Source organism: Novosphingobium endophyticum, from assembly GCF_014640675.1.
Lineage (GTDB): Bacteria > Pseudomonadota > Alphaproteobacteria > Sphingomonadales > Sphingomonadaceae > Novosphingobium > Novosphingobium endophyticum.
This window is the reverse complement of the sequence record NZ_BMHK01000013.1, coordinates 1-55,516: the sequence shown is the minus strand read 5'-3', so window position 1 is coordinate 55,516 and position 55,516 is coordinate 1. Positions and strand designations below refer to the sequence as shown.

The following is a 55,516-nucleotide window of genomic DNA, read 5'->3' as shown; positions in this document are numbered from 1 at the left end:
TTCGTGTGTAGCGTCCCGTTATCCCCAATAGAACAGGAGCCCCAATCGTGCCCGAACCTACGCGCTATCTCGGCCGCCTGACCGGAAAAGTCGCCATCGTCACCGGGGCCGGAGCGGAAGAGGGCGAGATCGGTATCGGCCGGGCCATCGCCTGGCTGCTGGCGCGGGAGGGCGCGAAGCTGGTCTGCGGCGACCTCGACCTCGCCAGAGCGGAAGCGAGCGCCACCCAGATCGTGGCGGACGGTGGGGAGGCCGTGGCGCTGGCGGGCGACGTGAGCCAGCCCGATGACTGCATGGCGCTGGTGCGGGCGGCGACCGATCGCTTCGGCCGCATCGACATCCTCGTCAACAATGTCGGCATATCGGTGCCGACGACGCTCGAAACCGTCACCATGGAATTGTGGAACCGGACATTGGCCGTCAACCTCACCAGCGTGATGCTGATGAGCAAATACGCGGTGCCGGAAATGGCTCGGCGTGGTGGCGGCGCCATCGTCAATATCTCCTCGCTGGCGGGAATGCGGGCCATGGGCGCCGTTGCCTATGGCCCGTCCAAGGCGGCGATGGCCCAGCTGTCGCGGGAGATCGGCGTGTTGCATGGGCGGCAGGGCATTCGGGTCAACACCGTCGCGCCCGGTCATGTCATGACCCCCCATGCGATGAGCAAGCTGCCCGCCGACATGCGTGAAGCCCGCCGCAAGGTCGGGCCGCTCAATCTGGAAGGGGATGCGTGGGACATAGCGCAGGCCGTGCTGTTCCTCGCCAGCGACGAGGCGCGCTTCATCAATGGCGTCCATCTCGCGGTCGATGGAGGCGTGGAGGGGATTGGCCCGCTGGTCGGTCACGCCTTTGTTTCCGAACCCTGATTTTCCTGCCCAGGCGCCGCTGGCCAACACTTCTACATGTTTGGCGAGCAACATCGGCGCTGCGCTTATATCGCGCTCCACAGCCGCCGTCGGGATCTGGTCAGAACCCTTGAACGGGCCTAGTCTTCTGCACCAGGAATCGCGCCGGAAGGACGTCCTTCACGGACGCTGAGAAGAGGAACCGCAATGGCTGACGATATCAGCTTAGAGGAAAGCCGGAAAATCATGTCCGTGGCGACGGACATGCGGCCGGACGAGAATGTCCATCATGACCCGGCCATGTCGCCCGCGCCCGTGCCGACCGGCCGTCCCGTGAGCGCCGCCGAGAGCGCACGTATCATGGCTCTCGCCACGGACATCCGCCCACTGGAAAACATCCATGCGAACGATGTCGACGAGGGCGACGAGGACTGATCCTCAGCCGCGCGCCACATCCGGACCGAAATCGGGCCGGTCGGCGGCAACCCAGGGCAGGTGACGGAAATAGCGCGCGCCTGCTTCCGCTTGTGTGTGGACAGGGGTCAGGATGGTTTCATCCAGCGCTTCCGCGACGCGCGCGGCCACCATCTCGGCGTCGATGGCCGGTTCGAAGATTTCCCCCGTCTCGGCCAGGACGAGGCTCGACAGCCTCCCGCCGCCCGTCAGCAGGATGCGCCCGCTTTCGGTGCAGTCGCGGCTGAGGAACCAGGCCATGGCGGCGGCGACCTGCTGCGGCTTCAGATTGTCGCGGAACCACGCCACGGTCGCCGGATCGGGTATCTGCTCGATCAGCCGGGAGTAGGCGGTCGGCATGACCGCATTTACGAGGATGCCGAGCGGCCTGCCCTCGATCGCGGCATCCAGCGTCAGGCCCAGTATACCCGCCTTGGCCGCTCCATAAGGGGCATTGCCGCCAACGCCGATCGCGCCGTTCGAGCTGACATTGAGCACCCGGCCATAATGTTGCGCCGCCATGTGCGGCCATGCCGCGCGCATCAGGTGATGGCCGCCGATGAGGTTGGTGGCATAATGGCGCTCTACCGCCTCGTCCTCATGTGCGGTGAAGGGACCGGCAATGCCCGTGCCGGCATTGTTGACGAGGATGTCGACGCGGCCGAAGGCGTCCAGCGCCGCCTGAACGATGGCGCGGGCATTGGCGGCCGATCCGACCGCGAGGCTGTTGCCGACAGCCTTGCCGCCTATCGTGGCGATCTCCGCCACGACCTTCGCGGCGGGACCGCCGCTGCCGTCCCGCTCCCCCAATACCCCGCCGCCGTAATCGTTGACGACGATGCAGGCGCCCCGGCGGGTGAGTTCGAGGGCATAAGCGCGCCCCATGCCGCCGCCCGCGCCCGTGACGATGGCAACCTGTCCGGTGAAAGCGATGGTCATGACGACGCCTTCATCATCTCGGGCAGGATTTCGGCACCCGACGCAAACGAGCTGGTCCATTCCGGACGGGCCGTCAGGCTTTCCATCACCGTCCCGAGGCTGCCTTCCGACAGGTGGTGGACTTCCCCCTCCAGCACCTGCGCGCGGCGGACATTGCCCGCGCCCGCATGATAGATGCCGCCCGACGTCCGGCACTGCGCGCTGCACAGCCAGCCGACCACGGGCGCGACATGATCGGGCGAGGCATAATCCGCCCATTTCGGGTCCATGCTGCCCGATGACATCGGAGTATAGGCGGCGGGCGCGATCACGTTGACTCGGATGTCCGCTCCCTCCGGAACGTCCAGCGCGACAGAACGCGCGAGGCCGACCATCGCGCCCTTGGACGCGGCATAATCGGCCGATTGCATCTGGCCCCACAATCCCGCGCTCGACCCGGTCAGGACGATGCGGCCATAGCCCCGCTCGACCATGGCGGGCCACACTGCCTTCAGGCCGACGATGCAGCCCCACAGGTTGATGTCGAGCAGTTCCCGCATCTCCTCCAGCGTGACGGTGGAGAAATGCCGGAAAGCCTGGATGCCCGCGTTGCTGATGAAGATGTCGGGCGGACCGAAATGCCATTCGGCAGTGGCCACCAACTCCGCCGCCGCTTCCGGCGCCTCGACCGGGCCGGCATGGATGGCGGCGCGGCCTCCGGCGGCAAGGATCTCCTCCACCACCTTTTGCGCCGAGGACGAGCCGTCGGCGGCGGGCCGATTACTCACCACCACCGCGCAGCCGCGCGCCGCGAGCCACAGCGCATATGCGCGCCCCAAACCCCTCGACGCGCCCGTGACGATCGCGGTGCGGCCGGAAAAATCCATGTTATCCATGGCTCGCCCCCCGGTTCAGAGCATCATCTGTCCGCCGTCCACATTGATGGTCTGGCCGGTCACGAAGCGGCTGTCCTCGCTGGCGAGGAACAGCACGGCGGGCGCGATGTCGTTCTCGCAATCGCCAAGATGGCCGAGCGCGACGAGGTTCATGACCTTTTCCGCCTCTTCGGGGAAGTCCTCCATCCATTTGACCGCAATCGGGCTGAGCGCGGCGGGACAGACGACATTCACGCGGATCTTGTATTTGCCCAACTCGCGGGCGGCCGTGCGCGACAGGCCGCGAATGGCCTCCTTCGTCGCGGCATAGGCGGCAAAGCCCGCGCCGCCGTGAATACCCTCATAGCTGCCGAAATTGATGATCGATCCGCCCTTCTCCTTCATGTGCGGCAGGACCGCCTGCATATGATGGAAAGTGCCATACAGGCCGGACCCGAGGGTCAGCGCTAACAGCTCATCGTCATGATCTTCGAACGTGGTGCCGGGGCGGGAGGTTTGCGCGTTGTTGACGAGGATGTCGATGCCGCCGAACAATTCAGCCGCTTTCGCGACGGCGGCCTCCGCGTCGGCGCGCACGCCCGCCGTGCCTGCAATCCAGGCCGCGTCGCCGCCCGACGTCTTCAGCGTGGCGACCGTCGCCGCCAGCTTGTCGGGCGTGCGGCCGGTGATCAGCACTTTCGCGCCTGCTTTTGCAAAAGCGGTAGCGATACCCTGTCCGATGCCTTGGCCGCCGCCGGTGACGATTGCGACCTTGCCGTTCAGCCTGCCTGTCATGTCCACTCCTGATGCTTTGCCGTTACTCGGGCGATGAAGAATGCCGGACCGGCCTTGCGGCGCTGCGCCACTTTGGGCTGGATCTGATTGACCGGCTGATCCACGGACTTTGTCCTCTCTGCAATGGCGTCAAGGAGTTTGGCGTATGGCTCGCGAAGTCAACCGCGGCCCGCCGGAGGCACGCATCCATCGCCAATCTGATCGCTGCCGGGCAGGGCAAGGCGCCCGTCATCTCATGCCTTCATGGCGGCGGCGATCGACGCGTCGACCTCCTCCGCCGTCGGATTGCGGCGCAGGGTCAGCCCGCCGGTGACGTGAAAGGTCTGGCCGGTCATGAAGCACTCGTCGCTGGCCATGAACAGCGCGGCATTGGCGATGTCCTCGACCGTGGTGATCCGGCCGAGCGGATATTCCCGCTCATAAGCTTCGACGAGGCCGGGCATCTTGTAGTCTCCCAGCATCGGCGTGATCGTCAGCCCCGGCGACAGGATATTGGCCCTGATGCCATGCTTGCCATATTCGTAGGCGACGAAGCGCGTCATGTGGTTGAGACCCGCCTTCGCGCCCATGTAGCTGCAATGGTCGTCGGACATGATGTCGGCCACGGCGGATGAGATGTTGATGATCGAGCCGCCTCGCCCGATGGCCCGATCGCGCTTCATCGCGCCAACCATGACCTGCATGAAGAAGAGGCCGCCCTTGAAGATGATCGACAGGATGTCGTCAATCTGCTCCTCCGTCTCCTCCTCGAACTTCGCGGGAGAGCCGATGGCGGCTGCATTCACCGCAATGTCGATGCCGCCATGATCGGCCATCACCCGGTCCGCCAGGTCCTGGATCTGCGCCCGGCTCGCCACGTCGCAAGGGATCGCGATGGCCCCGGTCTCGGCAGCAAAATCTTCCAGACCTTCCCGGCTCCGACCGGAAACGATCACCGCCGCACCCTCTTCCATGAAGCGTTTGGCGATCGCCTGACCCATATTGCCCCGCCGGGTAGCCCCCATGATGACGGCGCGCTTGCCTTCCAATCGTCCCATGATGCGAACTCTCCCTGGCCTGTTCGACGGCGCCCCTTCGAGCGCATGGAGCCGTTCGAACCCCGCCGGGGCGGCGGCCGTGACAACGTTCGGATGCTCCGTCACAGACGAAAGACTGCCCGTTTGCCGGGCGGGCGGCAATCTAGGCGGCGGTATAGATCACATGCCCGATGCACGTCGCACCGGCGCGCGCCGCCCTCGCCAGCACGCATCCGGTGGAGTTATGTAGCGGTGACGGAAGTTGCACAGGGGAGTATACGCCATGGGCATGAAATGGCTGAAATCAACGGAATGCGTCAGCTTTGAGGTGCGTGACGCCGTCGCCCGCATCACGTTGAACCGTCCGGACAAGCGCAACGCCCTCTCCGCCCTTACCCTGCGCGAGCTGCATCAGGCGCTGCTGGAAGCGGACGATCGGCAGGACGTGAACGTCATCCTGCTGTCCGGCGCGGGCAAGGATTTCTGTGCTGGCTATGACCTGACGGACAGCTACGGCGGCAAGGGAGACAGCGCGACCGATTATGATCCGGCAGCCTATCGCACCCGTGCGGGAACGCTGGACGACGATATCTGGAACCTGGAACGGCAACAGGATCTGACGCTCGTCATGTTCGACCTGCACAAGCCGATCGTCGCGAAGATCCAGGGCAACTGCCTGGCGGGCGGAACAGACCTCGCGTTCTCCTGCGACATCGTTCTGGCGGCTGACACGGCGAGGATCGGCTTTCCCGCTGCGCGCGCCAACGGTACGCCGCCCACCAACCTGTGGTTCTATCACTGCGGCCCCCAATGGGCGAAACGGATGCTGTTCACCGGCGACACGATCAGCGGTCTCGACGCCGCGAAGATCGGCCTCGTGATGGAAGCTTATCCCGCCGAGGAAATCGACGCGCAGGCCGCAGATCTGGCGCGCCGCATCGCCAGAGTGGACGCCGAAATACTTGCCACGCACAAGCGCGTGGTGAACATGCAGATGGAACTGGCGGGCGCCAAGCAGTCGCAGCGTTACGCGGCGGAGTTGGATGCGCGCGCGCATCTCAGCCAGGGACCGCGCCGGGCGCAATTCAAGAAAGATATGGCGGAAAAGGGGCTGAAGGAGGCGCTGGCCAACCGCGATGCCCCGTTCGGCAAGGGACGGGTCGCATTGCGCGCCCGCTCAAAGCCGGCTGACTGATTACAAAGGCGGCGGCTCTTCAGCAAAATGCGGGGTTAGCTCCGCTCGAAGATCGTCGAGGATCAAGGTCGCGGCGCGCGACATGGCACCACGCCGACGGCTGATCAGTACCACTTCATAACTGTCGGAAACAAGATCGACGCAGTCGATCTTGAGCATGGTGCCTTCCGACAATTCGCGCATGACAACCGCGGGGGACGTCAGCCACAGGGTATCGCTGGACAGGGTGACGGACCTCAGAATCTCGTAATTGTCGCAGACGAGTTGCGGAGCATAGTCGTTTTCCATCGCGACGACACGATCGTCGATACTGCCACCGACGAGCGGAAAGCCGGCGAGATCGGCGACGTGAACGCCGCCAGTGCCGAGCGGATGGCCGGCGCGCGCGATAAGGCACAACGGTAGCCGTCCCATTGGCTCGATCGCGAAATCCCCGCGCGGCAACCCTTCGCCGGCGCAGATCGCGAACTGCATGGCGCCGCCGAGGATCTGGTCGAGCAAGGCTGCGGAACCGCCGATCGTTGCCCGTAGGTGGATGGATGGGAACATGCTCAGCAGGCGCGGCAGGGCATCTTTCAGACAGGCTGAGGCAATCAGTGGTCCCATGCCGAAGCGGACCTCCCCCGCCGTTCCATCGAGCTGCCCTCGCATGATGTCGTCGAGCGCCCGGGCGTCGATCAGCAACTGTTCGGCCCTGGCGACGAACTCGGCGCCAGCATCGGTGGCGACAACGCCGCCGCGTCCTCGATCGAAGAGGCGCAGGCCATAATCCGCCTCGATCGACTGTATGCTGCGGCTGAGGGCGGGCTGAGTCAGGCCGAGGGCCTGCGCCGCGCCGACGTAGCTGCCGACCCGGGCGAGAACGACGGCATGCTGCATGCGCCGCAAATCAATCAATGCCTAAATCTCATGGGAATCCACATTACTATGCATTGGATGTGATGGGCAAGCCGCGTTAGCCTGCATCCAAGGACAAGGAGATCGAGGATGTTTTACGGCATGTACATGATCGCGGCGACGCTGGTCGTGCTGGTCGCGGAGATACTCGCCGGACGCCATAAAGGGGTCCACACCGCCGGCGAGCGGCGCGTGCTGTGGGGCGCCGCCCTCACCGGACTGGCGGTCGCACGGCCGGTGTCGGCCCTTGTGCTTGGCTGGACGATCGGGCTGATCCTGCCGCAGTGGCGCGGCACTTTTGCCGGTACGCCGGTGCTCTACGGCTATCTCGCCACGTTGCTGGCGGCGGAGTTTGCCTTCTACTGGGTGCATCGCTGGGCGCATGAGGCCGCCAAATGGAAGAATCCGTGGCTCTGGCGCCTGCATCGCACGCACCATTCCGGCAAATACATGAGCGTCCTGCTGACGGTGCGGATCAATGGCTTCTGGTACTTCATCGTGCCGACGGCCTGGGTTCTGGCCATCGTCTTTTATCTTGGCCAGGAAAAGGCGGCCGCGCTCACATCCGTCACCATCTATATGTGGAACCTCATCACTCATGCGAATTTCCGCTGGGACGACAAGTTGCGTTCCCACAAGGTTGCCGGGCCGATGTTCCGCGCGCTGGAACATGTCATCGTCTCGCCCGGCATCCACCACAGCCACCATGGCTATGGCAAGGATGGGGGGCCGTTCCGCAACTATGCGGTGACGATCGCCCTGTATGACTGGATGTTCGGAACCCTCTACATCCCCAAGGGCCGGCCCTGGCGATATGGCATACCGGGCAAGGACCCGCACTGGACCGAGGAAGTCTTCTATCCGTTGGTGCGCGGTCGCCCCGATACCGCGCTCGACACGGCGCCCGATTCGGCGGTTGTCCCCAAGGTCTGATGAATCGGTCAGCCGAGCACGCGTCCCCAAAAGTCCTGGGCGTCGGCATCGAGCATGTCGGCGCCATAAGTGATCCTGCCGTCCTCGACGCGATACACCATCGCCCATTCGTAGCGAATATCCTCGCCCGTCGCCTTGCTCTTGCGCCGCGCTTTGGCATGGACGACCGCGCATTCGGCTCCGATGCCGTTGATTGACAGGATTTCGTCATGCCGGTCCGACAGCGCATCGGCACACCGAGCGACGAACGCCAGAAAGGCGTCCCGGCCCGCCAGCATTTCCTTCGTACCGCTCGGCCCGAAGAGGCTGTGGCAGACATCAGCATGGAAATAATCCGCCATGGCCCGGCCATCCGGCGGTGCGCTCGTACCGAAAACGTCGCCATCCTGCCCGCCGAAGCGGAACATCCCGCGCAGCAATTCTTCTGCAGCGTTCATCACCCTATCCTCCGATCAGGCGCGCGACAGGATCACCGTCGCCTCGCTCGACAGCACGCCGCCATTGCCATGGGCGAGGGCCAACTGGGCGTCCCGGACCTGCCGTTCGCCCGCCTCCCCGCGAAGCTGGCGCACCGCCTCGACCAGGAGGAACAGCCCATACATGCCCGGATGCACGCAGGACAGTCCCCCGCCATTGGTGTTGAGCGCAAGTCCGCCGCCCGGCGCGATGTGGCCGCCGGATATGAAACGGCCGCCTTCGCCCTTGGGACAGAAGCCAAGATCCTCAAAGAACAGGATCGGCGTGATAGTGAAGGCGTCGTAGAGCATCACGACGTCGATATCGCCCGGACCGACGCCGGCCTGCGCGAAAGCCTGCGGCCCGGAGATCGCCGCGCCCGTCACGGTAAGGTCAGGCATGGAACTGATTTCGCGATGAGTGACGGCATGGGCGGCGCCCAGCACATGGACCGGCGCCTTCGCGCAGTCCTTCGCCCGATCGGCGCGAACCATCACTACCGCGGCGGCGCCATCGTTGAAAAGGCAGCAGTCACGCACCGTCAGAGGGTCGGACACCATCCGGGCGTTCAGCACATCCTCGACGGTCAGCGCCTCGCGCACTGCCGCCTCCGGGTTCAGCTGGGCCCATTGCCGCGCGGCCACGGCGACTTCCGCCAGTTGTTCGCGCGTGGTGCCGTAGAGGTGCATGTGCCGGCTTGCCGCCAGCGCATAGGAGGAGATCGGCGCGAGAGGCCGATAGGGCGCCTCCCACGGGCTCTGCCTGGTCATGCCCACTCCCGGTGGCGGGTTGCTCGCCGGGTTGGAACCATAGGCGATCAGCGCGCAGTCGATCAGCCCCACCTCCAGCGCCAGCGCCGCCTGCTGCACATAGACCTCGAACGCCGAACCGCCGGTGCGATTGCAATCCGTCACCTTGGGCGTGACGCCCAGGTATTCCGCCAGCTCCATCCCGCCGAGCGCTTCGTAAGGGGCGGAGGTGTATAGTGCGTCCACTTCCGACAGGGCGATGCCCGCATCCGCAAGCGCGAGCAGCGTCGCCTTGGCCGCCATGTCGATCGCCGAGACGCCGGGGCATCTGCCGATGCCGAAAGTCGCGGCGCCGACGATTGCGGTGCGCCCGCGCGGAAATCCGTAATGAGCGCTCATGCCGGCACAAAGACGAGCAACGGCTTGTGCCCTTCGTCGATAATTCTGGCGCGGACCGCCATGCCGATTTTCACCTCGTCCACCGCGATAGCGTCGACGCGGCTCATCAGCCGCGGCCCCTCGGCGAGATCGACCAGCACGACATTATAGCTGTCGGCCGGGTCTTTCTTGCGGACCACGGTGACGGCATGGACCGTGCCCTTGCCTGACGCCTCGACCCATTCCAGATCGTCCGCGCCGGTGCCGGGATGCGCCACGCGCGGGTAGAAGACGTGACCGCCGGTCGAACGGCTCCGCTGGATCATGAAGCGGCCCTCCTCAAGATGAGCGCGCCATTCGGCTTCGGGCTGGATCATGCCGGTCACGCCCCCCGGAACTCGGGCTTGCGTTTCTCGCGAAAGGCCTTGAGCCCTTCCTCATGATCCTCGGTGCGGCTGGCGATCGGTTGCATGGTGGCTTCCATGTCGAGATATTGCTCGAAGCTGGCGTTCCAGCTGAGGTCGAACTGCCGCTTGGCGAGGGCCATAGCGACGGTGGGGCCGGCGGCGAAGCTGGCCGCCAGTTCCATGGCGCGGTCCATCAGGGCATCGTCGGCGACCTTTTCATAGGCGAGACCCATCGCCACCGCCTCGTCGGCGCGAATGACGCGGCCCGAATAGATCAGCTCCTTGGCCTTCTGCACGCCCAGCAACTGGCGCAGATGCCAGACAAGCCCGCCATCGGGGGCCAGTGCGATATTGCGGAAGATGGCGGCGAACTTCGCCTTCTCGCCCGCCAGCACGATGTCGCAGGCCAACGCATAGGAGAAGCCGACGCCGACGCAGATCCCCGGCACTGCCGCAATGGTCGGCTTCTTGAGGGAATATATGGCCCTGGCGATGCGGTTGAGCGTGTGCATCCGGTCCATCGACCCCGTGACGCCGCCCCGGCCCAGACCGCCTACGTCCATACCCGAGCAGAAATCGCCTCCCGCGCCGGTGAGGATCACTGCACTTACGTCATGGTCCAGCGCGATCTCCTCGAACGCCCCATAGAACTGGCCCCGCATCTCCTGCGTGATGGCATTCTTGGTCTGCGGACGGTCGAGCGTCACGATGGCGACCGGGCCTTGCTTCTCTAGGGTGATGGTCATGTAGGGTTCCTGCATTGACGGGTCGTTCCTGCTTTGTGGGCCGCGGCCACCGATGGTCAAGCCAACGGGAAAACATCGGAAACGTGATGAAGGCCCGCTGCCATGGTACCGGGATCGCCAAATGCCTAACTGTCGCCCGGACCTACGGGAGACATTCGAGAGATGAAGGAAGCAGCGATCGTCGCCACGGCGCGAACGCCCATCGGCAAGGCCCACCGGGGCGCCCTCAACAATCTCCACGGCGCGACGATGGCCGGGCATGTCATCGCGGCGGCCGTCGCCAGGGCGGGTATCGACCCCGGCGAGGTCGAGGACGTGCTGCTGGGCTCGGCCCGGTGCGAAGGCGCGGTCGGCTCCAACATCGCGCGTCAGGCGGCTCTGCGGGCGGGGCTGCCGATCAGCGTCTGCGGCGTCACGATGGACCGCAAATGCGCCTCCGGCCTCCAGACCATCGCCTATGCGGCGCAGCGCATTCGCGCGGGAGAGGGCGGCATTTATGTAGCGGGCGGCGTGGAGACGGTGTCGCTGGTCGATCCGCATCGCAACACCTTTCGCAACAAGGACGAATGGCTGCTGGAGCACAAGCCCGAAATCTACATGGCGATGAACCTGACGGGCGATCTCGTCGCCCGCCGCTACGGCGTGAGCCGCGAGGCGCAGGACGAATTCGCCGTGATCAGTCAGGCCCGCACCGTCGCCGCGCAGGAAAATGGCTGGTTCGACGAGGAAATCGTGCCAATCGCCGCGGTGAGGAACGTCGTCGACAAGTCGCTGGCCGTTGTGGGGCAGGAAGAGGTCACGCTGACGAGGGACGAGTGCAATCGTCCGGGGACGGACATCGAAGGACTGGCGAAGCTGAAGCCCCTCTTCGAGGGCGGCACGGTGACGGCGGGCAATTGCAGCCAGTTGTCCGACGGCTCCAGCGTGTGCGTCGTCATGGACGCCGACGAGGCGGCACGGCGCGGCATTCCGATCCTGGGCCTCTACAAGGGCATGCAGGCGGCGGGATGCGAACCGGACGAGATGGGCATCGGCCCCGTCTTCGCGGTGCCCAGGCTGCTGGACCGGCTCGGTCTGACGGTGAATGATATCGACTTGTGGGAACTGAACGAGGCCTATGCGAGCCAGGCCCTGTATTGCCGGGACAGACTGGGAATTGCGCAGGAGCGGCTGAATGTCGATGGCGGGGCGATTTCCGTCGGCCATCCTTTCGGCATGACGGGATCGCGCATGACGGGCCACGCGCTGCTTGCGGGACGGCGGCTCGGCGCCAAAAACGCCGTCGTCACCATGTGCATCGGCGGCGGGATGGGCGCTGCGGCGCTGTTCGAGCTTGTCGGTTGAATACCGCAAACCTTCACAACCGCGATATCGTAACGCGGCTGTGGACCAGGGGCTTCCGGCCCTCCCATAACTTCGGGACCGCATTCGGTAGCATTTGCGAACCGCCAGAAAAGGATGGTTGAACCATGAGCAACAGGGCAGTGCCGGATGCGGCGACCCAAGTGGAAATCTACCGCCGGATGGCCTTGATCAAGGCGAACGACGAACGTTCGCGCAAGGTCGTCATGAGCGGGCGTCTCGTCATGCCTTATTACAGCCCGCGCGGCCAAGAGGTCATTCCCAGCGCGATGTCCGTCAACCTGAACGACGACGACTATCTGTGCACCATCTATCGCGGCACCCACGACATGCTGGCCAAGGGCTTCCCGCTCAAGGATCTATGGGCGGAGATTGCCGGCCGCGTCGACGGCACCTGCAAGGGGAAGGGCGGGCCGATGCACCTCACCTATCCCGAAAAGGGCGTGATGGTGACGACCGGTATCGTCGGCTCCTCCATGCCGATCGCCAATGGTCTCGCCTGGGGATCTCAGATGCGCGGCGATGGCCGCGTGACAGTGGCCACCTTTGGTGACGGCGCGTCGAATATCGGCGCTTTCCACGAGTCCCTGAACCTCGCTGCCGTCTGGAAGCTGCCCGTGATCTTCCTGTGCCAGAACAATGAATGGGGCGAGCACACGGCCTATCACAAGACCAGCAATGTGCGCGTCGCGGATCGCGCGGCGGCCTATGGCATGGCGGGCGAACGCGTCGACGGTAACGACCCCTTCGCGATGTATGCCGCCGCCAACGAGGCCGTGGCCCGTGCCCGCGCCGGCGGCGGGCCGACCTTGATCGAAGCGATGACTTATCGCTTCCACGGCCATGTGTTCGGCGACCAGGACGCCTACATGGACAAGGCGCGCAAGGCCGAAGCCATGGAGAACGACCCCGTTTCCCGCTTCCGTGCAAGGCTGATCGCTGACGGAATTTCGACCGAGGAACAGCTCGCCGCCATGGAGGCCGCGACCGAGAAGGAGATTGACGAGGCTATCGAATGCGCCCTCGCCAGCGCCTTCCCCGGCGTCGAGGAACTGAAGCGCGACGTCTTCGCGGAGGAGCTGGCCTGATGAGTACCGAAACCATGACCAAGCCCGCCAAGGCGACCACCTTGCAGGCGATCAACGCCGCCATTGCCGATGCGATGGAGGAGGACGAGAATGTCGTCGTCCTGGGCGAGGATGTCGCCGACCCGGAAGAAGGCGGCGTCTGTGGCGTCACCAAGGGGCTATCCTCCCGGTTCGGCGATCAGCGCGTGCGTTCCACTCCGATCTCGGAACAGGCGATCATCGGCGCGGCAATCGGCGCCAGCATGATCGGGTTTAAGCCCGTTGCCGAGATCATGCTGATGAACTTCACCACGGTCGCGATGGACATGATCGTAAACCACGCGGCAAAGCTGCGCTTCATGTCGGGCGGCCAGACCCATGTGCCCATCGTTATACGCACCATGACCGGCACCGGCTTTTCCTCCGGCGGTCAGCACAGCGACTATCTGGAGGCATGGTTCGCTCACACCGCGGGCATCAAGGTCCTCGCCCCCTCCAGCCCGCAGGACGCCTATGGTCTGATGCGCAGCGCCATCGACGATCCAGATCCGGTACTGTTCATCGAGAACGGGCCCACTTACTGGACTCCGGCCGCGGCGCCCGAAAAGGGGCAGCGAGTACCGATTGGCAAAGCCAATGTGCTGGCAGAAGGAACCGACCTCACCATCATCGCCTATTCGCGGATGATCCACGAGGCGACGCCTGCGGTCGCAAAGCTGGCGGAAGCGGGCATTTCGGCCGAACTCATCGACCTGCGGACTGTCGCGCCCTGGGATCGCGAGGCGGTGCTGGCGTCGGTCGCCAAAACGGGCCGGGCGATGATCGTCCACGAGGCCGTAACGCCCTTCGGCGTCGGCGCGGAGATCGCGGCGGTGCTGAACGAAGAACTGTTCGGCAAACTGAAGGCGCCGGTCAGGCGGCTTGGCGGCGCTTTCTGTCCGGTGCCCTTCTCCAAGCCGCTCGAAACGGCCTTTGCCCCGCAGACCGCCGAGATTGTCGAAGTGGCCAAGGGCATGGTCGGCTGATCCGTCCGGAGTTACTCATGAGCGATGGCGATCCTTACGCAGGGTCACCGTCGCGATACATGCGCTCCAGCGTGCCGGCGAGCGGCATCGGGACGAATCCGTCGCCGAAGGGCCACTCGAGGAAACCCGCCGCCGCCATCGTCCCGCCATCCACGTGCAGCGTCATGCCGGAGACGAAGGTGGAAAGATCGGAGGCCAGGAACAGCACGGCGTCACCCAGCGCCTCGACCGGCGGCGCTTCGCCGTACGGGATGTACATTTGCAGGCCCTTGGGCTGCGCATGCCCGGACAGGCGCGTGAAGCCCTCCGCGAATTCGGGCGGCATCGCGGCGGCATTACCCTTGCTGAACGTGGTATCCGGCGCGATGCAGTTCAGGCGGATCTTCTCCTTGCCCAGTTCCACCGCCATCGAGCGAGTGAAGTTGGCCGTGGCGGCCTTTGCGCCCGCATAGACGGAAAAGCCCGCCGCGCCGCGATGCGCCTCAATGGTGGTGAAGTTGATGATGCTGCCTCCGCCCTCCGACCGCCGCAGGAGGAGGATGGCCCGTTGCACCGACTGCACGACATAGCCGTAATTGCGCTGGACATCGCGCGCGATGTCGGCGCGGCTGGCCTCCATCAGCGGTTGCCGCTTTGTTCCGCCCGCGACGTTGACGACAATGTCGAGCCGGGGAAATTCCGCCTCCACCGCGTCATAAAAGGCGTCGAGAGCATCGGCATCCGCGGCGTCGAGGACATGCGCCGACACCCGGCGTCCCAGAGCATCGATCGCGGCTTCCGTCGTCGCCTGCGCCTCCGCGTCGATGTCGCATATTGCCAGGTCGACGCCGGCGCGGGCGAGGGCCAGCGACACGCCCGCGCCGATGCCGCCCCCGCCGCCGATCACGACCGCGACCTTGCCATGCAAATTGGCGCGGCTGTCCAGATAACCGCTCATATCATTTTTCCCCTCGTTTTCACCATTTGCGGCGAAGCTGCGAGCCGATGCGACGCTTGCGCAATGCCTCGGCACGTTCCGCCTCGCCGATCCGGGGCGTGTCTTCGGGCAGATGCTGGTCGAGATCGGCGAACTTCACCTTCGTAATCGCCGGAAGAGGCTCGCTGGAACAGCGATACCAGCGGCCGATCATCATGCCATACAGATTGCCGCCCGTATCGAGCCAGTTGGCAATGCCCGGATCGCGGTGTGACAGCACGGCACGGAACCTGCCGTCGCTGTCCACCACTGCCTGATGGCCGTTCAGGCTCGACTGTTGATAGACATAGTCGACCTGGTTCCACAATCCGTCGATAACCTGCACATTCCAGTAGAGCCGCCGTTCGGGAAGATCGCTCTCGATGATGAGTGCCTCGTCCCCGGCGATGTCGAACACCGTTTCCCAATAGGTCTGCGGCCAATCCTCACCATTGCCCAGTTCCTGATAGCTGTTCAGGTTGAACCGGTTGATGAAACCGCGCTTCGCGCAGCGATTGACGGCGCCAAGACAGATGCCGGACAGGTTGCGGGCATAACCGCCCAACAGATGCGTCAGCTTCGCGTCGATCTCTTCGGCCGACAGGGCCGGGCGGATCGGCGACACCGCGTCGAGGCGCTCTATGGCGAGCACGACGTCCCGTTCCCTGCCCCAATCATAGGAGAACTGGCGGGCCATGATGAAATCCGTCTCCGGGTCCATCGGCCGCCAGTCGCCCCCGTAGCCCGCGGGTCGTTCGGTGCTGAAGATCACCTCGAACTTACCGTCGGCGTCGAGGCTGAGATCGTCCATGTCATGATTGCCGAGCCCGCGTCCGGGCAGCGCGTCCATGCCGATGATGCGGCTACCCAAAGCGAACCCCGCCACCGGCGCGTTGCCTCGCTCGCCGACCACCCGGTAGACGCCGCGGCCGTCCACCGGAGCGTAATAATAGACCGCATCGGGATTGGGCTGGGCGAGGAAGACGCTGTTTTCGAACGGCGCGAATTCGGGATGGTCCGGGCTCGACTGAAACAGCAGGAAATAACCCTGCGCGATGTTCATCGCGAATTGTCTCCAGAGCTGCGCCTTCATCAGATCGCTGTCGGGAAAAGCTAGGCGTGACGCGAGTTGTTCCGCGCCCTTCAGCAGATCGACATAATGCGGCCAATCCTTCATCCTTTGCCTCCTCACATTCTGTCGAAACAGTGAGAGCGCGGACCAAGCATCGCCAGCGCTGATACGCGGCAAATGCGAAGCACCATATCCATGATGGTCGACCAGCGGGGGCTGTGATGCGCGGGAACGCATGTCTATTCTTGTCGCGCGGTACGGGCCGGCGCGTGAAAACCGGCGCTGGAGACTCGGAAAAGCAGCGATGGATCGGCTCAACGCCATGGAAGCATTCGTCGCGGTCGCGGAGGAGGCCTCCTTCACCAAGGCCGCGGCACGGATGCGCCTGTCGACAGCCATGATGACCCTGCACATCAGCCGTCTCGAAGAGCATCTGGGTGCACGCCTGTTCAACCGCACGACCCGGCGCGTCGACCTGACCGCGGACGGTCGGCAGTTACTGGAACACGCACGAGCCGCGCTGGACGCCTACGCGACCGCGGAAAAGGCGCTGCATCCGGGTAGCGGGCCGCGGGGACGGGTACGGGTCGATGTCCCCGCCTCGGTAGGCCACGCCTTCGTTGTGCCGGCGCTCGCTGAATTTCGCCGTCTGCATCCCGACATCACCCTCGATCTCACGCTGGGTGACAGGGGAACGTTCTTTCGCCTGGACGGGTTCGATATCGTCATGCGTGCGGGCGAGATACCGTCGTCGGACTGGCTCACCGTGCCATTGGGGCAGACGCGGCTGGTCTGCGTGGCATCGCCATCCTATCTCGAGCAGCACGGCGTGCCCCTCGTTCCCGACGACCTCAGCCATCACCGCTGCATCCTCTATGCCAGCGTGGAGATGCCGGGCGGCAATCCGTGGATCTTCGCGGATGATGCCCGCAAGGTGCGTGTCCGGCCACCGGCAGCCTTCTCCTTCAACGACGGCGCCGCGATCATGGCTGCCGCGCGCGCGGGTCTGGGCATCGCGCAGAATCTGGAAATGCTGGCACGGCGCGATCTGGAGGCCGGTACGCTGTTGCCCGTCCTTCCGGACCTGGCGCAGTCACCGCTGTCGGTCGTGTTGATGGGCTCCAAGGAAAGACTGGCCATGCCGCATGTCCGCGCGGTGCTCAGTTTCCTGACCGAGCGGATCGACTGGGCGCTTGGCCCCGACTGACCGTGCCGGAACCGCTCCGGCAAGATTAAGCGCCCGTCGGCCCCGATCCGTATCAGGCGATGGCGCGCTCCCTGGTAAGCGGGCGAACATACGAAACGTCGCCCTTATCGCGGCGGCTGGGGCCGGATTTGTAGAGCATGTCCTTCCACGCCTCGGAGATGGGCGGTGCAATGAACTGGCCGGACAGTTCGTTGACGCAGACGCGATGTGCGATGCGCCATTCACCGTCCCGCCTTTCAAAGCGGTCGACGTAGCGGCCGAAGGCGAGGGTCGGCGGCCCCTCCCGGTTTTCGCCCCAGAAGATGTAATATGTCTCGCCATGGGCGGTGTCGCCGTCGAACTCGACCGTGTGATTGCTGATGATATGCTGATGCCTGGTCTGGTTCTCATGATGCCAGCCGAGCGCCCAGTCGACGAACTGCGCGGCGACGCCTTCGGCAACCCCGTGCTCGTCAAAGGCATCGGGCCAATAGGCGGAGAGCATCAGTTCCCGGTCATGCCGGTCGACGCCGCGCGTATAGCGGTGAAGCGCGGCCAGGATATCCGCCCGATCCTTCTGTTCCTGAACGAAGGCGATGAGTTCGGGCGTCAGCTTTGTGTCTGCCATCGGTGGTCCTCTTTCCAGTGATCGGCCGGTCATGCCCGCTCGAGAATTTCCTGGTCGGCGATGTGAGGCGCCCCGCGGCAGCCGCGCACCAGACGACCCGGCAGAGCTCCGGTCGAGCGGCCGTTGCGATACGTCACGACACCGCTGACGATGGTCGCTTCATAACCATCCGCGCGCTGCGACAGGCGCCGTCCCCCGGTGGGCAGGTCATATGTGACGTGCGGCGCGTAGAGGTGCAGCCTTTCCATGTCGATGATGTTGAGATCGGCCTTGTAACCCGGCCGAACCAGCCCGCGATCGCCGAGGCCTACCGCGTGGGCGGGTTCGAAGGTGAGCTTGCGGATGGCATAAGGCAGCTCGATTTTCCGGGCCTCCTCCGCGTCGCGTACCCAATAGGTGAGGAAGTAGGTGGTATATGCCGCATCGCAGATCATGCTGTAATGCGCACCGCCGTCGCCGAGTGCGGGAAATGTGCGGTCGTTCTTCACCAGATTGAGACCGGAACTCTGGAAGCGCTCACCCTCGGAATTGCCCAGCGGGCGATAAAGCACCTCGCGGCCGTCGCGCTGGAGCAGTGCGTCGTAGATGAGTTCCTTGGGATCAACCCCCATGGCCCGCGCCCGCGCCGCGATGCTCTCGTCGGGATGCGGATTGTAGTTCGGCGGGTTGCCCAGCACGAAAAGAGCGTCGAGGTCCGAGATGACGAACATGAAGAAGGCGTGCGGGTCCTGCGGTTCCTCCGCGATCAGGCGCTTTCGGTATTGGGGGTCGCGCATCCGTTGCACCTTTTCCACCAGCGGCAGATGCTCGATCTCGCGGAAGCTCGGGTTGAAGGCGAACGGGTGGAGCGACAGCTCCAGTCCCAGCATGGCGCCGGTCGGACGCGGGATGATCTGGCCCCGGATTTCCAGCCCGTCCTGCTTGGCGGTTTCGAGGGCGCCCAGCATTTCCTTCCAGTCGGCCGGCCCGCGCGGCGACTGCATGAAGGTGAAGGAGACGGGACGCCCGGATGTGCGAGCGATGTCGCGCAGCAGTTCCATGCGCTCGGCCGCCGTCACGTCATAGCTGGGCACCATCTGGAACACGCCCTTGCCGGCATCGTGCAGGCCCGCCGCCAGCGCCAGGATCTCCTGATCCTCCGTTCTTACCGACGGCGCGGGCCGACCATCGCGAAACTGATGAGCATAGCTACGCGAGGTGGTGACGCCCAGCGCGCCCGCTTCGATCGCCTCCCGGGTCAGCCGCCGCATTTCGGCCAGATCCCCGTCGGTCGGCGGTTCGAGATTGGCGCCGCGCTCGCCCATGACATAGACGCGAAGGGGGCTGTGCGGCAGCTGCGCGGCGAAGTCGATGTCGCTTTCCCGCTTTTCAATCGCGTCGAGATAATCAGGAAAGGTTTCCCAGTTGAAGGGGACGCCTTCGGCCATGACGACCTCCGGAATGTCCTCCACGCCTTCCATCAGCTTGATCATCAGGTGATGGTCGCCGGCGCGAACCGGCGCGAAGCCGACGCCGCAATTGCCCATCACGACGGTGGTGACGCCATGGTCGGACGAGGGGGCGAGGCGGTTCTCCCAGGTGATCTGACCGTCATAATGAGTGTGCACGTCGATGAAGCCGGGCGTCACGATGCGGCCGCGCGCGTCAATCTCCTCCGCGCCCGCGCCGCTGACCTGACCCACTGCGATGATGACGCCATCCTTGACGGCGACGTCCGCGTCGAACGGCTCGGCGCCGCTGCCGTCAAGGATCGTCGCGCCGCGAATGACCAGGTCATAGTCCGTCATGATGGATTCCTCTCAAAGCTCTGGCGGGTCGCCTGTCCGCCGGAGGTTGCGGACCCGCAGGGGCGATTGGGTTGCTCTCTTGGTGACTGAGGCGCGGGAAAAGGCCAAGCCGTGACGGGCGGAGCGGGCCGACATTTCAGATAGGCGATGGATGCGATTTCCTGTCGGTTCCCGCCCTTCAGTCCCAGGCCACGGGCAGTTCGCGCTGACCCCAGTAGATCCAGCTGTCGATTCGCTCCGGCGTGCCGGTAAGCCGCAGGTCGGGCAGCTGCTCGACCAGTTTGCGCAGGCTGATCTGCGCCTCCAGCCGGGCAATAGGAGCGCCGAGGCAGAAATGGACGCCGTACCCGAAGGAAAGATGCCGCTTCGCCTGGTTGAGCGGACGGTCGATCCTGAACCTGTCGGGATCATCGAATATATTCGGATCGCGATTGGCACCCATCATCGAGAACATCAGCTTCGAGAACATCAGCTTCGAGGGCATCGGCAATTCGGTGTCGTGCATTTTCACCGGACACAGGCTGGAGCAGGTCGAAGGCGCGCTTGTCCCGCGCGTTGCGCCGCCGCTCGAGGAGGCCCTGCTTCTCCAGCCGGGCGATGCGCGTGGAGACCACGGCGTTGGAGACAAAGAGGGTGGAGGCAAGGTCGGTGGCGCGCAGGGCGCTGCGTTCGTCTATGGCGAGCGTACCCAGGAGATCGAGGTCGGCGAAGCCGCACCCCAGCTTCCCGGCAATGGCGTCGAGGTCCGTCGCGACAAGATGGCCGACCGTGAAGAAATGCCAGAGCGGCCCGAAATGCTCGACATCGAGGCCGGGCAGTTGCCGCGTGTAGTAGGACCGGCCAACATTGAGCTGATCCACGGGTTTGCGGGGCATGGCACCTCCTTCGCAGGTCACGCGCCCGGACGACTATCAGCCCCACAGCAGGCTTCGGCAAGGACCGTCACCACCTGCCCCAGGTCCGCGCCCTCTGGCTTGGGGCAAAAGGCAGGAAACCTGAATCGAGACCCGCTCGTCCTGAGCTTGTCGAAGGACGCTGGCGCATCGCCAGGCTTCGCCTCCTTCGACAAGCCCAGGACGAGCGGGGGATGGTGCAGATTTCGCGCGTAATGCTCTAGGGCCAGACAAGCTCCAGACGCAGCACGCCATTGACCATCCCGGTGGCAAGGATCGGCCTGGTCTCCGGCCTGATCTGGAAATCGGGGATGCGGCTCAGCCATTCCTGCAGGAAGATGCGCACCTCGCGGCGCGCCAGCACCGCGCCGGGACAGGCATGTGCCCCATTGCCGAACGCCGCGTGGACAGGCTTTGCCCGCTCGAAATCGACGACAAGGGGGGCATCGTTCAGCCTGTCGTCGATGCCCACGAACAGATTGGCGGGCAGGATACGGTCGCCCGCGCGGAAGTGCACGCCGTTGTAGTCGAAGTCTTCGACGATGACCCGCGCCGTATTGGCGAGGCCATGACGGCGGATCAATTCCTCGATCGCGTTCTTCAGATAGGCATCGTCGTCCAGCCGCTTGACAAGCTGGCGCCGATGGCCGGGATTGAGCGCGAGGAACCGCGCAATGAAGCCGATCATGCCCGCGACGGTGTCGAGGCCGCCGAACAGGACGAGGGTGGCGTAGTCCACCGCTTCCTTTTCAGAGATCCGACCGTCGCCCAGATCGACGTTTACGAGCTTGCTGAGCAGGTCATTGCCCGGATTGTCCCGCCGGGCGCGCACCTTGTCGATCAGATAGGCGCCCATTTCCATATGGGCGCGCAGCCGCGTCTCCGCATCCCGGCCACGCACCGAATCCTCGGCGAGCGGGAGCAGCACGGCCTTGTCGGCGAGGGGCAGATTCACCAGCTCCAGAAAGACGTGGATCGGAAGAACCTTCGCGAAATCCTCGATGAACTCGCATTCGCCCTGCGGCAGCACTTTCTCGATTGCAGCGATGGCAACGTCACGGACCGTGGATTCCAGCTCGGCGACGATTGCGGGCATGAGCGCCTGCATCAGCGGCCGGCGGTATCGCGCATGTTCCGGCGGATCCATCTCCAGCGGAATCTGGCGTGGCGTACCCTCCGGCATGGGAGGCAGGACGATATGCTTGTGCGAAAAATGTCCGAAGTCCCGCTGCATGGCAATGATGTCGTCGCCGCGCGTGGCGACCCAGTGCCCGCCATTGTGCGGCGTCCAGAAGATGTCCGGGCAAGCCTGCTGGATGGCGGCAAAGGCCGCCTGCACATCGTCGGCGGAACCGGGAATATCGTAGAGGTCGAAATCGCGGACCAGCTCGGCGGGGATATGGTCGGGCCGATGCACGGTGGTGTCGGCAATGGTCTGCATCTCGGCTCTCCTGGCAAAATGGTTCGGTGGCTTGGCCGGTCGACGCCCGTCTCAGTCTTCTGGAGCGATCGTGAGGCGCATGCCCTCCAGAGCATCGCTGACCGGGATCTGGCATGATAGCCGCGAATGCTCGTCGCGGTGTTCGGAGCTGTCGAGCAGATCGCTTTCATCTTCGCTGATTGGCGGAAGCAAGGCCGCGAAGGCGGGATCGATTTTTACATGGCAGGTCGCGCAGGAACAGCATCCCCCGCACAGGGCAAGCAGTTCGTCGACCCCGGCATCGCGGATAACCTCCATCAACGACGAGCCGTTGCGGGCCTCCAGATTCCGTTCTTCACCGTCGCGCGTCGTGATGATGACAATAGGCACGCGTTTATCTCTCCAGAAAAATTGCTGGCCGATCAGGCACCGAAACGGACGTAAAGATGCTTGGGAACACGCATCATCGATCCGCGTATTTCCGGTCGTGGCCGGTCGGAATCGAACCGCAGATTCGGCAGATTATCTAGCACGGCATGGAGCGCGCGCGTCATTTCCACGCGGGCCAGATGCTGGCCTACACATATGTGGGGACCACGCGAGAAGGAGAAGTGGGGCTTGCGTTCCCGGAAAATGTCGAACTTGTCCGGGTCCGGAAAGATGGCGGGGTCGCGATTCGCCGCACCGGCGACCACGTCCAGCAGCGATCCCGCGGGAATCTCGACGCCTCCAAGCACCACATCATGTTTTGCCAGGCGCATCTGAACCGCGACCGGCCCATCCCAACGCAGCGCTTCCTCGATCGCCATGGGAATGAGCTTGCGGTCCTGCTGGATCGCCTCGAACTGGTCCTGATTGTCGAGCAGCGCGGTCAGCAGCACGCTCGTACCGCGATAAGTCGTGTCACCCGCGGCGTTCATCAACTGGCGCAGGAAGGAAATCAGGACGAGTTCGGGCAGATAGTCGCCATCCACCTCGGTCGTGGCGAGCAGGCTGACCAGATCGGTTCCGGGATTGCGCCGCCGCTCGTTCACCAGGGCGATGAAATACTCGCCCAACTTGTGCCCTGCTTCGATCGCCTTGTCCGTATTCATGTAGTCGGTCTGGCCGATGGCCAGTTTCTGGAACGTCGCGACGTCGGATTGCGGCAGGTCGAGCTGCCTGTAGATGACCTCGAACGGATAACGTATCGTGAATTCCTCGATCAGGTCCGCCTCGCCGCGCGGTATGAACTTGTCCATCAGATCGTGGACAACCGGATCGACGATGGATTCGCCCCATTTCGTCACAAATTGAGGCAGGAATATCTTCTGGAAGATCTTGCGCCAGCGGCCATGTTCGGGATTGTCCATGGTGCTGATGCTGCCCTGGCCGAAAGTGGCGCCCAGGTTGAACTTGTATCCCGCGTTGGAAAAGCGCTCGGTATCGGTCAGGCACTGGAGGATTTCGTCCGACCCGACGACGGTGAACATCCTGCGGTCGGGGTACATGGCCGATTGCAGGCCCATTTTCGGACGATAGTCACCTTCCAGCACCGGCGCTTCGGTCCGCCACTTCGCGATCTCGGGATAAGGATCAAGCGTGCTACCGAAGTTCGCCTCGTCCGAATTGAATGGATTATAATCGGGATCGTCGAACTGCCGAATCTTGACCGCGGTTTTCATCGCCTGTCGCCTTTCTATGAAGCAATCACTACATAGATTCGCGGAGCCCTTTTGTCAATCGGCGGGCCCGGCCAGAGAGCGTGCCACCAGCTCTTCCAGCGCATGGATCATCGCGTTGCGATCCGGCGTCCAGTCGGGGAAAAGCGAATCGCGCATCAGCACGCTGGATGCGATCATGCCAAAGCCCAGGCGCACACCGATCCTGAGGTCGAAGGACGGCTCCATCCCGGCGGCTTCGTAGAGGGCGCTCACCTGATCGACGGACTCATGAAAAAAGGCGGAAAGGCCCGCGAAGCCCGAGGCCCCGTCATTGCCGCCCGACACACGCGGTCCAGCCATCAGGGCGCGAAACATCTCCTCATTGGCCTCGAAAAGCTCGAACACCTGACGGGTGAAACGACGCGTATCCTCCTCGCGCGTGCCGGTGAATTTCGGATCGGGATTGCGCTGGACAAAATCGTCCATCAGCTTTTGGAACGGCTCCGTCACCACCTCGCTGAACAGCGTGGCCTTGTCGCCATAATAGCGGAACAACAGGGTTTCGCTGACGTCGGCGAGGCGGGCGATTTCCCTGGTGGTCGCCGCTGCATAGCCGCGCTCGGCGAACAATTGCCGGGCCGCTTCGCGGATGCGCTGCACGACATCCTCGCGGCTCCTGCGCTTGCGGCGCTGGCGGGCCGGCCCGTCGATCTTCGCCGCTGCTTCCTTTGCCTTCACCGCGTCAATAATTCCGGTCCTCCAGGATCAGATCCGCCGCCCGCCAGGCCGAAGCCATGATCGGTCCGTTGGTGTTGGCGGACACCATGGTCGGCATAATCGAGCCGTCCACGACCCGCAATCCGTTCACTCCGCGAACGCGCAGTTTCTCGTCCAGCACCGCGTCTTCGAAGTCGCCCATGCGGCAGGTGCCGCAGGCATGATAGCCGGCCTGGCCGATCCGGCGGAAAGCCGCCAGTATCTCCTCGTCCGTCTCCAGCGAGCGCGTCGGCTCCCGTTCGCCCGCGATCAGGGGTGCGAGCGCGGGCTGCGCCATGAGTTTGCGAAGATAGCGGTGCATGGCGACCGTGACCGCGCAGTCATAGGGGTCGGTGAGATATCCCGCGCGGATGCTTGCAGGCGCATCGGCGGCGGCGGAGGTGATCTTCACCGATCCTTCGCTTCGCGACCGCAGTGGATAGCCGAACAGAGTGATGCTATGCACCGTATCGGGGATCAGATTGCCCCTCGCGTCGGGAAGGGCGACGGCAGGAGAAAGCAATATTTCGATATCCGGCGTCTCCGATTCCGGCAGGACGCGCGCAAAGGCACCGACATTGCCATAGCCCGCTGCCATCGGGCCGGAGCCTTTGAGGTAATAGCGCAGAACATTGCCGACGAGCCTCAGCCCGCGAAGCTGGAGATTATGGCTGTACGGCTGCTTGATGTCGTACATCATCGAGAGCAGCCGGTGCTCCAGCATATGTTCGCCCACGCCGGGGCTGTTGGCCACGACTGGGATGCCCAGTCCGGAGAGCAGCGCGCCGGCGCCAACGCCGGACCGCTGCAGGATTTGCGGCGACATCAGCGCGCCCGCCGACAGGATGACTTCCCGCCCGCTCAGAAATTCCTCCGACGCACCGTTGACGGTCGCGCGCACGCCGATGGCGCGTTGACCGTCGAACAGTACCTTGTCGACCGCCGCGCCGGTGACGATGCGCAGGTTGGGACGGCTGCGCGCGCGCTTCAGGAAAGCCTGCGCCGAACTCTGGCGCTTGCCCTTCCAGATGGTGCGGCTGGTATAGCTGACGCCCTCGCGGCCAGAGCGGCTGAGGTCGGCCACGCGCGGCAGGCCCATCTGCTCACAGGCCGCAATAAAAGCTTCGGTCAGTGGATCATGATCGGGTTCGACGGAGATGCGTAACGGCCCGTCGCCGCCGCGCACCTCGTCCGTGCCCAGTTCATGCCCTTCCATCGCGCGGAAGGCGGGGCCGACCTTGTCCCAGCCCCAGCCTCTGGCACCCAGCGCCTGCCAATGATCATAGTCCTCCGGCTGGCCCCGGAAATACATCATGCCGTTGACGGAGGAGGAGCCGCCCAGCATCTTGCCGCGTATCCAGGTCTCGGACGGTACGTCGCCATGACCCTCTGTCTGGAAATACCAGACGTGCCTGGGATCGGTATAGAGCTTCGCCGCCCCGCGCGGCATGTGGATGAAGAGGCTCCTGTCCTTCGGCCCGGCCTCCAGCAGCAGCACCCTGTTCGACGGACTGGCCGAGAGACGGTCGGCCAGAACGCAGCCCGCCGAGCCGGCGCCCACGATGATATAATCCCAGTTCGCCGTCATGGTCACAAGGCGCCCCGGATAGCGTCGCCGACGATGGTGCGGCTGTCCTCCTCGATATTGACCGTGTCGAACATGCGATTGTGGCAAAACGCCACGGCCAGCTTCAGGTCGGGGTCGGCCCAGCCGATGGACCCGCCCATGCCCGGATGGCACAGCGCCCGCATGTTCCGTGGGGCGGAAACCGGTGGCGCCTCAGCTCCGCCGAGCCAGAAGCCCGCCCAGCCGATCGGCACCTTCATGCCAAAGAAGACCGGATCCACGTCCTCGAAATGGGGGCGGGGAGCAGCGAAACCGGCGACCCGCTCTTCCGACAGCAGGCGTACGCCGTTCAGTTGCCCGCCATTGGCCAGCATCGCCCAGAAACGCGCCTCGCTCCGCGCGTTGAAGATGCCGCCCACCGCCGGGATGCAGGCGCGGCGGACATAGGGACGCTCGAAGGGATCAGGCATCAGGTCGACGATCAGCGGCTGCGCCTCGCGCATGGCATTGCCGTCGGGGGCGATATAGACGGCGACGTCGTCAAGCTTCGCGACGCGCGGCTCGACCGCGCCGGGAATGCCCATCCACAGGTCGGTCGCGCCCAGCGGTTCCGCGATTTCCTGCCGGATGAACTGGCCGAACGGGCGGCGCTTCGGATCGGTGCGCCGGACGACCTCGCCGATCAGCCAGCCGAACGTCATCGACTGATAGGAGGAGCGGCTGCCTGCCGGGTAGGCGCCGGGCATTTCCGCGATGCGGCCGCACATCCAGTCCCAGTTGGTCATCAGCTCGGGCGTCACGTCGGACGGCATTCGCAGCACGCCGGAGACATGGCTCAGCACCTGCCGGACCGTGACATCGCCCTTACCAGCCTGGGCGAAGTCGGGCCAATAGGCGGCGACGGGCGCATCATAATCCACCAGCCCGCGCTCGACCTGGATGTGCATGGCGGTGGCGGTCACGGCCTTGGACACCGAATAGACATTGAACAAGGTATCGCCGTCGACCGGCACGCCGCTTTCCGCATCGGCGAGGCCGGCCCAGCAATCGACGATCTGTTCCTCGCCCTGCCAGGCGCAGACCTGAACGCCGATCTCCCTGCCCTCGGCCACCAGCCTGTCCAGCACTTGCTGCACGGCGTCGTTGGCCTTGCTCGCCACAGTCGTCTTCATCGCGGTCGCCTCTCCTTGTCGCACGGAGCCATGCCCGGCGCCGGCATATTATCAAGTGACCACTACACAGTACAGAGGGCAGGGCGCCTCGTCGAAGTCCCCGGATACGGCCGAGCAGATAGGCGATGCCTTTTGCCGATCCGCTTTGCACCCTTGCCGCGAGATTATCCGCCGATAGGCTCTGGTCATGAAGCAAGAGAAAGGGAGAGTGTGAGATGACGGCTGCGCCCTGGCTGCCGCTGGTCCCCGAGGATGTGACGGCGCGCTGGCTGGGCGAGGCGTTGTCCGGTCATCATCCCGGTCTCGCCGTCGAACGGCTCGACATCACGGACATCCTCTGGGGCACGGGTACCAAGATGATGGTTTCCGTCACATACAATGCGGTGGGGCAAGGTGCGGGGCTGCCCGATCGGCTCTGTATCAAGGCAGGGCTCGCCGAACATCGCGAGCTGGTGAAATTCTGCTACCAGACGGAGGCGCGCTTCTTTGCCGAACTGGCACCACGGCTCCCGATCGGCCTGCCCCATGTATTTTATGCGGCCGCCAATGACGATCAGGGCGTGGTGGTGATGGAGGATCTGCGCACCGCGGGCGCCGACATCTGCCGCATGCAAAAGCCCATGGGGCGGCAGCAGGCCGCAGCGTTTCTCGACGATCTCGCCGCGCTTCATGCCCGCTGGTGGAACAGCCCGGCGCTGGCGGACGATGGCGAGCTGGGATGGCTGATGCGGCATGATCCGTTGCCGGACGAGGCGTGGGGCGATTTCGGGCGGGGGCAGCTCCAGCCCGAAACCTGGGCGCATTATATGGGCCTGCCGCGCGCCTTGGCGGTGCCGGAGGCGTGCCGGGATCGGGAAACCATGCAGCGCGCGCTTCAGGCGCTGCGCCGTTATGGACAGGGCGAGCCGGTCTGTGTGATCCATGGCGACGCCCATCTGGGCAATATGTACATCGCCAGGGACGGGCGACCCGGCTTTCTCGACTGGCAGACGACCCGGCGCGGGCACTGGGCGCACGACGTCGCGTATTTCTATATCTCCGCGCTCGATCGGCTCGACCGCCGGACATGGGAGAGGGACCTGATCGCCGGTTATCTCGCCGCGCTTGTCCGGCATGGCGTGGCCGACGCTCCGGACGAGACCACGGCCTGGGAGGCGATTCGCGCGCACATCGTCTATGGCCTGTTCTACTGGATGGTGAACCCGGTCGAATGGCAGGCGGAGGAGAACAACACCGCCACCGCACCGCGCTTTGCCTGGGCGGCGGTGGATCATCACGCGCCGCCCATTGGACCCATCTAATCCCGACGGATGAAGCGGTTCCTTATATCCCCGAACAGATAGGAACGGTTGGCCTCGTCGTCGAAGGCATCCAGAGTCCAGCCGCCGGGGTTTATGCTGGTGCGGATCGCCTCCGGTTCAGGGATTACGGCGACCTCGTCTCCCTGGATATAGAAATCGCGGCCGCTGATATGCCCCGCCGCATCGCTGCACAGCCAAACGACCAGTGCCGCGACATGCTCCGGCAGTGCGGTCATGCGCGGAGCGGCCATGGGCTTGTTCCACAAGAGCGGGATGCCGAGCCGCGCGGACTCGGCGATCGTCTCGTCGATTTCCGGCGTGTGCGTGCCGGTCAGGTGCGAGACGGGGCGGATAAGGTGGCAGCGGATACCGAACTCGCCAAGGTCGCGGGCGATGCTGCGCGTGAAGCCCAGCAGGCCTTCCTTGGCCGCCGCGTAATTGGCCATGCCCCAATGACCGAAGCCGGAGGGCGATCCGGTGTTGACGATGACCCCCGACCGCTGCGCGATCATGTGCGCCGCCGCCGCGCGGCAGGTGTGAAAGCTGGCCGTCAGGCTGACGTCCATGCACAGCGTCCAGTCCTGATCGGTCATCCGGTCGATGCGTGCGGGGCGCACGATGCCGGCATTGTTGACGAGGATGTCGATGCGGCCAAAGCTGTCGATCGCCTGCCGGATGGTAGCCTCCGCACCCTCACGCGTGGCGACGCTGCTATGCTGCGCGACCGCCTCGCCGCCTGCGGCGCGGATTTCCTGCGCCACCTGGTCCGCTAGGGAGGCGTCACCCGTCTCCGTGCCATAGGCTCCGCCGCCCAGGTCGTTGACGACGACCTTGGCGCCCTGTTCGGCCAGCAGCATCGCCTCGGCCCGGCCGATATTGCGTCCGGCCCCTGTCACCACCGCAACCTTGCCCTTCAGTCTCTGCATCATGCTCTCCCGGTCTCGCTTCGCCTCGGCAGCGTAGCGGCGATGGTCGGGACAACCCATTGAGCTAGCCAATCATCATGATCGTGATGGCTATGCTGCGACGCTTGCCTGGCACTACGGGCCGAGAGAGGAGAATCGAATAGTCAGACAGGGCTGGAGCAAAGATGCATCGCCCGGCTGATCACATTGAGGGGAAGACGATGCGCGCGATCATCATGAACGGTTATGGCGGGGCGGATGTTCTCGAGATGGCCCAACTGCCACGGCCGGTGCCTGGAAAGGGCGAAACATTGGTCAGGATCAGGGCGGCGGCCGTGAACCCGGCCGACGGCAAATGGCGCGCCGGCATGTTTGCCGACTTCGCGCCGGTAAGTTTTCCGCATGTGCTGGGCTATGATGTGGCGGGCGAGGTGGAATCCGGGGCTGGGTTCCCAGCCGGAACGCGGGTATTCGGTATGCTCGATCCCTTCCGCAAGGGCGGCTATGCCGAGTACGTCGCTGCGCCTGCAGGGCAGTTCGTGATCATGCCGGACGCGCTGGCCTTTGCAGAGGCGGCCGCCATTCCCACGGCGGGCCTGACCGGAACGCAGATGGCGGAGGACGCGCTCGATCTGAAGGCGGGGGATCGCCTGCTGATCACCGGGGCGGCCGGCGCAGTGGGACGCTTCGCCATGCGCGCGGCAAAGGCGCGGCGCGCGCATGTCGTGGCAGCCGTGCGCGCCGGCCATCGCGCAGTGGCCATGGCGCAGGGCGCGGACGAGGTCGTCGCACTTGGCGAGGAGGCATGGACCGGCGCACCCTTCGACCATGTGCTCGATACCGTAGGCGGCGAGGCGGTGGGCCAGCTCTGCCTGCATTTGAAGCCCGGCGGCCGGATCGTTACCGTCGCCACGACGCCCATCGAGGCGGCGAACCTGCCCGCCGCGCCGGAGTTCTACGCCGTTCAGCCCAATGGCGCGGCCTTGCAACGGCTGGCGGCGGCCGTCGTGACCGGCGCACTGGAGGTACCCATCGCGAAGACCATGCCGCTTGCGGAGGCGGCCGAAGCACAACGCCTGGTCGACAGCGGCGGTGCGGGCGGCAAGATCATCCTGACCCCTTAGGCGGCACGGGGCTCAACCGCCGGCGATCATCCGCAGATGATCGGCCTTCTGGAGCACCGCAGGCCGCCCGTCGTCACCGACCAGCAACCGCAGCGGCGGCTCGGGAGCGGCAAGCGCGGCCATTATGGCGTCGGCCACGCTTTCCGGCGTGGAGGCAGCGGTAGCATAATAGCCCTCCAGCATCGCCTTGCCGGAACCGGAAAGGGCGGCATAGGCCTCGATAGGGCTGCCTGCCTCCCGTGTGCCATGGCTGATGAAACGCGTGGCGACTGCTCCAGGTTCGACGATCATCACGCGCAGGCCAAAGCCGGCGATCTCCAGAGCCAAAGTCTCGCTGAACCCTTCCAGCGCGAACTTGCTCGCGCAATAGGCGCTAAGGCCAGGCGTGCCGTTCAACCCGCACCCGGAGGAGACATGCACGAACTGCCCGGCGCCGCGCGCCCGGAAATGCGGCAGCATGGCACGCGCCAGCGCCCATGGACCAAAGACATTGACGTCGAACAGGGCGCGGGCTTCCTCGACCGGAACTTCCTCGAAGGCGCCGAACAGGCTTTGCCCGGCATTGTTGACGAGGATGTCGACCGGCCCGTGCGTCAAGGCTCGGTCCACCGCGCCCGCGATATCGGCGAGGCGGCTGACATCCAGCCGAATGCCGATGGCACGGCCGGGCGAGCTTTCCTCGAACCGGGCAATCGTGTTGTCGTCCCGGGCGGTGCCGATCACGCTGTCGCCAGCAGCCAAGGCAGCGTGCGCCAGCGCTTGTCCGATACCGCTCGATATGCCGGTTATGAACCAGCGCCTTTCGCCCGTCATGCGCTTTTCCTCCCTTTGGCCGCAGGGGCCGCTGCTTCTCAATCGCGGCTGATCGCGGCGAGTGTTCCGCGAACCGTCTTTCAGATCACGCCCTGTCGCCGCGCGGCCTTGGCCACCGCCGTAAACTCGTCATAGACGGTCAGTGGCTCGTGATGGATGTCGCTGTCGCAAATCCGGCCGAAATGCGCGGCGATATCTTCCGCCACGGGAGGCGTGCTGCCCATCGGCGCGACCCAGCCATCGGCGGCGCAGATGCGGACCTTTGCATAGCGGCCGCTGTTGGCGGTGTAGATGTCGTGGGTGGAAGCGCACTGTTCGCTGACCAGATAGACGGCCAACGGCGTGTTGAACGGCACCTCAATCCGGTCGGCACTGGCAGCATAATCCGCGCTCGTCACGGATTGCGCGAAGGCCGGGATTTCCATGAAGCCGGTGTCCATCTCGTCCGCCAGGCGGGACTGGGCCGTGGGCATCAGCAGATTGGAAGTGATGCCATAAGCGGAACCCTCGATCGCGACGACATGGCTCAGGCCCATCAGCCCGCCCTTGGCCGCGGCGTAATTGGCCTGCCAGGCATGGCCGAACATGGCGGAGGCGGAGCCGGTGAACAGGAAGCGGCCATAGCCGTTCTGCCGCATGGTGCGATAGGCGGGTTGGGCGACGTAGAAGGCCCCCTTGAGATGCACGTCGATGATCGCGTCGATCTGCTGATCCGTCAGGTCCTCGAAGCGGCCGTTGCGCAGGAAACCGGCATTGTTGATGCAGATGTCCAGCTTTCCGAATGCGTCCAGAGCGCTTTGCACGATAGCCGCGCCGCCCTCCCGCGTGGACACGCTGTCATAATTGGCGACCGCCTTCCCGCCAGCGTCGCGGATCTCCTCGGCCACCAGATCGGCGGCGTTGGTTGAGGCGCCGACACCCGCGCCGCTGCCGCCCAGGTCATTCACGACGACCCTTGCGCCCCGCCGCGCCAGTTCCAGCGCATAGTCCTTGCCCAGGCCATTGCCCGCGCCCGTTATGATGGCCACGCGGCCGTCGAAACGTAGTGCTTCCGTCATCCCTATCTCCTGAAATCTCTCAATTGACGCTCTGGACCTGTCCCCCGTCGACGCGGACATTCGCACCCGTCATATAGCCCGACGCCGGACTGGCGATCATGCAGACCACATGCGCGATATCCTCAACGCGGCCCACGCGGCCGACGGGAATCGGCGTGATCTCTCGCGTCATTCGCTTCTCCGCCTCCGCCAGCGTTATGTCACCCCAGCCCATGGTCGCGCGCAGGCTGCCGAGCCACGACTCGACGGCGGGGGTCATTATCGCGCCGGGACTGATGCTGTTCGCAGTGATGCCGCAGTCGCCGAGGGCCTTGGCGAGGCTGACCGTCATGTTGAGCATGGCGCCTTTCGCCGCGCCATAGTCGGGTCCGAAGGCAATGGGCTGCGTGCCGGCCGCGCTGGCGATATTGATGATCCGGCCCCAGCCCGTTGCTTTCATCCCCGGCAGCAAGCGGCGGATCAGGCGCGCGGCGGTGATGGCGTTGAGCTGATAAGTTGCCATCCATCCCGCCTCATCGACAGCCTCCCAGGTCATGGCGGAGGTTCCCGCCGCGCCGCCCGCATTGTTGACGAGAATGTCGACTGTCCCCGCCACAGCGGCGACGGCATTCGCGCCCTCATCCGTCGCAAGATCACCGATGGCGACGGCGGCCGCGCCTATTTCCCGTCCCACCGCCTCCGCACGATCGCGGTCGCGGCCATGGACGACGACCGCGCAGCCTTCCGCCGCCAGCATATGCGCGATGCCCGCGCCGATGCCTAAACTGCTGCCCGTGACGAGCGCGCGCTTTCCTCTCAGTCCCAGATCCACTGGCTGCTCCTTCGATTCATCAGGATTTCACGACATGCTCGATGGCGAGCATCGTGGCATATTCGCCGACAAATTCCGCGACATCGTCAGTGATTACCGCGACATCTTCGGCCGATCGGAACAGGCCGTCGCGCAATGCGGCGTCATCGGGGAAATGCAGGTGTGCCATGCCGAACCATCCGGCCTCGCCCGCCGAAAGCCGGTCCTGCACATAGCGGTCCATACCGACGTGGATGGCGGTCGCGAGCGGGATATGCTCCCCCCAGTGGCGCAGATATTCGGCGGGGGCCAAACCCGGCAGCGCGGCAATGAAGGAAAGCTGCGACAGCCCGGGCGTTACCCCGACGACCGCCGGCGCGGTGCCTTTCGCCACCAGTTCCTGGGACGCGCGAATATCCAGCAGGGCGCGCGCGGCAAGTTCCCTGTCGGCGGCAAGAGGCAGGGGGGTGTCGGACCAAAGTTCGATCACTGCATCATAGAGCGGCGGTTCCGGCGCCTCTGCCGGTGCGGGCGTTGATGGCATACCGACCTGCACGGCGATGCGCGACGCCTGCGCGGCCCACGGGCGGCAGGACAGGAAGCCGGGCCATGCTTCGCCTAGCTTTCCGTCGGGGGCACGCGCCAGGATAACCGTCTTCATCACCCGCTCTACCCCGCCACCGGAATCGTCGCCGCTGCACTTTGTGCCCATGCGGCAAAGCAGGTCGGGACCAGGCCCACGGCCCCCATCATCGCGGGACGGGCCGGATAGCCGACGCTGTTCATCCAAATCTGGGTCTCGACCCAGCCGGGGTTTTGTCCACGCTCGATCAGCGTCGCGGCGTCCAGCGTGGAAGCGACGACCCCGCGGCCCGTCACGCGAGCCAGGATCACCGCGATCTCCGGCGGGCTCAGCCAGTCCCCGGCCATTTCCAGCGGCTGCCCCCCGAACGCATTCGGTTCGGCGAGCACCGCGACTACCGCCGCACCAATGTCGCCGGCCGCGATGAGGGCGATGCGCGTCTCCGGCGCGATCGCCGTCATGATCCGGCCCTGAGCAAGGTCCGGGAACATCCATGCCGCCTTGGGCAGCGCGAAATTCTCCATCATGAAGGCGGGGCGCAGGATGCTATGGACGGGAAAGCCAGCATCCCTGACCATGGCCTCCACGTCCGCCTTGCTCTCCCAATAATTGCGCGCCCAGCGGCCCTCCGCCCAGCCCGGCATGGTGCGGAAATCACCCGTGTTGGACACCGAACTGTGAATGAAGTGATCCACCCCCGCCCGCCGCGCGGCCCCGATGAGGGCGCGTGCCTGATCGCGCTCGCTGTCCGGATCGGCAAAGGGTGCGGGCTGCACGGAGAACACCGACGCCGCGCCGGCCATGGCGCTGTCAAGCGAAGCTGCATCGCCAAAGCTGCCGAGGGCGAGGTCCGCGCCCAGCGCCGCCAGTTCCCGCGCCGCATCGGATGCAGGGTCCCGCACCAGCACCCGCACGGGCAGGCCGGCGCCGCGCAGAGCGCGAACCACCGCTCCGCCCTGGCTGCCCGTCGCCCCGGTCACAACCATCATCATCCGCCGCTTCTCCAAACCCTTATTCGTCCACTAGGCACGACGACCCGGCAATCAGGCAAGGCCGCCGTGCGACTGATCAGAGATGCGCTGGATGGAGGTGCACATTCCGCTGCGACGGCGACGTTCAGCCCTGGCCTGAACCCCAGATATCGTCGTCCACGGCAAAGCGCCGATCGTAGGCCGCCTGCCGCCGCGCGATCTGGGTGGCCCGCTCCTCCACCGTCACGCGCGCCACGCCTTGCTGCAAGGCAGCGTCAAGTTCGGCAAGTTTCACCCTGCGGCTTTCGATCGCTGGCGGCGGCGCGTCGGGATCGGGGAACCCCTGCCAGCGGTGCAGCACCAGCACATCGTGCAAGCCGCAAGTGTCGAGCCAGTTGTGTACGCCCGGATCGGCAATGGCGATGACGTAGGTGTACCGCCCATCGGCGTCGGGCATCATCTGCGCGTTGGTCAGGCTGATCTGGTTGTCGCGGTTGGGAAGACTCCGGAGCCACAGGTCGTGCAGCACGATGTCCCTGTAGGTCGCGCCCGCCGCATTGGCGGTGATAACGATCGCCTCGTCCTCCGCAAGGGTGAAATGGCCGAGGCTTCCCTGCTGCGTCAACAGGCCGCCGACGGACCCGGCCCCTTCCGGCGGGGTCAGCATCTGGGGTCCGTTGAAGAACAGGCGCTGCGCATAAAGGGCGTAGAAGACATCGGACAGGATGTTGTGGATCGCAGTTTTCGCAAGCTCATCCTCGCTCAGGGGGACACGCGTCGCCGGGTTGAGGCGGCGCACGCGCAGGGCATCGGGTGCCTGTGTCTCCCAGTCACCCATGGAATCGCGGATGAAGAGATACAGCGTCCCTTCCGGGATGGTCATGTGATTGCGCCGCCCATCGGCAGGCGTATCGTCAAGCGTCAGACGATAGCTGCCGTCCGCGGCGATCTCCATGTCCATCTGCTCCAGCGAGGCGAGCGTCGCCGAAGTGGTGCTGTTCCCCACCAGCTGGAAGGTGACGTAGGTGGACGGCTCTACCTGCCGCTGGCCGATCACTTCATAGCTGCCACCCGCCACGACGGGGATGATGCGGTAGGCATTGTCGGGATTGTCCCCGCCCCATTTCGACCCCGGCACCTTGTGCCCGAACCACTCCGCGCCCTGCGTATAGACGCGCAGCACGCGCGGATGATTGGCGTCGGTATTGGCGGCGACCATCGTGCATCTGAAGCAATAGTCGGAGACATGATCGTCGAGAAGCGCCATCTGGTCAGCGGGCATCAGCCGGTCGGCAACCCGCCGCCACATGATATCCGCGCGCAGGCGAGCGGCTTTTACATCGTCTCGCTCGAACATGCGAATGGCCAGCTTTTCCAGGTCTCGCTGGTCGACATTGGCGACGGGATTTGTCGAGGACAGGAAATAGCCTTCGGCATCGTGAGTCACTGCACCTCTCCCTCGCACCAACAAGAACTATCGTTCCCGCATGCGGCATTTCTACTGCGTTGCCGTGCGATATGGTGATCCGGGCAGAGCATTGAGGTCAAGGCCCCGGCGATACCATCAAGGTTGTGCTGGACGGACCGGAACAGGCGCCACTGGCGCCTTCATCAGGCCAGTCATCATGTCCTGTAGAGCGCGGCGCGGCTCATAGCGGGGCGGGTGCCGCGACAGCTATCGTTTCCTTACCCGGCAGGCCGCCCCGCAATGCTCAGGCAATTCCGCTCCAGTTCACCTATTTCCGCGATAGTCGAGTTGGTCTTCCAAACCAAGCAAGGCTGCCGATGACAGCGCGGTTCGCGTATCCCCCTCAGGAAGCGCTGCGGCCCGCGTCGATGAGATAGCTGCCGCCCGTAATGTGCGGCGCCTCATCGGAGGCAAGGAAGGCAACCAGGGCGGCAACTTCTTTCGGCTCGACCAGCTCGCCCTGCGGCGCGCGGGCGACCAGCATGTCGATCACCTCCTGCGAACTGCCAGCGAGAATGTCCGTATTGGTGGTGCCGGGGCAGACCGCGTTGATCCGGATATTGTCCTTCGCATAATCGACGGCCGTGGCGCGCGTCATCATCAGCGCCGCGCCCTTGGACGTGATATAGGGGCTGGACAAGGCCGTGGCGCGATAGCTGCCGATCGAGGCCATGTTAACGATGGCACCGCCGCCCTGGCGCAGCATATGGGGAAGGATGGCCCGCTGCGTCAGGAACATGCCGCGCACGTTGACGGCCATCACGCAGTCCCAGTCCTCCGGCGACTGCTCATGCAGGCGGACCCGCTGCCGGTTGCCGATGCCCGCATTGTTGACCAGGACGTGAATCGCGCCGAACCGCCCGATGATTCCCGTCACGGTAGTCGCGATAGCATCGGCATCAGCGATATCGCACATCATCGCGACCACGGTTCCCTGCGCAGCCGCAACCGCCTGATGCAGCTTGGCCGCATCACGGTCCAGTCCCACCACCGTAGCGCCCTCGGCCGCCAGCCGATTCATGCAGGCGCGGCCGATGCCTGCCGCGGCGCCGGTCACTACCGCGACTTTCCCGTCGAACCGGCCGCTCACGTCCCCGTCCCCCCGGCATGTTCCGCAAGGAAGCGGTCAATGCCCGCATTCAGCTTGTTGACGAGTGCGCGGTCGGACAGTTCCACGAAATAGCCGAGGCGCGCCACGGTATCGAGGTGGATAATGGCGGGATCGCCGTCCGGTAGCGTCGCGCCCCAGCTTTCGAATACACATTCCGCGCCACCGGGCTGCTGAGTCAGGTCGTCGACCGCATAGCCCAGATGGAAAATGCCCTCGCCCCGGGTTTCAAGCCATTCCTTGGCATTGCCTTCGCCGATGACGGGCTGCACCATCTCCAGATAGACATTGCCCCATTTCGTGAAGGCGTTCCTGTTGGCGAAACGGCCGTGCCAGTCGCGATAGCGTCCTTCATAATCGGTATCGAGCCGCCAGAAGGGACCAAGGCCGAGCAGCCGGTGATACTGCTCCATGCCGCGATCTATGTCATGGACGACGACCCCGATCTGGTAGAAATCCCCTTTGAACTGCATCTCGCTTGTCCTCGATCCCGGTTGCGGTCTGAACCAGCCCCCTGCATGAGTGCCACCGGCGGGGCGGTGCTATGCCGACGTCAATCGGGCACAGTCTCGGGGTATCGGCCCATGGCAAGATACAGGACGGCAGCCAGCGCGAAGGAGGCTGACGCCGCCATGATGGCGAAGTTGTAATCGCCAAACAGGTCATAGGCCTGGCCGATCATGCTCGCGCCGAAAGCCACGCCGAGTGCGATGCCGAGCGTCGACAGCCCGTAGATGGTCGCATAGCTGCGCAGGCCGAAATAACGTGCGATCATGAAGGCGACGATGTCGATCTCCGCGCCCTGTCCCAGTCCGATCAGCAGCACCGCCGCATAGAAAACGAGTGGCGACACGTCGCCGCCCAACAGGAAAAGGCAGCCCGCCGCGGGAAGGATATTGAGGGTGAAGGCAATGGCGGGCGCCCAGAAGCGATCGACAAGCACACCGCTGAGCAGCGCCCCGCAGGCAGCGGCCAGGCCCATCACCGACACTGCTCCCACGGCGGTCGCCGCCTCCAGCCCCTTGGACACGGCCAGCGGCTTCATTTGGGAAAGGAGCGACACGACCGGCACATAATTGAGGACGGAGGCGGCGATCAGCACCCGAATCCGGGGCTGATTGAGCAGCACCCGCCATTGGTCCGCCATGGCGACGGCAGAGATACGCCCCGCTTTCAGGTCGGCAGCGCGCGACGGTACCCAGAACCAGACGAGCGGCACGGCCAGCAACAATATGGTCCCGCCCAGCAGCAAGTAGCCGCCCGCCGTGCCTGCCTGCACTATCACGGGAAAGAGCAACAGCGGCATCAGCGCGCCCGTCAGGGCGAGGCCCGATCTTCCGATGGCCAGAGCCGTCCCGCGCGTGCGGTGGAAGGCTCCGCTCAGGATGCGCGTCACCGTGATCCCCGTCGTCGCCATGCCAGCCATGGAGAAGCAGAAATAGGCCGCATAATAATAAAGAAGCGATCCGCGCATCTGCGAGAGCAGCACATATCCCAGCGCCGTCGCCAGCAGCCCCAGCAGCAGCACCGGCTTGACGCCTTTTCGGTCGGTCAGCCGACCCACCACGGGTGCCGCAAAGGCGGTGACGATGCCAAAACTGTGGACGAAGGCGATGTCGCCGCGCGACCAGCCGAATTGCGCCTGCAACGGCTCCACGAACAGGCTGGAAACGGCGGCATAAAGCGAATAGCCGATGGAGCCGGCCACCAGACCAGCAATGCCAGGCCGCCATGACAGGCGCCATTCGTGGAGAATCAGGCGGAGCTGGGAGATGTCCTCCGTGCTGTCCTGCTCCGGCTTGTGTGCCATCTCCACATTCACTCTCCGCGCGTCGTTTTCTTGTCGGGGTCCCGCCGGGACTTATCCGTCGCTCAGGCCGAGCGCGCGCCGCGCCTCGAGCACCGTGTCCATTTCATCGAGGCCGCTGAGGGGGACGGCGTAGTGGTTCCGATCGTCGATCCGGTCGATGTGAGCCAAGATATCATCCGCACTCGGCGCTTCCGGGCCGGGACTGTACCAGCCGTCGGTGAGGCCCACGAACAGCCGGGAATATTTGCCGCCGAGCACGGAATACATATTCTGCGAGCGGTCGCACTGACGACTGGCCATGTAGCAGGCAAGGGCGGCGACGAAGTCCGGCTTCATGCCTTCCGCGAAATGGCGGGAGCGTTCACCGGCCGCCTGAAGGAAAGCAACGTCCGGTCGCTCGGACAAGGGCGTGCCGCCGAGGCGCCCGCCCTGCGCATTGGGGAACAGCGTATTGACGACGACACCCTCCGGCGCTTCCTGCGCGATGACGTTCATCAGTCCGATCAGGGCGGTCTTGGCCGAGCCGTAGTTGGCGCGAAAGGGATTGCCGAAAATCCCCGATTGCGAGCTGACCAGCACGAGGCGGCCGTAGCCCTGACGCACCATCTCGCGATAGGCGGGCTGGCAGACGAAGAAGGCGCCCTTGGCATGGACGGCATAGACGGCTTCGATATCTTCCTCGGTCAGTTCTCCGAAGGCGCCGTTGCGCTGATTGCCGGCATTACTGATCACGATGTCGACCCGGCCGAAGGCGGAGAGCGCGGCATCGATGATCGCCTGCCCGCCCGCGGCCGTGGCCACGCTGTCATAATTGGCGACGGCGCGTCCGCCGCCGTCCTGCAGTTCGGAGGCGATCGCGTCGGCATAGCCGTGTGAGCCGCCGGCCCCGGTGGGCGAACCGCCGAGATCGTTCGCGACCACCGACGCGCCGCGCCGCGCCAGCTCACGGCAAAAGGCGGAACCGAGCGCACCGCCCGCGCCTGTCACCACAGCGACTTGTCCGCTGAAATCGATATTGTCCATGGGCTCCGCCTCCGATGTCGGGAAATAGTGAGGGCGATGCCCGGCCTGGCCAAGCCTCGCGCCCGCTGATTTCAGCAATGGGATGTCTTTGACGACGCAGCTCAGGGCGTCCAGGTCAGGGGCAGGCGCTCCACGCTGCCGTTAACGCCGGTACGAAAGCGGGGCGGATCGTCCGGATCGAGCTGGAAATCCGGAATACGCGGCAACCATTCCTCCAGCAGTATCTTCAGCTCGATACGAGCCAGCATCGACCCTGGGCAGACATGCGGCCCCGCGCCAAACGTCGTCTTGCTGTTCGACGTTCGCTGGAAATCGACACGCAGCGGGTCGGGATAGTCGCGCGGATCGACCGCGCCGAAAGGGGTGGCGAGCAGCAGCTTGTCGCCCGCACGCATCGTGACGCCGTGGAACTCCATGTCGGCCACCACGGTACGCCCCGGATTGGTGAGAGCGAAGCGGCGCAGGAACTCTTCCGCTGCCGCGCCGGACAGGGACGGATTCTCAGCCAGTTGCCGCCGATGGTCGGGCGAGCCGGCCAGGAAGTGCATGACATGCCCCATCATGGACGCCACCGTGTCCAGCCCGCCGATCAGCAGCAGGGTCGAGACGCCCACCGCCTCCCGCAGGGTGATCGGCCGACCGTCTATCTCAGCCGTCGCGATCCGGCTGATCAGATCGTCGCCCGGCCTGGCGGCGCGTTCCGCGACATATTTGCCCGCATATTCAAAAAGCAGGGCCAGCTTTTCTTCCTTGGGCGCGTCCGCCGCCACTTGTGCATTGGCGAGCGGCAGAAGCGTCAGCCGGTCCTCCTCGGGCAGGTCGACCATCTTCATGAAGATCTTGATCGGCAGATGCTGCGCGAAGCCGGTCACGAACTCACACCGGCCCCGTGGCCGCAGATCCTCGATCAGTTCAACGGCGAGCGCCCTTGCCTCTTTTTCCCGCTCCTTGAGCGCAAGCACGGAGAAGGCAGGCGCGAACAGGCGCCGGAAGCTCTGCTGTTCCGGCGGGTCGAGTTCGATAGGCGCGAGCTTCGGGTCGCCGGGCGCGGCTACCTTGTCCACCGATGCTCCCTGGCTGGAGGTGAAGCGCGCCGGGTCGGCGAAGGCCTCGGCCAGATGGTCGCGCCGGGTCAGGACCCAGTGACCGCCGTTATAGGGCGACCAGAATATCTCCGGCGCGTTTGCCTGCAACTCCGCGTAAGGCGCGTGGTAGAAGGACGCGTCCTTCATCGGCCGATAGGCGTCGAAGTCCACCACCAGCGAAGCGGGAACATGGGCCGGAACCGGAGCGGGATCGGCGCCGGGCGGCAACGGCGAGGGCTGTTCGATGGTCTGCATGGGGCAATCCTGACGAGGCGATTTTTCCGGGTCAATCGGGGGGCCGGACCGATGGCCATTTTCATCCCTTTATTGATTGCGGACAACCGGTATGGAGGGCAGACGGAACATCATATCGCATCTCTGATGGTCTGCGGACGGCGTCGCCCGACATCCGTTCTCTCCACGGGTGTACCCTCGCTGATCATATTGCTGATGGATGCCCGATTCCGGGACCTCGTCGGACAATCGGTTTGACTTGGTCGACGCCATGACGGACGCGCGGCGAGGTTTTCCAGAGGAACGATCCATGACTGAGGCTTTCATTTGCGACGCGGTCCGCACGCCCATCGGCCGCTATGGCGGCATTCTGGCGCGGGTGCGGGCGGACGATCTCGGCGCCCTGCCGATCAGGGCGCTCGTGGCGCGCAATTCCGGCCTTGATCCCGCCGCTATCGAAGAGGTCTTCTACGGCTGCGCCAACCAGTCCGGCGAGGACAATCGAAATGTTGCACGCATGAGCCTGCTGCTGGCGGGGCTGCCCCACGATGTGCCGGGCGTGACGCTCAATCGCCTCTGCGCCTCCGGGCTCGAGGCCGTGGGCAGCGCGGCGCGTGCGATCCGTGCGGGCGAGATGGGCCTGGCCTTCGCCGGCGGCGTCGAGAGCATGACCCGGGCGCCCTTCGTCATGGGCAAGCCCGACAGCGCTTTCGGCCGCAATCAGAAGATCGAGGACACCACCATGGGCTGGCGGTTCGTGAACCCCGCCCTCGACGCACTGTACGGCACAGAAGCGATGCCCCGCACCGGCGAGAACGTGGCCGAGGATCACAATGTCTCCCGTGATGATCAGGACGCTTTCGCGCTGCGCAGCCAGCAGCGGGCGGCAGCCGCGCAGGCGAGCGGCTTCCACGCCGAGGAGATCATTCCCGTGGCCGTCCCCGGCGCAAAAAAGGGGGAGACGATCGAGGTCGGCATCGACGAGCATCCCCGCGGCGGCACGACCCTGGCGGACCTCCAGAAACTGAGGCCGCTTTTCGGTCCCGGCGGCACGGTCACGGCGGGCAACGCGTCCGGCATCAACGACGGCGCGGCGGCGCTGATCATTGCCAGCGAGACTGCCGCCAAGCTACACGGACTGACGCCGCGCGCGCGTATCCTGGGGCTCGCCTCCGCCGGCGTCGAGCCGCGTGTCATGGGCATCGGCCCCGTACCGGCCACGCAGAAGCTGATGGCGCGTCTGGGGCTCACCGTGGACGATTTCGACGCGATCGAACTAAATGAGGCGTTTGCCAGCCAATCTCTGGCGGTCCTGCGCAATCTGGGGCTCGCCGACGATGCCCCGCATGTCAACGCCAATGGCGGCGCTATCGCGCTGGGTCACCCGCTCGGCATGTCGGGCGCCCGCCTGGCGCTGACTCTGGTGCATCAACTGGAGAAGAGCGGCGGCAAACGGGGCCTCGCAACGCTCTGCGTCGGTGTCGGTCTGGGTCTGGCGCTGGCCGTGGAACGGGTCTGACCGGCAGATGTGCGGGTACGCATGGCGAGGGCATAATCATCATTCAGTGCCTGCGAACGGGGAGAGGCCAATGCTCCCGCCTACCGGCGCACGAAACAGTTGCGAACTTTGCAATCCTGCAGTCTTCTTTGCCGGGTGGGGTGGCGTGTACCAGTAACGGGCGAGGGTGTCGGTTGATCTTCGCGGGTTGTACCCGTTTTGTGACCTGCGACCGCGGTGGAGTTTTGTGACTCAGTAAGATTTGGAACCCTTGGGGAAAATCTCAGGTAAGCAGGCTGGTCCATCACATCCGCATAGGCTTGTTGGTGGTGTGGCCTGCCCCTTGTACGCTTCTTCGCTGGACTTACGTTGCTCAACCATCACGATCTGGGAGAACGAAATTGGCACAGGTCAATACGCTCACGGGCGCCGTGCCGCCGGGTGAGCTCGGTGTCACGTTGATGCACGAGCACGTTACGCTGCAGATGGCTGGGGCTACGTCCGATACCCTGGTCCCAGCGCCGTCGCGGGCAGAGATCATTGCCCGTAGTGTCGACTGGCTGTCGGAACTCAAAAGCCGGGGCATCGCGACAATCGTTGATCCCGCGCCTGGTGATATGGGCCGAGACCTCGAGCTTTCGGCAGAAGTGTCCGCCCGCTCCGGCGTACGCATCGTCGCAGCGACGGGCCTGTTCAACCAGGCGTTCGGCGGCGCGCCATATTGGAACGGGAAGTTGCTTTATCTGCGCGCACTTAACCGAGTTGGGGATTTCCGCAAATATGTGGCGGACATGTTCATCAACGAAATACGCAATGGCGTTGGTCCCGAACGGATACGTTGCGGCATCATCAAGGTCGCTTCGTCTGCCTCCGCGATCACCGATTATGAGGCGGAGATTCTAGCTGCCGCGGCGATAGCTTCCAACGAGACTGGCTGCCCCATCACGACGCATTCGGACGACGGACTGCTCGGTCGCGAACAACAGGCCGCACTCCTGGGCCACGGCGTCCCGCCAAACCGCATTGTCATCGGCCATAGCTGCAACACTGCTGACCATGGCTATCACCGGGCGGTCGTGGAGGCGGGTTCCTATATCGGCTTCGATCGCTTCGGCTACGAACTGGCAGGATCCGATGTCGGCCGCATGGACGCGTTGGTTCGGCTCATGCGTTCGGGCGCAACGGAATGTATCGTCATCTCCAATGACGCCTGCTTCTGCTGGGCCCAGAACGAGGAGCCGGCGGCGTTGCGAGAGATGCTCGCCGCTGAATATGAAAAGCGCTGGAACCCGCTCCGCATATCCGACGTAATCATCCCAGCGCTCAAGGCGCGCGGCGTGAGCGATGCAGAGATCCACACGCTGATGGTGGAAAACCCCAGGCGCTATTTCTCCGATGCGCCGCCGAATTCCGGTGCGCGCGAATGAACTCGCGCAGTGGCAGAGGTTGATCATGGCAAGCGCCGCGAGACCAGGATCAGCGTTGCCGTAGCTGCCGACTTTTGTCGGGTGAACACGAATATCATCTGTCTACTCCGGGCGTCGTCTGCCGGATTTGCAATATAGATCAACAAGTCCGCATTCTTTGATTTCAGAGAGAAGATAACATGGCTATCCAAGCTCCCGACACCGACAGCCCAGATCTAGAGGCGGCCGATATCACGCCGACCGGCGAGCTGGAATCCTGCAACCACCTGCTGGAAGACCACGTCGCGCTAATGTGCTTCTACGATGAAAAGGGGCTTTGTTGCGCAAATCGATCTGGGATTAAGGTCCCCGCTTGATGGTAGGCGGTTACGCAACGCGTTGAGTTTCGGGATTTCCGAGTTCCGTGAAGCGGTTGAGGATGGCGGCACGGATTTGCAGTTCGGCAACCTGGCGATCGAATTCGCGCGCCATGAGCCGCTCGCCCAGCAGCTTGAAGCAATGCATTGTGGTCTCGACGAGGCTTCGCCAGTGATAGCCGCTCCAGCGTTTCCAGATTGTCCTGCCGAGGCGGCGGCTAGCTAGCGCGGACGATTTCATTGCGAGCCTGGACGCCAGGCGTGTTTTCCGGCCACGACCGGGAGTTCCGACGGGCGGGAATGACGGCGCAGGCATCGCGTGCTGCAATAGCTTCGTGGCGTCGGACATCGTCGCTAGCCCGCAGCCTAATCGCCGACAGTCGCTATTTCCGCCGCTTTGTCCACTCATCCCAGTAGGGTATCAGTTCGCTTGGCAGATCGCCCGCAAACTCGTCGTCCAAGGGATAATGCGGCATGGCTTCAGAGACTGCGTCCAGTAGTGCGGTGCCCTGCACCGTGTCCTTGCGCCGCTTGAGGGGGTTTCGCTTCGTCTGTGCGCCCAGCCAGAGTTTGTGGAGTGCGAACCAGCGTGGGTCGGGCGCGACAATCCGCGCCGGATTGCCATCGCGGCAAGGAACGACCTGATCAACCCGGCGGCCGGGCAAGAGCCACTCCTGCTCGAGTAGGGGAACGGGTCGTGGCCGATCCTTTACCGCGAGCGTCGCAACGCGCGAGGGTGCGACCAGCAGTTCGACTTCATAGGCCTTTGCATTGCGCGCCTGAAACTCGCGCTCGCTGTTGACCGTGAAAGTGGGATCGACCGCCTTGAGCATGTCCCAAAGCTGCGTTCCGTCTTCTAGCTTGTCTGCCGCCCAGGCGAGATCGAAGTCTTCGGTTTCGTCAGGCACATCGCGAAAAGCGCCCGCCGCTTCGATGGAATAGGCGGCCATCGCATTGGTGCCAACAACCAGCACGTGGCTCCCAAGAAGCGACCGCTTGTCTGCTTCACGCAGGATAGGCCCGGCGTCTGCCGAGAGCATCGGCAAGCGTAACGCGCGGGCAATCCGGCTGCTCTCACCGAGCGCGCCCCGGGCACCGTCGCGGCGGTCCTTCAGTGCGACCTTTGCCGCCTTGTATTCCTCGAATTTAGATTCCCTCTCTTCGTCCCACGGACCGAGGCTTTTCCCGTTCCCGCCGCGATCGAATATCTCATACAGATATTCGTAATCGCCGACCTTCTTCCGCCTAAGATCGTACGGCATCGCGTAGAGTTCTCGCTCGGCCTCGATCCATGCATCATAGCGCTGGCGCATGTTGATGAGTGCGCGTTCCTGTTCGGCAGAGAAGGGCTGGATGACGGCCATTCGCGAGCTTTATCCCGCAAAATTACAATTTTCAACAGACGTGGGATAAATCGCTGTTCATCGAGCTGATTTGCAAAGATTTCGGAGGCATCCGCAACCGGTCGACCGTCATCCAGCAGAAGACCGGCAGACCGGTGCAGTTCGAGATCATGACCGAAGCCCGAAAGAGTCTGGAAGCATGGCTGGAACGGCGTCGCGGGACGATCCTCGATTTCGCCTTCCCTAGTCGTATCGATTACCTCGGCCACTTGAGCACGCGGCAGTATGCTCGATTGGTCGACGAGTGGGTCTCGACGGAGAGACGCTGGTAGAGGCCCTCTTGCCGTTGTGCGATTAGGGGACGCGGCATCGTGCCGCGTCGAGGGGATGCAGGCGTCGCCAATGTCGCTTCGAACCGGAACAGTCTCATGAACCTATGACAGCTATCAGGGAGCCGTTTCGAGCCTTGGAACGGCAATTCTGTTGGCGCGACAGCGGGGCCTGCCAGCGCCCCGTTCTGACCTCATGCCGTCCCTTTTCCGCGACAGAGAGGCAGCGCGACCAACGGTCGGCCATGACCTCGTACGGTGCTGGAGTTGGGCACGCTTGCGATACGAGCCCGCGCCGGGCGCGGCCTCTGCGTGGAAGCGCTACGGTCCTCTAGTAGTCTACTTCGTCCCGAACGGCGTCGATGAGCGCAAGGAAGGTCTCGACATCGCCCGAAAGCCTTAAGCGGGCCCCATCCAACGGCTCGACCCTGATAGCCATGTGTGCGTCCCTTCCATCGAATCGGAAAGGGCCTTGGGTAGAACATATGACGAACACGAAAAAGGCCGGCTGGAACAGGGGATGGGCTCGGGGACGGAGAAGACGGGAGACAGGGGGGAAGGCAAGTTAAAGGCGGACCCTCCAAAGACCTTCACGGCCACGCCATCGAGCGCGCAAAGCCCATGATGAGGGGCGTTAGGCGCCGTGCTTCAAGGGCCTCCATGCCGGTCTCGCGCGAAAGGCACGCAAATCCCTCGCCTGGCGCGAACCTAAGTCTTCCGCATGGAGGCGCTTTGCCGACCTGCCGAAGCTCATGTCTCCACCCCAAACGACGTGCAGACGCCACTTTGCGGGCCCGGCCGTGGTGCTGAGCCCAGGACCGTCTCGCGGCAGGGACTAGGCGGCCGAGGCCTTGGCTCTGCTGGCGGCATTGAAGGTTGCCGGATCGTAATAGTAGGGTTTGATCTCGCAGCACTTGCCGTCGCGGAAGCGGAACATTTCGCAAAGTTCCGCAGGCGCGAGATCGGGATCGGCGAAGCGGATCGAAAGGATGGTGACGGCGTGGTCCTTGCCGGCGGTCGTTTCGACGCGGTCAAACCCGACCGCGTCGCACAGGGCCATGACTGTCGCATAAAGATCCCTGAGGCCGTTTCTGCCGCGATATTCCCCTGCCATCGGCAAGCCGTTCGCTTCGTGGGCGACGAAATCGTCAGTGAGCATTGTGGAGGCCGTGTCCCAGTTTCCTGCGCCGGCGGCGGTGTAGAGACGGTCGACGAAATCGATCATTTCCTGTGCGGTCATCGTCATCGGTCAGGGACTCCTCTTCCGTTGTCAGACTGCTGCGAAACGCCGGAATCCGAACCTAGCGTTTCCGCTAGCCTTATCTTGGGTCGTCCAGCCGCTATGCGGGTGGTCATGGGAAAGGTTAAGCATGTGCTGCTCGCTCGGCGGCCCCACGGGGTCCCGGTGCCCGATGACTTCGAACTGGCTGAAACCGAAATGCCGGTTCCCGGAGAGGGCGAGTTCCTTGTCGCGATGCGCGTAGGCTCTGTCGATCCGGCGATCCGCGGATTTCTCGACGACCGACCGAGCTACCTGCCGCCGGTGGCGCTTGGCGCACCGGTCGCGGGGATGTCGCTTGGTGAGGTGGTCCAGTCGAACAATCCGAAGTATCCGGCCGGCATATTCGTGCGCGCCATGGGTACCTGGTCGGATCATTTCGTGCTCGACGAGAATGCGCTAGGGTTGGAGATCGTCGATCAGAAGGAAGGCACCGAACTTCATCACTACATGGGCGCGCTCGGGCCTGTCGGGCTGACGGCTTGGGTCGGCCTCTTCGCGGTGGGCCAAGTCAGGGCGGGAGAGACCGTCGTCGTCAGTGCGGCAGCAGGCGCGACCGGCTCCACGGTCGGCCAGATCGCGAAGGCGAGGGGCTGCAAGGTGATCGGCCTCGTCGGTTCGGCCGAGAAGGCGAAAGTGATCCGCGATCTCGGTTTCGATGCCGCAATCGAATACCGCGCTGCGCCCGATATCGCGGCCGGGATCGCCAAGGCAGCACCCGAGGGGGTGGACGTCTATTTCGACAATGTCGGCGGAGAGATGCTGGAAGCGATTTTGCCGCTGATGCGCTTGCATGGCCGCGTACCCGTTTGCGGTATGATCGGCCAGTACAACGATGCCGACCATCCTTACGGGGTGAAGACGCTGTGGCAACTCGTCGTGAACCGGATCAGGATGCAGGGTTTCATCACTTACGATTATCCCGACGTCCTCGACCGGGCTCAGGCCGAGCTTGAGGGGTGGGTGGCCGAAGGCAAACTGAAGCCTCTCGCCAACCTGCGCGACGGGTTCGAGAAGCTGCCCGAAGCATTCATAGACCTCATGTCCGGCCGCACGATCGGCAAGACCCTGGTGCGGATCTGAGCTGGCCCTAACTACAGTTTGCGGCCGCGCCGGACCGGCTAGAATGAGACGATACATAGAAACGTGCGGGAGACTGAAGACATGCCATATTCCGGTCCCATCGAGGATCGCCTCGCCATCCGTGAACTGCTCGAGGCATATGCCGATGCGGTGACTCGCTGCGATGCTGAAGCCTGGGGCGCGACTTGGGCCGATGATGCGGAGTGGTCGCTGCCGGATTATCCGGAAATCGGCATCACCAGGGGGCACGAGGCGATCGTCGCGATGTGGATCGAGGCGATGAAGTCCTATCCGGGCATCATGTTCGAGGCGTGGCCGGGTTCGATCGAGGTCGATGGAGACAGTGCCGTGATGCGCAGTTATACGTCCGAGGTCTATGATCAGGACGGCAATACCCTGCGGGATCGCGGCGTCTACGAGGATACCTGCATCAAGGTCGACGGCAAGTGGCTGTTCAAGAGCCGTTCCTTCATCAACATTCACCGTCAGTGCGCGCCCAGGGGTTGTTGAGGCCCGCCGCGTCGCCGCTCAAAGGCGCTATGTGACGGGCACCGTCACATAGCGGTGACGCCGCCGTCGACGACGAACTCCGCGCCGGTAATATAGCGGCTCTCGTCCGAAGCAAGGAACAGGTTCATGTTGGCGATATCGCGCGGCTCGCCGAGGCGCCGCATCGGGATGCTGGCGACGATCTGCTCGAAGCCCTCGGGATTGTCTTTGCGCGCCACGTCCTGCATCGCGGTTTCGATCATGCCGGGGTGAACCGAGTTGCAGCGGATGTTCTCGGCCGCGCACTCCATGGCGATGACCTTGGAGAAGATGCGAACGCCGCCCTTGGCCGCACCATAGGCACCGCACATGGGCACGCCGGCAATTCCGGCGATCGAGGACAGGTTGATGATCGAACCGCCCTGGCCCACCTTGCGCATCAACGCGACGGCGCGCTGTGTTCCGTAGAACACACTGTCGAGGTTGATGCGGTTCTGCCTTGTCCAGTCAGCGGCAGTGAGTTCGCCAATCGGCTTGAGCACGGCGATGCCGGCATTGTTGACGAGCACATCGAGACGGCCATGCCCTTTCTCGATTGCAGCGAAAATGCGATCCCATTCCTCTTCGCTGGCAACGTCGTGGGCCATCGCCTCGGCCTGCCCACCAGCCGCCCGGATGGATTGTGCCGTTGCTTCGGCTCCATTCGCGTCAAGGTCGCTCACATAGATGAAGGCGCCTTCCTCGGCAAAGCGCCTGGCGGTCGCACCACCAAGGCCGCGATCCGAGGCGGCTCCGGTTACCAGCGTGATTTTTCCGTCAAGACGGCCCATTTCCCGTCGCTCCAAACTTGTCGGGGGACGCGTGAAGCAAGAGAGCCCACGCGTCCCCCTTCAGGGTCAACGCCGCAACCCGCGCTTCAGTACTTGATGCCGAGGGTGACGCCGAACGTCCTCGGCTCGATCGCCGAAGCGAACGACCACAGCCCCGCCACGGTGAAGGCCGCGTTGGACCGGCGCTGGTCGAGCAGGTTTCGCCCGAACACGGTGGCATAGGCCTCGCCCCCAGCCAGGTCGAAGTGCGCGGTCAGGCTGGCATCGAGCAGATCCTGGGACTTCACCCGCACGCGCGGGTCGTTGCCATTGACGATGACCGGACCGTTATCGAGATCGCCTGTAAGCGGGCCGAGCGAGATCTGCTGGTCATAGGGGCTGATGTGGCGCAGGCCGACATTGCCCACGACGTCGCCGAACCCAGTCAGCAAGGTATACTCGGCGCCCAGCGATCCGCTGAATTTGGGCGCGTAGATCATGTTGTTCTTCGAATAGTCGAACAGCACGATGTTACCGGAGGTGGGCGAGACGTTGCCGACGATGAAGTCCTTGAACTGGCTGTCGAGCAGGCCCATCGTCGCAGTGAGCCTGAGCCCTTCGACCGGGCGCAGCGTCAGGTCCGCCTCGATGCCCTTGATCTTGGCAGAACCGGCGTTCGAGGTGATCGTCTGGTTGCCGGTCGGCCCCCCCGGGATTGTCGTATTCTGCTGCAGGTCGTCGTACTTCGAGTAGAAGGCCGCAACGTTGAACTGCAGCATGTTGTCCAGAAGGTCGAGCTTGGCGCCGATCTCGAAGCTGTCGACCTGTTCCGGGTTGTAAGGTGTGCCGGCCGTCTCCGCCGTCGCCGCGCGGGGGCTGAAGCCGCCCGAACGATAACCACGCGACCAGCTTGCGTAGAGCATGGTGTCAGGATTGGGACGGAAGTCGATGCCGACCTTGGGCGTGAACTTCTTGAAGCTGCCCGAACCGTCGCCCACTGGCCCGCTGACCAGGAACTGGTTCGACAATTCCTTGTGGTCGTGGGTGAAGCGGCCGCCGAACGAGAGGCGCCACTTGTCGGCGAAGGCCCAGTTGAAGTCTCCGAAGGCCGCGTAGGACTCGGTCTTTCCGTTGACCACCTGGCCGTTGGGATCAAAGACTTCGGGGTCGATCGTCGTGTCGAAGCCGAAGACGCGAGTGAACTGGGTGAGGTCGTACTTCGAGTTGAAGTAGAAGCCGCCTACGACATAGTCGAAGCCGTCGAACAGGTTGCCGGCGAAGCGCAGCTCCTGACTCCACTGGCGATAGTGCTGGGTGCGCTTGACGTAATAGAGGTCGGTCGTGGACGCGTCGAAGTCCTGGGTCTGGAATTCCTTGGACTTGCGCCAGCCCGTGATCGAGGTGATCTGTACCGCGCCGGCGTCATAGTTCAACTCGAGGGTCGCGGCGGGCGCGCTGTACGTGCTGATCGCCGGGCTGTTGAAGACCGTGTAGAGATCGCTGGTGTTGTTGCGATTGCACTGCTCGGCCGGCTCGAAGGCGCAGAACAGTTCACCGGTCTGGGCGATGTTGGAGTTCACGGGGTCGAACTTCTGATCCAGCTTCTCGACCGTGAGCTGCGCCGAGAACGGTCCGCCGGTGGGCTCGAACAGGAACGAGGCGCCGAAGTTCTCGTTGTTGGAACCGCCGACACGCTTGCCCGTCACGCCGTTGCGATAGTAGCCGTCGCTCTGGTTGTGGAAGTACCAGGCTTTGACGCCGAAATTCTCTCCGTCGCCGGCGTTGACGACCGCGCGAGTCGACCAGGTGTTCCACTTGGAATAGGAAGCCTCGGCCTTGATGCCGAATTCCTTAGTCGGCTTGGTGCGGCGGATATTGATGACGCCGCCGATGGTGTTGCGGCCGAACAGCGTACCCTGGGGGCCGCGCAGGACCTCGATCTGCTCGATGTCGAAGAAGTCGAGAAGCTGGCCCGTATTCGTGCCGATGAACACCCCGTCGATGACCACACCGACGGTCGGTTCCTGCGACTTTTCGATGTCGGCGTAAGTCAGGCCGCGGATCGAGAGGTTGGCGGCCTGCGCGCCCGAATTCTGCTGCGTGATGAGCAGGTTCGGGGCGGCGCCCTGGAGGTCGCCGATGTTCACCGAAGCCTTGTTTTCCAGCATCGCTGAATTGATCGCCGTGATGGCGACCGGCGTATCCTGCAGCGTTTCAGAACGGCGACGGGCCGAAACGATGATCTCGTTCGGATTGAGGGTTTCGGCGCTTTGCTCTGCGCTATCCTGCGCGAAGGCAGGAACGGCAATTCCTGAAAGTGCGGTTGAGGTGAGCGCAGCAAGCCACGCTCCGCGAATAGGTGCGGATGTCATCGGAATACCCTCCCCAAGGTGCCAGAATTGCTCGCTGGCCGTCTTTGCCCGAGCGTTATGCATCGGTTTATGATTTCGCTGACCTGCCAATTTGCACAGGTGCGCGCGAAGGGCTGAACGCCGAGCAAGCAGGCCTTGACAAGGGAGACAGATGCCATGGACGAGAACCGACGCTTCCTGCTCGTGCGCAGGCCGGAAGGCGCGCCCGTTCCCGAGGATTTCGCGCTGGTCGCAGAGCAGATTCCGTCACCTCCCCCAAGCGGCATCGTGGTGCGCAACCGCTATGCCTCGCTCGATCCGGCGCAGCGCGGCTGGATGGACGATGCACCCAGCTACATGCCGCCGATCCCCCTGGGCGACCCGGTGCGCGCGACGACGGTGGGCGTGGTCCATGCCTCGGACAGTCCGGACTTCGCGCCCGGGCAATGGGTTATGGGACTCAACGCGCTGGAAGACTATTCCGTTTCGATACCGGGGGGCTTCACCATGCCGATTGACATCGGACTGGTGGCCTCGCCTTCGAACTATCTGTCCGCTCTCGGCGCGGTCGGGCTCACGGCCTATTTCGGCTTGCTGGAAACGGCCAGACCGCAGCCGGGCGAGACGATCCTGATTTCGGGCGCGGCGGGTGCCGTCGGCTCCGCGGTCGGGCAGATCGGCAAGATCGCCGGCTGCCGCGTGGTGGGAATTGCCGGCGGCGAGGAGAAATGCCGCCGTCTGATCGAGGACTACGGCTTCGACGCGGCGATCGACTATAAGGGCAAGGACATTGAAGTGCTGGCTGCCGAGATCGGCGAGGCCGCGCCCGGCGGTGCGAATGTCGTGTTCGAGAACGTCGGCGGAACGGTAATGGAGGCCGAATTGTTCAACCTCGCCCTCCATGCCCGCGTCGTCCTGTGCGGACTCATCAGCGAATACAACTCGGCCGAGAAGGTCGGCATCCGCAACCTCTGGAAAGTGCTGACGCAGCGCGCGACGATCCACGGCTTCCTGATCGCCGACTTTGCCGACCGCTTCGCCGAGGGCGGACAGAAGATGGCGCAGTGGCTGGCCGAAGGAAAACTGCGCATGGACGAGGACGTTCAGGACGGGCTCGAAAACGCCTACGATGCCTTCATGCGGCTGTTCAGCGGCGCCAATACCGGCAAGCTGGTGCTGAAGATTGCCTGACGGGGGCACACGCAAAAGAAATGCGGCGGACCTCGATGCCGAAGTCCGCCGCCGGATCGCTTCTCGTAAGGGAATTCGTCAGAACTGGACGCGCTTGGTGTAACCGCCATCGATCACGACATTGGTGCCGGTGGTGTAGGATGATGCCGGGCTGGCGAGAAAGACGATAGTCCTGCCCACTTCCTCGGGTCCGCCCCAGCGGCCGAGCGCAAAAGTGGCCTCGGTTGCCTGGTAGAGTTCGGGCATGGCCTGGCCGATCGCTTCCCAGTTGCCCCCGGGAAACTTGATCGGTCCGGGCGAGACGCAGTTCACGCGGATACCCCTAGGGCCGACCATCTGCGCCAGCTGGCCGGAATAGGTAATGAGCGCGGCCTTCAGCGCATTGAATGCCTGCGGGACGATGAAGGTCTCGGTCGCGGCGGTGGAAGCCATGATGACGATGGAGCCGGCATCCGATTTCTCGAGGTATGGCTCGAGCGCCTCGCAGCCGAGCACGGTGCCCTTGATGTCGGCATTGTAGCACATGTCCCAGTCGCCGGTCGCTCCCGAGCCCGATGCGCTCACGCCCGGAACGAAGATGTCGCAGCCGCCGAGGCGATCGGCGGCCGACTTGAGCCAGGCGACGTAGGCATCGTGGTCGCTCATGTCGAGCGCTTCGCCGATGATCTTGCCACCGTGCTTCGAAAGCGATTCCCTGGTCTCCGCAACCTGCTCGGGATTGCGCGAGAAGAAGGCGACGTCGCAGCCCTCGGCGGCAAATTGTTCGAGCGCCGCGCGGCCGATGCCGCGGCTGCCGCCGGTGAGAATGACTTTCTTGCCCTTGAGTCCGAGATCCATGTCCGGCTTGCTCCTCTGCCCGCTCGAAATTTGTGGTGAATGCCAGCTTTCGCCTCTCCACGCCGAGCCTTCCACTGCCATTTTGGTCAGGAACGGTCGCATGCTCTCCGTGCTAGCGATGCTTGCAACAAGAACAGGCAATGTGAAGGAGAGCAGCGATGGCACGCCTTGAAGGCAAGAGAGCCATTATTCTCGGCGCTAGCAGCCCGGACAACATGGGCCAGCACATCGCCGCGCGTTTCCTTGGGGAAGGCGCGAAAGTGCTCGTCTCGGGACGCAAGGAAGATGACCTCAAGGAGTTCGCCGTCGCGAACGGCTGCGAATGGGCAGCCTGTGACCTGACCGACGAAGCGAGCGTCAATTCGCTAGCCGATGCCGCACAAGCGAAGCTGGGCGGGATCGACATCGCGATCAACGCAACCGGCTGGGGATTGCTCAAACCCTTCCTTGAGACGACCCACGAGGAGCTGATGGATATGACCATGCTCCAGTACGTGGGGCCGTTCCATTTCTATCAGGCCATGTTGCGCAAGATGGCGCGCAGCATGGGCGGGCGGGGCGGCTCGATCATCCAGATCAGTTCGGCCACGGCGACGATCATGCTCAACGACCATGCTGCCTACATGGGAACCAAGGCCGGGGCCGATCATGTGATCCGCTGCGTCGCGCACGAATTCGGCAGCGAGGGAGTTCGCGCCAATTCGATCTCGCCGGGCCTCACCGACACGCCGATGACGTCCGATGCCAGGCAGGTGCCCGGACTGTTCGATGCCTTCCTTGCCGGATATCCGCTCGGCCGGATCGGCACTTCCGACGATATCGCAGCCGCTGCCGTCTGGCTGGGCAGCGACGAATGCTTCATGACCGGCGAGAATCTCCAGGTGAATGGCGGCTTGACACTGCGCCGCAACCCGATGAAGAGCGAGATCGAGGCGGCCGTCGCTGCCGCCCACGGCAACGAGTCCAGGTTAACGAATTTGGGGCTGGAGGAGTGAAGTGAGGAAGGCCGGGTTCCATCCGGCGGCTTTGCGGGCGGTTTTGATGGATTTCTTGCC

55 protein-coding genes and 2 pseudogenes are annotated in these 55,516 nt (G+C 64.2%); 18 read left to right on the top strand and 39 right to left on the bottom strand.

The window, feature by feature from the left end; all coding sequences use genetic code 11:
* Positions 1 to 47: 47 nt before the first annotated feature.
* Together IEX32_RS11100 and IEX32_RS11095 are read left to right on the top strand one after the other, a co-directional pair.
* Positions 48 to 866, top strand: a complete 819-nt coding sequence (locus IEX32_RS11100) for an SDR family NAD(P)-dependent oxidoreductase (protein ID WP_188771473.1) — start codon at positions 48 to 50, stop codon at positions 864 to 866.
* A gap of 186 nt (positions 867 to 1,052) precedes the next feature.
* On the top strand, positions 1,053 to 1,280 hold the full coding sequence (locus IEX32_RS11095; protein WP_188771471.1) for a hypothetical protein: 228 nt from the start codon (positions 1,053 to 1,055) through the stop codon (positions 1,278 to 1,280).
* A gap of 3 nt (positions 1,281 to 1,283) precedes the next feature.
* On the opposite strand, the gene IEX32_RS11090 is transcribed toward IEX32_RS11095, so the two are convergent.
* The 4 genes from IEX32_RS11090 to IEX32_RS11075 form a co-directional block, all read right to left on the bottom strand.
* Positions 1,284 to 2,237, bottom strand: a complete 954-nt coding sequence (locus IEX32_RS11090) for an SDR family NAD(P)-dependent oxidoreductase (protein WP_188771469.1) — start codon at positions 2,235 to 2,237, stop codon at positions 1,284 to 1,286.
* Positions 2,234 to 3,112 (bottom strand): SDR family NAD(P)-dependent oxidoreductase, encoded by an 879-nt coding sequence (locus IEX32_RS11085; RefSeq protein WP_188771467.1) that lies wholly within the window; start codon positions 3,110 to 3,112, stop codon positions 2,234 to 2,236. The genes IEX32_RS11090 and IEX32_RS11085 overlap by 4 nt, the downstream gene beginning before the upstream one ends.
* Positions 3,113 to 3,127: 15 nt before the next feature.
* Positions 3,128 to 3,886 (bottom strand): SDR family NAD(P)-dependent oxidoreductase, encoded by a 759-nt coding sequence (locus IEX32_RS11080; protein WP_188771464.1) that lies wholly within the window; start codon positions 3,884 to 3,886, stop codon positions 3,128 to 3,130.
* 233 nt (positions 3,887 to 4,119) lie between these two features.
* A complete protein-coding gene (locus IEX32_RS11075) occupies positions 4,120 to 4,923 on the bottom strand; it encodes an SDR family NAD(P)-dependent oxidoreductase (protein WP_188771462.1) in 804 nt (267 codons plus the stop codon).
* A 262-nt stretch (positions 4,924 to 5,185) separates the two neighbouring features.
* Here IEX32_RS11075 and IEX32_RS11070 point away from each other — a divergent pair, with 262 nt between their 5' ends.
* Positions 5,186 to 6,097: a crotonase/enoyl-CoA hydratase family protein gene (locus IEX32_RS11070; protein ID WP_188771461.1), complete on the top strand. Its 912-nt coding sequence runs from the start codon at positions 5,186 to 5,188 to the stop codon at positions 6,095 to 6,097.
* Here the strand turns inward: IEX32_RS11070 and IEX32_RS11065 are convergent, their stop codons facing one another.
* Positions 6,098 to 6,976, bottom strand: a complete 879-nt coding sequence (locus IEX32_RS11065) for a LysR family transcriptional regulator (RefSeq protein ID WP_188771459.1) — start codon at positions 6,974 to 6,976, stop codon at positions 6,098 to 6,100.
* Between the two features lie 108 nt (positions 6,977 to 7,084).
* Between IEX32_RS11065 and IEX32_RS11060 the strand changes: the two genes are divergently transcribed.
* On the top strand, positions 7,085 to 7,927 hold the full coding sequence (locus IEX32_RS11060; RefSeq protein WP_188771457.1) for a sterol desaturase family protein: 843 nt from the start codon (positions 7,085 to 7,087) through the stop codon (positions 7,925 to 7,927).
* 8 nt (positions 7,928 to 7,935) lie between these two features.
* Here the strand turns inward: IEX32_RS11060 and IEX32_RS11055 are convergent, their stop codons facing one another.
* Genes IEX32_RS11055 through IEX32_RS11040 form a run of 4 tightly spaced genes read right to left on the bottom strand, consistent with a single transcriptional unit; the run spans position 7,936 to position 10,663 of the window.
* Positions 7,936 to 8,364, bottom strand: coding sequence for a nuclear transport factor 2 family protein (locus tag IEX32_RS11055; RefSeq protein WP_188771455.1), 429 nt, complete (start codon positions 8,362 to 8,364; stop codon positions 7,936 to 7,938).
* A 15-nt stretch (positions 8,365 to 8,379) separates the two neighbouring features.
* Positions 8,380 to 9,531, bottom strand: coding sequence for a thiolase family protein (locus IEX32_RS11050; RefSeq protein ID WP_188771452.1), 1,152 nt, complete (start codon positions 9,529 to 9,531; stop codon positions 8,380 to 8,382).
* Entirely contained in the window at positions 9,528 to 9,887 is a 360-nt protein-coding gene (locus tag IEX32_RS11045) for a Zn-ribbon domain-containing OB-fold protein (protein ID WP_188771450.1), read from the bottom strand. The genes IEX32_RS11050 and IEX32_RS11045 overlap by 4 nt, the downstream gene beginning before the upstream one ends.
* Positions 9,888 to 9,892: 5 nt before the next feature.
* The gene (locus IEX32_RS11040; RefSeq protein ID WP_188771448.1) at positions 9,893 to 10,663 is read right to left on the bottom strand and encodes an enoyl-CoA hydratase/isomerase family protein; all 771 of its coding nucleotides are present in this window, start codon (positions 10,661 to 10,663) and stop codon (positions 9,893 to 9,895) included.
* 162 nt (positions 10,664 to 10,825) lie between these two features.
* On the opposite strand from IEX32_RS11040, the gene IEX32_RS11035 reads away from it, so the two are divergent.
* From IEX32_RS11035 to IEX32_RS11025, 3 genes are all read left to right on the top strand, one after another.
* Positions 10,826 to 12,007 (top strand): acetyl-CoA C-acyltransferase, encoded by a 1,182-nt coding sequence (locus IEX32_RS11035; protein WP_188771446.1) that lies wholly within the window; start codon positions 10,826 to 10,828, stop codon positions 12,005 to 12,007.
* 125 nt (positions 12,008 to 12,132) lie between these two features.
* On the top strand, positions 12,133 to 13,113 hold the full coding sequence (locus IEX32_RS11030; protein ID WP_188771445.1) for a thiamine pyrophosphate-dependent dehydrogenase E1 component subunit alpha: 981 nt from the start codon (positions 12,133 to 12,135) through the stop codon (positions 13,111 to 13,113).
* Entirely contained in the window at positions 13,113 to 14,117 is a 1,005-nt protein-coding gene (locus IEX32_RS11025; RefSeq protein WP_188771443.1) for an alpha-ketoacid dehydrogenase subunit beta, read from the top strand. Before IEX32_RS11030 ends, IEX32_RS11025 begins: the two co-directional genes overlap by 1 nt.
* Positions 14,118 to 14,151: 34 nt before the next feature.
* Here the strand turns inward: IEX32_RS11025 and IEX32_RS11020 are convergent, their stop codons facing one another.
* Positions 14,152 to 15,054 (bottom strand): SDR family NAD(P)-dependent oxidoreductase, encoded by a 903-nt coding sequence (locus IEX32_RS11020; RefSeq protein ID WP_188771441.1) that lies wholly within the window; start codon positions 15,052 to 15,054, stop codon positions 14,152 to 14,154.
* 19 nt (positions 15,055 to 15,073) lie between these two features.
* Positions 15,074 to 16,249 (bottom strand): DUF1214 domain-containing protein, encoded by a 1,176-nt coding sequence (locus tag IEX32_RS11015; RefSeq protein WP_188771439.1) that lies wholly within the window; start codon positions 16,247 to 16,249, stop codon positions 15,074 to 15,076.
* Positions 16,250 to 16,448: 199 nt separating this feature from the next.
* Here IEX32_RS11015 and IEX32_RS11010 point away from each other — a divergent pair, with 199 nt between their 5' ends.
* Positions 16,449 to 17,351 carry a LysR family transcriptional regulator gene (locus tag IEX32_RS11010; protein ID WP_188771437.1) on the top strand — a complete coding sequence of 301 codons (903 nt, stop codon included), beginning with the start codon at positions 16,449 to 16,451 and terminating at the stop codon, positions 17,349 to 17,351.
* A gap of 52 nt (positions 17,352 to 17,403) precedes the next feature.
* Here the strand turns inward: IEX32_RS11010 and IEX32_RS11005 are convergent, their stop codons facing one another.
* From IEX32_RS11005 to IEX32_RS10960, 10 genes are all read right to left on the bottom strand, one after another.
* Complete coding sequence (locus tag IEX32_RS11005; protein WP_188771435.1) at positions 17,404 to 17,958, bottom strand: nuclear transport factor 2 family protein; 555 nt, start codon at positions 17,956 to 17,958, stop codon at positions 17,404 to 17,406.
* 29 nt (positions 17,959 to 17,987) lie between these two features.
* A complete protein-coding gene (locus tag IEX32_RS11000) occupies positions 17,988 to 19,745 on the bottom strand; it encodes an N-acyl-D-amino-acid deacylase family protein (protein WP_188771432.1) in 1,758 nt (585 codons plus the stop codon).
* Positions 19,746 to 19,923: 178 nt separating this feature from the next.
* Positions 19,924 to 20,190 carry a cytochrome P450 gene (locus tag IEX32_RS10995; protein WP_229736322.1) on the bottom strand — a complete coding sequence of 89 codons (267 nt, stop codon included), beginning with the start codon at positions 20,188 to 20,190 and terminating at the stop codon, positions 19,924 to 19,926.
* Entirely contained in the window at positions 20,153 to 20,620 is a 468-nt protein-coding gene (locus IEX32_RS10990; protein WP_188771430.1) for a MarR family winged helix-turn-helix transcriptional regulator, read from the bottom strand. Before IEX32_RS10990 ends, IEX32_RS10995 begins: the two co-directional genes overlap by 38 nt.
* A gap of 238 nt (positions 20,621 to 20,858) precedes the next feature.
* A complete protein-coding gene (locus IEX32_RS10985) occupies positions 20,859 to 22,079 on the bottom strand; it encodes a cytochrome P450 (RefSeq protein WP_188771428.1) in 1,221 nt (406 codons plus the stop codon).
* A 51-nt stretch (positions 22,080 to 22,130) separates the two neighbouring features.
* Entirely contained in the window at positions 22,131 to 22,448 is a 318-nt protein-coding gene (locus IEX32_RS10980) for a 2Fe-2S iron-sulfur cluster-binding protein (RefSeq protein ID WP_188771427.1), read from the bottom strand.
* Between the two features lie 32 nt (positions 22,449 to 22,480).
* A complete protein-coding gene (locus IEX32_RS10975) occupies positions 22,481 to 23,722 on the bottom strand; it encodes a cytochrome P450 (RefSeq protein WP_188771425.1) in 1,242 nt (413 codons plus the stop codon).
* Between the two features lie 54 nt (positions 23,723 to 23,776).
* Positions 23,777 to 24,439: a TetR/AcrR family transcriptional regulator gene (locus IEX32_RS10970; RefSeq protein ID WP_229736321.1), complete on the bottom strand. Its 663-nt coding sequence runs from the start codon at positions 24,437 to 24,439 to the stop codon at positions 23,777 to 23,779.
* A 4-nt stretch (positions 24,440 to 24,443) separates the two neighbouring features.
* Positions 24,444 to 26,045: a GMC family oxidoreductase gene (locus IEX32_RS10965; RefSeq protein ID WP_188771423.1), complete on the bottom strand. Its 1,602-nt coding sequence runs from the start codon at positions 26,043 to 26,045 to the stop codon at positions 24,444 to 24,446.
* Positions 26,046 to 26,047: 2 nt separating this feature from the next.
* Positions 26,048 to 27,196 (bottom strand): serine hydrolase domain-containing protein, encoded by a 1,149-nt coding sequence (locus IEX32_RS10960; protein WP_188771422.1) that lies wholly within the window; start codon positions 27,194 to 27,196, stop codon positions 26,048 to 26,050.
* Between the two features lie 215 nt (positions 27,197 to 27,411).
* Here IEX32_RS10960 and IEX32_RS10955 point away from each other — a divergent pair, with 215 nt between their 5' ends.
* A complete protein-coding gene (locus IEX32_RS10955; protein ID WP_188771420.1) occupies positions 27,412 to 28,497 on the top strand; it encodes a phosphotransferase in 1,086 nt (361 codons plus the stop codon).
* Here IEX32_RS10955 and IEX32_RS10950 read toward each other — a convergent pair.
* A complete protein-coding gene (locus IEX32_RS10950) occupies positions 28,494 to 29,423 on the bottom strand; it encodes an SDR family NAD(P)-dependent oxidoreductase (RefSeq protein ID WP_188771418.1) in 930 nt (309 codons plus the stop codon). The genes IEX32_RS10955 and IEX32_RS10950 overlap by 4 nt on opposite strands.
* Before the next feature lie 200 nt (positions 29,424 to 29,623).
* Here IEX32_RS10950 and IEX32_RS10945 point away from each other — a divergent pair, with 200 nt between their 5' ends.
* Complete coding sequence (locus tag IEX32_RS10945) at positions 29,624 to 30,526, top strand: NADP-dependent oxidoreductase (protein WP_188771416.1); 903 nt, start codon at positions 29,624 to 29,626, stop codon at positions 30,524 to 30,526.
* 12 nt (positions 30,527 to 30,538) lie between these two features.
* Here IEX32_RS10945 and IEX32_RS10940 read toward each other — a convergent pair whose 3' ends face one another.
* The 11 genes from IEX32_RS10940 to IEX32_RS10890 form a co-directional block, all read right to left on the bottom strand.
* Positions 30,539 to 31,339, bottom strand: a complete 801-nt coding sequence (locus IEX32_RS10940; RefSeq protein WP_188771414.1) for an SDR family NAD(P)-dependent oxidoreductase — start codon at positions 31,337 to 31,339, stop codon at positions 30,539 to 30,541.
* An 80-nt stretch (positions 31,340 to 31,419) separates the two neighbouring features.
* Positions 31,420 to 32,397 carry an SDR family NAD(P)-dependent oxidoreductase gene (locus tag IEX32_RS10935; RefSeq protein ID WP_188771412.1) on the bottom strand — a complete coding sequence of 326 codons (978 nt, stop codon included), beginning with the start codon at positions 32,395 to 32,397 and terminating at the stop codon, positions 31,420 to 31,422.
* A 19-nt stretch (positions 32,398 to 32,416) separates the two neighbouring features.
* Positions 32,417 to 33,208, bottom strand: a complete 792-nt coding sequence (locus IEX32_RS10930) for an SDR family NAD(P)-dependent oxidoreductase (protein WP_188771410.1) — start codon at positions 33,206 to 33,208, stop codon at positions 32,417 to 32,419.
* A gap of 19 nt (positions 33,209 to 33,227) precedes the next feature.
* Positions 33,228 to 33,848, bottom strand: coding sequence for an EthD domain-containing protein (locus tag IEX32_RS10925; protein WP_188771408.1), 621 nt, complete (start codon positions 33,846 to 33,848; stop codon positions 33,228 to 33,230).
* An 8-nt stretch (positions 33,849 to 33,856) separates the two neighbouring features.
* Positions 33,857 to 34,762, bottom strand: a complete 906-nt coding sequence (locus IEX32_RS10920; RefSeq protein WP_188771406.1) for an NmrA family NAD(P)-binding protein — start codon at positions 34,760 to 34,762, stop codon at positions 33,857 to 33,859.
* A gap of 124 nt (positions 34,763 to 34,886) precedes the next feature.
* Entirely contained in the window at positions 34,887 to 36,188 is a 1,302-nt protein-coding gene (locus IEX32_RS10915) for a hypothetical protein (protein WP_188771404.1), read from the bottom strand.
* 364 nt (positions 36,189 to 36,552) lie between these two features.
* The gene (locus tag IEX32_RS10910) at positions 36,553 to 37,299 is read right to left on the bottom strand and encodes an SDR family NAD(P)-dependent oxidoreductase (RefSeq protein WP_188771402.1); all 747 of its coding nucleotides are present in this window, start codon (positions 37,297 to 37,299) and stop codon (positions 36,553 to 36,555) included.
* Positions 37,296 to 37,790 carry a VOC family protein gene (locus IEX32_RS10905; protein ID WP_188771400.1) on the bottom strand — a complete coding sequence of 165 codons (495 nt, stop codon included), beginning with the start codon at positions 37,788 to 37,790 and terminating at the stop codon, positions 37,296 to 37,298. Before IEX32_RS10905 ends, IEX32_RS10910 begins: the two co-directional genes overlap by 4 nt.
* A gap of 80 nt (positions 37,791 to 37,870) precedes the next feature.
* Positions 37,871 to 39,127 (bottom strand): MFS transporter, encoded by a 1,257-nt coding sequence (locus IEX32_RS10900; protein WP_188771398.1) that lies wholly within the window; start codon positions 39,125 to 39,127, stop codon positions 37,871 to 37,873.
* A gap of 51 nt (positions 39,128 to 39,178) precedes the next feature.
* Complete coding sequence (locus IEX32_RS10895) at positions 39,179 to 40,150, bottom strand: SDR family NAD(P)-dependent oxidoreductase (RefSeq protein WP_188771396.1); 972 nt, start codon at positions 40,148 to 40,150, stop codon at positions 39,179 to 39,181.
* Positions 40,151 to 40,251: 101 nt separating this feature from the next.
* Positions 40,252 to 41,490, bottom strand: coding sequence for a cytochrome P450 (locus IEX32_RS10890; protein WP_188771394.1), 1,239 nt, complete (start codon positions 41,488 to 41,490; stop codon positions 40,252 to 40,254).
* Positions 41,491 to 41,779: 289 nt separating this feature from the next.
* On the opposite strand from IEX32_RS10890, the gene pcaF reads away from it, so the two are divergent.
* From pcaF to IEX32_RS10875, 3 genes are all read left to right on the top strand, one after another.
* Entirely contained in the window at positions 41,780 to 42,988 is a 1,209-nt protein-coding gene (pcaF, locus tag IEX32_RS10885; protein WP_188771391.1) for a 3-oxoadipyl-CoA thiolase, read from the top strand.
* A 380-nt stretch (positions 42,989 to 43,368) separates the two neighbouring features.
* Positions 43,369 to 44,394 (top strand): phosphotriesterase family protein, encoded by a 1,026-nt coding sequence (locus tag IEX32_RS10880; RefSeq protein WP_188771389.1) that lies wholly within the window; start codon positions 43,369 to 43,371, stop codon positions 44,392 to 44,394.
* Positions 44,395 to 44,573: 179 nt separating this feature from the next.
* The gene (locus tag IEX32_RS10875; protein ID WP_188771387.1) at positions 44,574 to 44,750 is read left to right on the top strand and encodes a hypothetical protein; all 177 of its coding nucleotides are present in this window, start codon (positions 44,574 to 44,576) and stop codon (positions 44,748 to 44,750) included.
* A gap of 10 nt (positions 44,751 to 44,760) precedes the next feature.
* On the opposite strand, the pseudogene IEX32_RS10870 reads toward IEX32_RS10875, so the two are convergent.
* Positions 44,761 to 45,088 (bottom strand): annotated as a pseudogene (locus tag IEX32_RS10870) (transposase); the annotation flags it as partial.
* Positions 45,089 to 45,133: 45 nt separating this feature from the next.
* Positions 45,134 to 46,114 carry a GSU2403 family nucleotidyltransferase fold protein gene (locus tag IEX32_RS10865; RefSeq protein WP_188771385.1) on the bottom strand — a complete coding sequence of 327 codons (981 nt, stop codon included), beginning with the start codon at positions 46,112 to 46,114 and terminating at the stop codon, positions 45,134 to 45,136.
* A gap of 83 nt (positions 46,115 to 46,197) precedes the next feature.
* On the opposite strand from IEX32_RS10865, the pseudogene IEX32_RS10860 reads away from it, so the two are divergent.
* A pseudogene (locus IEX32_RS10860) lies at positions 46,198 to 46,407 on the top strand (site-specific integrase); the annotation flags it as partial.
* Between the two features lie 850 nt (positions 46,408 to 47,257).
* Here IEX32_RS10860 and IEX32_RS10855 read toward each other — a convergent pair.
* A complete protein-coding gene (locus IEX32_RS10855; protein WP_188771577.1) occupies positions 47,258 to 47,662 on the bottom strand; it encodes a nuclear transport factor 2 family protein in 405 nt (134 codons plus the stop codon).
* A 114-nt stretch (positions 47,663 to 47,776) separates the two neighbouring features.
* Between IEX32_RS10855 and IEX32_RS10850 the strand changes: the two genes are divergently transcribed.
* Both IEX32_RS10850 and IEX32_RS10845 read left to right on the top strand, forming a co-directional pair.
* Positions 47,777 to 48,784, top strand: a complete 1,008-nt coding sequence (locus IEX32_RS10850; RefSeq protein WP_188771383.1) for an NADP-dependent oxidoreductase — start codon at positions 47,777 to 47,779, stop codon at positions 48,782 to 48,784.
* Positions 48,785 to 48,865: 81 nt separating this feature from the next.
* A complete protein-coding gene (locus IEX32_RS10845; RefSeq protein ID WP_188771381.1) occupies positions 48,866 to 49,294 on the top strand; it encodes a nuclear transport factor 2 family protein in 429 nt (142 codons plus the stop codon).
* 44 nt (positions 49,295 to 49,338) lie between these two features.
* On the opposite strand, the gene IEX32_RS10840 is transcribed toward IEX32_RS10845, so the two are convergent.
* Both IEX32_RS10840 and IEX32_RS10835 read right to left on the bottom strand, forming a co-directional pair.
* A complete protein-coding gene (locus tag IEX32_RS10840; protein ID WP_188771379.1) occupies positions 49,339 to 50,103 on the bottom strand; it encodes an SDR family NAD(P)-dependent oxidoreductase in 765 nt (254 codons plus the stop codon).
* Positions 50,104 to 50,189: 86 nt separating this feature from the next.
* Positions 50,190 to 52,454, bottom strand: coding sequence for a TonB-dependent receptor (locus tag IEX32_RS10835; RefSeq protein WP_188771377.1), 2,265 nt, complete (start codon positions 52,452 to 52,454; stop codon positions 50,190 to 50,192).
* 156 nt (positions 52,455 to 52,610) lie between these two features.
* Between IEX32_RS10835 and IEX32_RS10830 the strand changes: the two genes are divergently transcribed.
* Positions 52,611 to 53,624 (top strand): NADP-dependent oxidoreductase, encoded by a 1,014-nt coding sequence (locus IEX32_RS10830; RefSeq protein ID WP_188771375.1) that lies wholly within the window; start codon positions 52,611 to 52,613, stop codon positions 53,622 to 53,624.
* 78 nt (positions 53,625 to 53,702) lie between these two features.
* Here IEX32_RS10830 and IEX32_RS10825 read toward each other — a convergent pair whose 3' ends face one another.
* Positions 53,703 to 54,461, bottom strand: coding sequence for an SDR family NAD(P)-dependent oxidoreductase (locus IEX32_RS10825; RefSeq protein WP_188771373.1), 759 nt, complete (start codon positions 54,459 to 54,461; stop codon positions 53,703 to 53,705).
* Positions 54,462 to 54,619: 158 nt separating this feature from the next.
* Between IEX32_RS10825 and IEX32_RS10820 the strand changes: the two genes are divergently transcribed.
* On the top strand, positions 54,620 to 55,456 hold the full coding sequence (locus tag IEX32_RS10820; protein WP_188771371.1) for an SDR family NAD(P)-dependent oxidoreductase: 837 nt from the start codon (positions 54,620 to 54,622) through the stop codon (positions 55,454 to 55,456).
* Positions 55,457 to 55,516 lie beyond the last annotated feature (60 nt).

Bases quoted from the DNA above. Each gene is read 5' to 3' on its own strand.
- IEX32_RS11095 (WP_188771471.1), top strand. From the start codon at position 1,053: ATGGCTGACGATATCAGCTTAGAGGAAAGCCGGAAAATCATGTCCGTG.
- IEX32_RS11090 (WP_188771469.1), bottom strand. From the start codon at position 2,237: ATGACCATCGCTTTCACCGGACAGGTTGCCATCGTCACGGGCGCGGGC.
- IEX32_RS11085 (WP_188771467.1), bottom strand. From the start codon at position 3,112: ATGGATAACATGGATTTTTCCGGCCGCACCGCGATCGTCACGGGCGCG.
- IEX32_RS11080 (WP_188771464.1), bottom strand. From the start codon at position 3,886: ATGACAGGCAGGCTGAACGGCAAGGTCGCAATCGTCACCGGCGGCGGC.
- IEX32_RS11075 (WP_188771462.1), bottom strand. From the start codon at position 4,923: ATGGGACGATTGGAAGGCAAGCGCGCCGTCATCATGGGGGCTACCCGG.
- IEX32_RS11070 (WP_188771461.1), top strand. From the start codon at position 5,186: ATGGGCATGAAATGGCTGAAATCAACGGAATGCGTCAGCTTTGAGGTG.
- IEX32_RS11065 (WP_188771459.1), bottom strand. From the start codon at position 6,976: ATGCAGCATGCCGTCGTTCTCGCCCGGGTCGGCAGCTACGTCGGCGCG.
- IEX32_RS11060 (WP_188771457.1), top strand. From the start codon at position 7,085: ATGTTTTACGGCATGTACATGATCGCGGCGACGCTGGTCGTGCTGGTC.
- IEX32_RS11055 (WP_188771455.1), bottom strand. From the start codon at position 8,364: ATGAACGCTGCAGAAGAATTGCTGCGCGGGATGTTCCGCTTCGGCGGG.
- IEX32_RS11050 (WP_188771452.1), bottom strand. From the start codon at position 9,531: ATGAGCGCTCATTACGGATTTCCGCGCGGGCGCACCGCAATCGTCGGC.
- IEX32_RS11045 (WP_188771450.1), bottom strand. From the start codon at position 9,887: ATGATCCAGCCCGAAGCCGAATGGCGCGCTCATCTTGAGGAGGGCCGC.
- IEX32_RS11040 (WP_188771448.1), bottom strand. From the start codon at position 10,663: ATGACCATCACCCTAGAGAAGCAAGGCCCGGTCGCCATCGTGACGCTC.
- IEX32_RS11035 (WP_188771446.1), top strand. From the start codon at position 10,826: ATGAAGGAAGCAGCGATCGTCGCCACGGCGCGAACGCCCATCGGCAAG.
- IEX32_RS11030 (WP_188771445.1), top strand. From the start codon at position 12,133: ATGAGCAACAGGGCAGTGCCGGATGCGGCGACCCAAGTGGAAATCTAC.
- IEX32_RS11025 (WP_188771443.1), top strand. From the start codon at position 13,113: ATGAGTACCGAAACCATGACCAAGCCCGCCAAGGCGACCACCTTGCAG.
- IEX32_RS11020 (WP_188771441.1), bottom strand. From the start codon at position 15,054: ATGAGCGGTTATCTGGACAGCCGCGCCAATTTGCATGGCAAGGTCGCG.
- IEX32_RS11015 (WP_188771439.1), bottom strand. From the start codon at position 16,249: ATGAAGGATTGGCCGCATTATGTCGATCTGCTGAAGGGCGCGGAACAA.
- IEX32_RS11010 (WP_188771437.1), top strand. From the start codon at position 16,449: ATGGATCGGCTCAACGCCATGGAAGCATTCGTCGCGGTCGCGGAGGAG.
- IEX32_RS11005 (WP_188771435.1), bottom strand. From the start codon at position 17,958: ATGGCAGACACAAAGCTGACGCCCGAACTCATCGCCTTCGTTCAGGAA.
- IEX32_RS11000 (WP_188771432.1), bottom strand. From the start codon at position 19,745: ATGACGGACTATGACCTGGTCATTCGCGGCGCGACGATCCTTGACGGC.
- IEX32_RS10995 (WP_229736322.1), bottom strand. From the start codon at position 20,190: ATGATGGGTGCCAATCGCGATCCGAATATATTCGATGATCCCGACAGG.
- IEX32_RS10990 (WP_188771430.1), bottom strand. From the start codon at position 20,620: ATGCCCCGCAAACCCGTGGATCAGCTCAATGTTGGCCGGTCCTACTAC.
- IEX32_RS10985 (WP_188771428.1), bottom strand. From the start codon at position 22,079: ATGCAGACCATTGCCGACACCACCGTGCATCGGCCCGACCATATCCCC.
- IEX32_RS10975 (WP_188771425.1), bottom strand. From the start codon at position 23,722: ATGAAAACCGCGGTCAAGATTCGGCAGTTCGACGATCCCGATTATAAT.
- IEX32_RS10965 (WP_188771423.1), bottom strand. From the start codon at position 26,045: ATGACGGCGAACTGGGATTATATCATCGTGGGCGCCGGCTCGGCGGGC.
- IEX32_RS10960 (WP_188771422.1), bottom strand. From the start codon at position 27,196: ATGAAGACGACTGTGGCGAGCAAGGCCAACGACGCCGTGCAGCAAGTG.
- IEX32_RS10955 (WP_188771420.1), top strand. From the start codon at position 27,412: ATGACGGCTGCGCCCTGGCTGCCGCTGGTCCCCGAGGATGTGACGGCG.
- IEX32_RS10950 (WP_188771418.1), bottom strand. From the start codon at position 29,423: ATGCAGAGACTGAAGGGCAAGGTTGCGGTGGTGACAGGGGCCGGACGC.
- IEX32_RS10945 (WP_188771416.1), top strand. From the start codon at position 29,624: ATGCGCGCGATCATCATGAACGGTTATGGCGGGGCGGATGTTCTCGAG.
- IEX32_RS10940 (WP_188771414.1), bottom strand. From the start codon at position 31,339: ATGACGGGCGAAAGGCGCTGGTTCATAACCGGCATATCGAGCGGTATC.
- IEX32_RS10935 (WP_188771412.1), bottom strand. From the start codon at position 32,397: ATGACGGAAGCACTACGTTTCGACGGCCGCGTGGCCATCATAACGGGC.
- IEX32_RS10925 (WP_188771408.1), bottom strand. From the start codon at position 33,848: ATGAAGACGGTTATCCTGGCGCGTGCCCCCGACGGAAAGCTAGGCGAA.
- IEX32_RS10920 (WP_188771406.1), bottom strand. From the start codon at position 34,762: ATGATGATGGTTGTGACCGGGGCGACGGGCAGCCAGGGCGGAGCGGTG.
- IEX32_RS10905 (WP_188771400.1), bottom strand. From the start codon at position 37,790: ATGCAGTTCAAAGGGGATTTCTACCAGATCGGGGTCGTCGTCCATGAC.
- IEX32_RS10900 (WP_188771398.1), bottom strand. From the start codon at position 39,127: ATGGCACACAAGCCGGAGCAGGACAGCACGGAGGACATCTCCCAGCTC.
- IEX32_RS10895 (WP_188771396.1), bottom strand. From the start codon at position 40,150: ATGGACAATATCGATTTCAGCGGACAAGTCGCTGTGGTGACAGGCGCG.
- IEX32_RS10890 (WP_188771394.1), bottom strand. From the start codon at position 41,490: ATGCAGACCATCGAACAGCCCTCGCCGTTGCCGCCCGGCGCCGATCCC.
- pcaF (WP_188771391.1), top strand. From the start codon at position 41,780: ATGACTGAGGCTTTCATTTGCGACGCGGTCCGCACGCCCATCGGCCGC.
- IEX32_RS10875 (WP_188771387.1), top strand. From the start codon at position 44,574: ATGGCTATCCAAGCTCCCGACACCGACAGCCCAGATCTAGAGGCGGCC.
- IEX32_RS10865 (WP_188771385.1), bottom strand. From the start codon at position 46,114: ATGGCCGTCATCCAGCCCTTCTCTGCCGAACAGGAACGCGCACTCATC.
- IEX32_RS10855 (WP_188771577.1), bottom strand. From the start codon at position 47,662: ATGACCGCACAGGAAATGATCGATTTCGTCGACCGTCTCTACACCGCC.
- IEX32_RS10850 (WP_188771383.1), top strand. From the start codon at position 47,777: ATGGGAAAGGTTAAGCATGTGCTGCTCGCTCGGCGGCCCCACGGGGTC.
- IEX32_RS10845 (WP_188771381.1), top strand. From the start codon at position 48,866: ATGCCATATTCCGGTCCCATCGAGGATCGCCTCGCCATCCGTGAACTG.
- IEX32_RS10840 (WP_188771379.1), bottom strand. From the start codon at position 50,103: ATGGGCCGTCTTGACGGAAAAATCACGCTGGTAACCGGAGCCGCCTCG.
- IEX32_RS10835 (WP_188771377.1), bottom strand. From the start codon at position 52,454: ATGACATCCGCACCTATTCGCGGAGCGTGGCTTGCTGCGCTCACCTCA.
- IEX32_RS10830 (WP_188771375.1), top strand. From the start codon at position 52,611: ATGGACGAGAACCGACGCTTCCTGCTCGTGCGCAGGCCGGAAGGCGCG.
- IEX32_RS10825 (WP_188771373.1), bottom strand. From the start codon at position 54,461: ATGGATCTCGGACTCAAGGGCAAGAAAGTCATTCTCACCGGCGGCAGC.
- IEX32_RS10820 (WP_188771371.1), top strand. From the start codon at position 54,620: ATGGCACGCCTTGAAGGCAAGAGAGCCATTATTCTCGGCGCTAGCAGC.